Genomic DNA, 55,119 nt, shown 5'->3' on the forward strand with positions numbered 1-55,119 from the left:
GGTAGCTCGTCGGGCTCATAACCCGAAGGTCGTCGGTTCAAATCCGGCCCCCGCAACCAACTTTCAATATATCTCTCCTGCATCATCCTCCTATTTGTGTTGAACAATCATTCTTGAAGCCCGTCACCTTCTGGTGATTGCTGCTATTTCTCTTGCTTTTTCAAGACCAAAACTGGTCGCATCGACCATTTGTTGGGTATCATCAGGTATCTCTTCATGGATGAGGCACACGCCTGTGATCACTCCCTTCACCTATCTTCCTCCCGCGATTGAGAGCGGGGATGCCACGCTGGCCGAAGCCCTTGCACAAGGGTTGCCATTGCAACTGCTGTTGATCGCCGAAGAGCAGAAAGAGGCATTGCTGACATTACCTGCGCTTGCCGGGGTCAAAACCCAGCTAGCGCTGGGACAAAAGGCGCCCTTTACCCTGATGCATGGCACCACCCTGCTGCTGGTCGTATTTGTCGCTGGCAGCGTGACGCGGGATCACCATCTCTATAAACAGGTCAGAAGCTGGGTAGCGCCGCTGTCGGGGCTCAAAGTGGAACGGTTTGGGCTGCATCTGGAGGGATTTCCCCCTTCCGAACGGGTGATGCTGGCCGAGTTGCTGTTATCAGCCCTGTTGGCCGCCAATATTCCGTTGCCGACCAGCAAGAGCCGCAGTGAAAGCAGCTGGACATATCAGCAGATCCGGGTATCGCCTGCGGTGGTACTGGATCTGGCCCGTCTCTACAGCGAAGCGGGGGGCAACGGGTTGGCACGCCATCTGGCGGTATTGCCTGCCTCTGAACTCACTGCCGCCAGCTATCGCGAGTTTGTCAGCCAGTTGGCACAGGATGAGGGGTGGCAGTGCCAGCACTATGATCAAGCCCAGCTGGCCGAGCTGGGGGCGGGGGCTTTTCTGGCTGTTGCACGTGGCTCCGAGGATAATGAGGGGGCCATGGTCAAGCTCAGCTACTATCCGCCCAAGCCGGTGCGTCGCATTGCGTTGGTAGGCAAGGGGATTTGCCACGACTCTGGCGGTTATAACCTCAAGGTCTCCGGCAGCATGTATGGCATGCATCTCGATATGGGGGGCAGCGCGGTGGCGCTGGGTACTCTCTACGCCATCAGTCGTGCCCAGTTGCCTTACGAAGTTCACTGCTGGCTGGCTATTGCCGAGAACCATATCGGTCCCCATGCCTATCGCCCCGGAGAGGTCGTCACGGCCATCAACGGCACCACCATCGAAGTGGTCGATACCGATGCTGAAGGGCGAATGGTGCTGGCGGATACCCTGGCAATGGCGGTGCAGGATACCCCTGATTTGTTGCTCGACTATGCGACCCTGACTGGTGCCTGCAAGCGGGCGTTGGGTAGCCGTTACAGCGGTGTCTTTACCAACCGTAGTGAATGGCTGCCCGCGCTGGTCAATTTGGGACAGCGCAGCGGTGAACGGATCTGGCCCTTTCCGCTCGATGACGATTACGACGACAACATCGAGAGTGAATGGGCCGATCTGCTGCAGTGTGCACCGGGCAGTTCACCGGATCATATCGATGCCGCCCGTTTTCTCGCCCATTTTGTACCCGAGCAGACTCCCTGGTTGCACTTCGATCTGAGTGGTTTTCGCAACAAGGGGGGCAACGGGGTGGTGTCCAGCGAAGTGACAGGGTTTGGTGTCCGTCTTACCCTGGATCTGCTGGCCAGCCCGCTCGGCAGAGTCGGCCGCTTTAACGCGGATAAATCAGACTGATTAACAAGGATTTCTGTGAAACAACCAAGCTATGACTGGGTGCTGTTCGATTTGGATGAAACCCTGCTCGATTTTCCGGTCGCCGCCGCGCTGGCACATACCCTCCAGCTTTATGGTGTGCAGGCCGATGAGGCCAGCATGGCGCAGTATCATGCTTTGAACCATGGACTCTGGCAGCAATACAACGATGGCGAGATCGATGCGACTGCGCTGCAGCAGACCCGTTTCTCCCTGTTTGCCCACCAGGTTGATGCCGACCCCATGGCGATGAACAACACCTTTCTGGAGCAGATTGTCGCCCTGAGCATGCCCCTTGAGGGGGTGAGTGAAACGCTGCAGCAGCTTCGCAGCAAGGTACGGATGGGGATCATCACCAATGGTTTCAGCGTGCCCCAGCGGGGACGGCTCGGTAAACTGGGCTGGAGCGAATGGTTCGAGCCGCTGGTGATCTCCGACGAGATCAAGGTGACCAAGCCTGCGCCAGCCATCTTTCTGCACACCTTATCCCTGATGGGGCAGCCGGATCCGGCCCGGGTGCTGATGGTGGGTGACAACCCGAAAACCGATATTGCCGGTGCAGCCGCTCAGGGGCTGGCGACCTGCTGGTATAACCCCGAGCGGCAGGCAGGTGAGTGTGTTGCGACCCATGAGATCCACCACTTCTCTCACCTTTGCAAAATTGTGTTGGGGCAGTAATAACGGATAGATCAGGTCAGGCGGGCGAGGGAGATCACTCCCTCGTCATCTCTTGATGAGCTGGTTCTACTTCGTAGCGCTCCAGGATCTGCTGATACTCCGGACTTTTCTTCACTTCATCGATTGCCCGATTGAGCCGATCCAGTTGCTCCTGTGTCGTGCTCTTTTGGCTCAGCATCAGGTGGACTGGCGTCCGTTCAATTTGCAGCAGAATATACAATTCGGCCAGAGAGTAGCCCTGATGTGCCCACTCTTGCATGCCATGAGGATCGAGAATGAGACCCTGGATCCGTCCTGCATTGAGCATTTTTAACAGCTGATCGAGTCGTAGCCTCATCTGCAGACGTTGTTGCATCTCTGGCCGTGCCATCAACTGGCGGAAGGTGTCGCCGTAATCAAACCCTTTGAGCACGCCAATGTGAAACTCGGGTGTTTTGATGAGTTCGTCCAGGGTCGTGATCTCGCGCCAGCGTGGCTCATCCTGTCGACGGATGATGATGACCGTGTCTTCTTCTCGGTAGGGGTGGCTGAAGCGGGCATATTGTTGCCGCTCGGCGGTGATATTGGCAGACATGGTCAACTGCACGGTGCCAAATTGCAGCTCGTGCAGCACCCGTGCCCAGGGCATCTCACTGAATTTGGCTTGATAACCGGCTCGTTCGAAGATGGCGTTGAGCAATTCCACATCCAACCCGCAGATCTGATGCTGCTCATTACGAAAACTGAATGGTTGCCAGTCAACCCAGCCCACGACCAATGACTCCTGTGCCGCAGCATAAGCCGGACAACATAGACACCATAACAACAAGAGTCTGTACACAACGGATACCCTTCAAACCGGCTGATATGGTTGAGTATTGGACATGAACGACCGGGTCACCAGTGTCGCGGGCTGAGCGGATGCACAGACGTGCATCAACTCACAGTTCGTGGGCGTGGAATCCCTTGCGATAGCGGGTTTCGCAGCGTGGGCAGCGTTGCAGGGTTGGATCCTGCTCCAGCTGTGCAATGGCGAGTGGTTCTTCACAATCGGAACAGAAGCCATAGAGGCCAAGATCCATCTGGCAGAGTGCGGCATCGATCCGCTTCAGACGGGCGACGCTCTGCTCCACTTTTGGCAGATCAAGACGGCTGGTCAGTTCCACCAGTTGATCCTGTTCACAGTGACCAACCTGTTCGGCCCATTCGTCACGGCGGCAGGCTTTTAGCTGACCGATCAACGCTTCTCGTACTTGAGCCCAGTCGGACAGCAGGCGATTACGCCAGACAGCCAACTGTGCTTGCGTCATTTCACACACATTATCCCCCATAGGACAGACGACAGATTCGGGGCAGTATAGGGATCCGATAACTCTATCAGGATGATATGCGTCAAGTTAAATGTGGTTAGCCGTGGCTTTTGGCCGCTTGTTGCAGGGCATCGCGGATGGGGTCCGCCTCTTTCAGTACCCGGATCTCCTGGAACAGCAGATCTGCCTCGGGGTACTCCCGCTTGAGATAGCTGAACCACTGCTTGATGCGGCTGGGGTAGTAGTCGGCCTTCTCGCTCGCCAGATCCTGCTGGGTATAGCTCACCATCAGTTGCAGCACCTCGGCCCAGCTCATGTGGGTGCAGCCGGTTTTCATCACATTGGCCAGATTGGGCAGGGAGATGGCGCCGCGCCCCACCATCAGGGCATCGCAGCCAGAGACGCTGGCACAGGTGAGGGCATCCTGATGATCCCAGATCTCGCCGTTGGCGGTGACGGGGATGGGCAGGTCGCGGCGAATGGCGTCTACATACTCCCAGTGGGCCGGCGCCTTGTAACCTTCACGCTTGGTGCGGGCATGGACGGCCAGCTCGTTGGCACCGCCCTGAAAGACGGCCTGGGCGTTCTCCAGATAGAGATCCTTGTCATCGTAACCGAGCCGAATTTTGGCGCTCACCGGTAGATGGGCGGGCACTGCGTCGCGCACCGCCTTGACGATGCGGTAGATGGTCTCGGGCTCTTTGAGCAGCACCGCGCCGCCCTTGCTCTTGTTGACCGTGGGGGCGGGGCAGCCGAAGTTGAGATCGACCCCAGGGGAGCCCAGCTCGATGGCACGCACGGCGTTTTCGGCCAGCCATTCGGGGTGTTGACCCAGCAGTTGTACCCGCACCGGGGTGCCTGCGCGAGTCTTGCCCCCTTGCCGCAGTTCGGGGCAGAGGCGGTAGAACACCTTGGCGGGCAGCAGCTGATCCACGACCCTGATAAACTCGCTCACGCAGAGGTCGTAATCATTGACGGAGGTCAGCACCTCCCGCATCAGGTGATCCAGTACCCCTTGCATGGGGGCCAAAATAACGCGCATAACGGCTTTCCGAAGAGAGGGGAGAAAAAAGAGCGCAGATTGTAGTGGGATTGATGGCGGCTGTCAGCTATTGCCCCCATTCTGTTAGGCTAAGAGAGACAAATTGAGCGAGGAGAGGGAATGAAGCGTTGGTGTCTGATGGCGCTCGGGTGGCTGGCGTTTGTCACCGGTATTGTGGGTATTGTGCTGCCGCTATTGCCGACAACTCCGTTCATGTTGCTGGCTGCCGCCCTGTTTGCCCGCTCATCCCCCCGTTTTCACCGCTGGTTGCTCGGTCACCCCTGGTTTGGCCCACCGATAGTCGACTGGCAGCAGTACCGGGGGATCCGCCGTCATGCGCGGCGGCGGGCCATTGTTTTTATTTTGATAACTTTCTCGGTATCGCTGGTCGTGGTGCCACTGCTGTGGGTCAAGGGGCTGCTGGTTGTCATAATGGTGATCCTGCTCACCTGGTTAATGCGCCTGCCAGTGTTGGAGCCAGTTGCAATGGCGAAGTGAAGTCCCTAAGCTATTGCGGCAATAATGCTATGGAGTCGGCCTGTCATTTTTGCATGACAGGCCTTTTTATTTCCCGCAGAAGGGAATTGAGAAAAAATGGCCATCTCTGGGTCAAAAAAATAAGTGGTCAACACATGAATCCGGAAACCCTGAAATTTATCGAAGCGAGCATCAAGACCATTCCCGACTATCCGAAGCCGGGCATTCTGTTTCGCGACATCACCAGCCTGATCGAGAATGCGGAGGCCTTCAAGACCACCATCGATCTGCTGGCCAATCACTATCGTGATCAAGGGATCACCAAGATTGTTGGTACCGAGGCCCGTGGCTTCATCTTTGGCGCCCCGGTTGCCTTTGCCATGGGGCTGGGCTTCGTGCCAGTCCGCAAGCCGGGCAAGTTGCCCCGCGAAGTGATCGAGGAGTCCTATGCCCTCGAATACGGCACCGATACCCTGCAACTGCACATCGATGCCATCGTGCCCGGTGACAAGGTACTGGTAGTTGATGATCTGCTGGCCACCGGCGGCACCGTCGATGCCACCGTCAAGTTGATCCGCCGTGCCGGTGGTGAAGTGGCCGATGCGGCCTTCATCATCTCTCTGCCGTCGCTCGGTGGTGATGCTCGCCTGACCGCCGCTGGCGTCAAGGTGCTCTCACTGGTCGAACTGGCTGGCGAGTAATGCCTCTTTGGCCCGATCATCCGCATCGGGCCTGTGTTGAACCGGTGCCCGTGCGGGCATCGGTTTGAAATTCAAGCGATCCCTCCCGCTCTGACCGATAGCCGATACAGCCTCCCGTCCATTTGTGTTAGCATCCGGCCTCAATGCCCTGTCTTCCCTGCATGATGGATTTATGAGCTATCAGGTTCTGGCGCGTAAATGGCGCCCCCATACGTTTGAACAAGTGGTAGGCCAGCAACATGTGCTGACCGCCTTGACCAACGCCCTGGATCAGGGACGGCTGCATCATGCCTATCTGCTGAGTGGTACCCGCGGCGTCGGCAAGACCACCATCGCCCGTATTCTGGCCAAGAGTCTCAACTGCGAGCAGGGGATCAGCAGCCACCCGTGTGGCGTTTGCGATACCTGCCGCGAGATCGATCAGGGCAACTTTGTCGACCTGCTGGAGATTGACGCGGCGTCCCGCACCAAGGTGGAAGATACCCGCGAGTTGCTCGACAACGTGCAGTACCGACCCGCCCGTGGCCGCTTCAAGGTCTATCTCATCGATGAAGTGCACATGTTGTCGCGCCACAGCTTCAACGCGCTACTCAAAACCCTGGAAGAGCCGCCCCCCTATGTGAAGTTTCTGCTGGCCACCACGGATCCGCAGAAGCTGCCGATTACCATTCTCTCGCGCTGCCTGCAGTTTCATCTGAAGAGTCTGGATCAGACCCAGATCGCCAAGCAGCTCGAGTGGGTGCTGGATCAGGAAGGTCAACCCTTCGAGCCGCGCGCTCTGCTGGCCTTGGCCAAAGCCGCAGATGGCAGTATGCGTGATGCATTGAGCCTGACCGATCAGGCGCTGGCACACGGTAACGGCAGCGTGCGTCTCGAGAGCGTGCTGACGATGCTGGGCACGCTCGATCATCGCCACCTGCACCAGCTGCTGGAAGCCATTTTGCGGCAAGATGCCCCGGCGACCATGGCCAAGATCACCGAGATTGCCACTCTGGGCCCCGATTTTGATCAGCTCCACGCCGAGCTGGAGGGCTTGCTCCATCGCATCGCCATGGCGCAGCTGCTGCCTGCCAGCGTGCAGGAGCAGGGGGCGGATGCCGACTCCCTGCTGCAACTGGCAAAGGCGATGAGTCCGGAAGAGGTGCAGCTCTGCTACCAGATTGTGCTGGGGGGTCGTAAAGATCTGCCCTGGGCCCCCGATGGCCGCACTGCGCTGGAGATGACCTGCCTGCGGATGCTCGCATTCTCGCCAAGGCGCGATGCCCTGCATCCGGCCAGCCTCACCGCGTTGCCTCCATCAATGGCGAGCAGTGCAGTGAGCAGCGCCACCCCGGTTGCCTCCTTGCCGGGAAAGCGCCCGGCCGCTGAATCGGCCGCACTGGCACCGATCAGCGGCGCCGTGCCCGCACCGCTAGCCAGCCCGCCTGTCGCCAACGCGGCTGCGCCAGTGGCTGATGCCTCCCTGTCGGCGATGGCGTCCGCGATGGTGGATGACACCGCCAACCCCGCTGATAGTGAGGAGGAGGCGCAAGCCGCCGAGCTGTTCAGCCAGCAGGATGAGCTGATGCGCGAAGCTGCGGGCATGGGTTATCAACCCGAGCCCGCTCAGCCAAATGCACAGCCCGCTGATGATGGCGAGCATGCTGAAATCGATGCTGACTATTCCCGTGGCGAGTCGCTGACCGCCGCCTTCGAGCCCGCGCTCGAACCGACAGCAACGCCTGTTACCGCTGCTGAATCGGTTTCAGCGGTATCGAGCATGCAGAGCCTGCTGGGCAAACGAAATATGCTGCGCAGCCGCCAGCGTGGTCAGGATGCCCCGGTAGCGCCCGCACCGCGCGCGGTGCCGGTTGCCCCTGCGCGTCCCGTCGCGCCCGCTGCCGCTCCGGTCATTACCCAACCGTCAGCACCGGTCAGCCAACCGGCCGGGCAGGGGATGGCGGCGATGGGTCACTATGATGATCTGCCGCCGGTGGATCTCTATGGCGACGGTTACGAGCCGCAGGGTGACAACGGGGAATACGAAGAGTACCTCAATCAGAGCTTTGTCGAGCAGACTCCGGCCATGAGTCACGCCCCCGTCACGGCTTCGGCTCAGCCAACCGATCTGCCCCCCTGGGATCTCGACGGGCAGCCGAGCTATCGACCCGGCGAGCGCGGCGCCGCGGCGCCTGCGGTGACGCCTGCCCCTGCGCCCCAGCCGGTCGCGCCCGTTGCGACTACGACGGTGGCTGCTGCCCCTGTGGCGCAGAGCGAGCCCGCCCAGCCGGTGATGGAGACCATCGACTGGGATGAGCTCGAGAGTGATGAGGAGCCACAGGAAGGGGAGGCGACCCGCCTTATCCCTTCGTCACTGCTCAATGGTTGTGGCGACCCTTGGGCCGAACTGATTGCCCACACTCAGGTGGGGGGACGGTTGCGCCAGCTCGCCATCAATTCGGTGATGACGCGGGAGGGGGATAAGGTACTGCTGACCCTCAAGCCAGAACAGCGCCATCTGGTGAGCGACAAGGCGCGTGCCGATCTGGCCGAGATCATCAGCCCGGCGTTGGGACAACCGGTGCAGGTCGAGGTAACTCTCGGCGTGGTGCCAGACCAGGAAACCCCTCTTGAGATCGAACACCGCCTTTATCTCGGGGTGCGCGAGCAGGTGACCCGGGATCTGGAGCAGGATCCCAACGTGCAGTTTTTAGTTCAGCGGTTTGGTGCCGTGCTCCATCACGAGAGCATCGAGCCCCTCAACCGCTAAATTCCGTGGCCGGGAGCTTGCTTCCGGTTGAAAAGCGGTTTGGCTGTCCCCATCTAGGACAGACAAGCCCACAGCCCGGCGCTGGATGCCGGATTTCAAGACGAGAGACGACATATGTTTGGTAAAGGTGGAATGGGGAACCTGATGAAACAGGCCCAACAGATGCAAGAGCGTATGCAGAAGGCGCAAGAGCAGCTGGCTCAGATGGAAGTGACCGGTGAAGCCGGTGCTGGCATGGTCAAGGTCACCATGACCGGTAGCCACAGCGTCCGTCGCATCGAGATCGATCCCTCCCTGATGGAAGATGACAAGGAGCTGCTGGAAGATCTGGTCGCTGCCGCGTGCAACGATGCCGTGCGTCGTGTGGAAGAGCAGAACAAGACCAAGATGGGTGAACTGACCGGTGGCATGCAACTGCCGCCAGGCTTCAAGATGCCGTTCTAAGGCATAAAGTCCTGTAAATTCAACACTCTATGCTTTAGCCTTTTGCTCTTGGGTCATATATGGGTCAAAAAAACCCAGTTTCTCAGCTAGTTCATCCCTGTAATTGGGATTGTCGTTGCTAACCCACTGAGCATAAATGGTGCGGATCATCCCCCAGTCTTTATGGCCAAGTTGCTTGGCAAGGTAGGCTGGGTGAGCTCCCGCCATCAGAAGCATTGAGGCATAGCTGTGGCGCAGCTGATACGGTTCTCTATGTGTCAGCTGCGCTTTTCGTAGCAAGCGAGCCCAATATCCAGGAGTAGTAAAGAGCTCGGGTCTTATGTAAGGCATATTTTCCCTACCCAAGAACACCCTCCGCCTAATTTCTTCACGCTTTTTGTTGTGACGTAAATGCATTATTTCATTGCGAGGCTGAAGCATGAATGTCAGCTCACGTTGCCGTTTTAATACATCCATGGCTGCAGGGAGTAGTTCAATCGTCCTGTTACCAGCAGTGGTTTTGGGTGGTTTGAGTTGGCCAAGTCGGTTGATGTTGTAACGAACTTTAAGCAGGCCCATTGTCATGTCAATGTCCTCCCATGCAACCGCCTTCATTTCCCCAGGTCTCATGCCAGTCCAGAACAGGAACTCAATCATCAGCCGATGATTTTCGATGTTGGTCACATTCAATAGACGTGACAGCTCATCCCGGGTAAATGGCTCGACTCGCAATTTAGGCAACTCGTCACTTTGTCTGAGGCGGCGGAGTCGAGCGAACGGGGAGATATCGATCACCTCGTCTTTTAGTGCTTCATCAAAGACGGCCCTGATGACACGGAAATACTCCTGTACTGTGCCAACTTTCCTTGTCTTAAGGGCTTTGTTCCTGAGATGTTCTAAGTCTCGGTGCTTGATGCTGGTTATATCGCTATTTAGGATGTAATGATCAACCATGAACCGTTCTGCGCTGCGTATTTTTTGCAGTGATGAGTAGGACAGATCAAACTGTCTGCTATCTCGGTAAATCTCGAAGTAGCCCTTCAAGCTGAAGCGTTTTATGGGCTCTGCCTGTGAGGTGGAGTCTGGGAAGTGCTTGAGCCAGAAGGTGTCTGGGTGAGCACTATATAACCCGCACTGAATATCAATTTTGATAGCTGCGAGCTTATTGGAGGCGTAGAGAATGTTTGCTTCAGTAGGCAGTAGGCCCAGTGATTTTCGACAGATGGATTGGCCTGGTAATTTGAAGGCCAGACGAAGACGCCCTCCATGGATATGGACGCCTGGGGCGGCGTCCAACATTTTTTTAAGCTTGTTTGAAATGGTCATCGTCAGTTCATCCTGGCGTTCATGTGTTTTCTCAGGGCAGCAAGGTTGACGAGATAACGGCATTTCTGGTTATCTGGATTGCCTTCTTTTCGCCATACAACACCTTCTGGATAGACGCCTCTTCTGAATCGTTGAGCAAGCGCTTCAGTAGAGAGACCTATCCGGTTTGCTGCTTGTTTCAGAGCCATCCATCCTTCATCAGTGTTGCAGTGTTTGATCTCCGATATTTCACCTCTCAGCTGCGCTACTTCGTTTTTTAGCCGCATGAGCTCATCCCCCATCAATCGCCCCTTCTGAAGGTGGTCTGTTAACTGTTCGAGCAGATATTGTGCTTGCATGGTTTGGTCCTCACGGTCAGTAACAACTCAAGCTGGTAGCGCCCGAGCGGGTTGTAGTAGAAGGTTTGAACTTGCTTGCGGGAGTTTGATGCCTGGTCAAGGCGATATTCCCCTAGTTCGGTGGTTTTCAGGTTGTGTTGGTTGGCCAGCCTGCCGATGGCTTGCGCACTCACCCCCAGCTCCTTGCCCAGAGCTGTGGCGTTCCAGAGCTGGCCGGTTACCCGCGGCGCGTCGATAGGCAGGCCGAAGTGTGCTAGGACGCGTCCGATATCACTGAGCTTGGCTGCTTGGGAAAGGGTGGGGGAGAGAATGGTGTTAACCAGTTCGGCGAGTAGCTGGCTGTTTTGGTCGATGAGTTGAAGCTGCTGCATGGTGTGGCCCTCCGGTCCTTGAGGATGGGGCGCCAGTTGGATTGATGGAAGGGCCGTTATTGTCCTGAATATTTGGCAATAACTTTATTGCCAGATGCTTGCTGCACCTAATAATCAACCTGCACGGTGGTTAATCCCCTTTACTGAGTTGCATCTGATGCAGGAGGGTAGTTTGGAGCACATGGAGTGTTTGTGCGGCCTCTTCAGCCCGGCGACGATTGCAGATGATGCCACCTGGCAAAACGAATCTTTCGGGCTGTTTTGGGTGAGGCATGACGACACCAATCCCAACGATAACGGCGCCAGGGTAGGGTGATTCCATATCTTTCATTGGAAACCTCTGATTTATCCACAGTTTCTGTGTGCCTGTCGGTGGATGGTTTGGGGGTATCAGGCTGCAGCGCTGATGGGCTCTGCTCCGGCTAGCATTAACGACTGCTTACTGATATCTGAAATTCGGCATGTGCCGTGCCAGTTTGGAGCGAAGACGAGGAGCATGGATCCTTTGGGGTTTCCCTTCATTTCTTTGCCCGTAGCCTGGTTGATGAAATTGATCCGGCCATTACGCCATTTGCCATGTTCACCGTAGTAACCCTTGATGTGGCGGACCTCGCTGGCTAAATCCCCCGGGTACCACTCAGTGCTGGTGTCCTGCGGTACCAACATGACGGTACCGATGCCCTTACGTTGCTGCTCGATGGCTTTGTCTACCCATGGACCGATATCGGAATAGGGTGGATTGAGCCAAGCCCAGGGCGCACGCAGAAAGGGGCTGATGAAGTCACCCCAATCCACGCTGAGAGCATCAATGCCTGGTGTCAGGTAGTGCTGGCATAGGGCTGTCTCTGGTAGAGCTGCAGCATCCAGAGCAAAGTTGAACTCGCGGTTCAGGGCTCTAAAAAGGAACATTGGCGTCTGGGTGAGGTCTCGGGTGTCTGAGGGGGTGGTTGAACCTCGGAAATCAGCCATCTAGATAGGTCCTATGTGATCAGTAGTTGATAGTCAGGTGCGCGATCTGATTCTTGGCTATGTGGACGATGAGGCTTATAGCTTTCTCTTCCTCAATGCCGAGCCCCATCATGTCCATCATGATTGAGCCGTGGATCCGGCCGCGGTGATCCCGGTCGGCAAGGCGGCGGGCATCTTCTTCGTCTTTGAGGCGTTGTTCGTCGGCGATGCGCTGGCGTTCCTGCTCTGCCGCGCGGGTCGCCGCTTCTTCAGCTTGTTGTGCTGAGTTGGCTTCGGCCTGCTGGCGGGCCAGCTCGGCAGCTTCTGCATCACATCGGGCTTGGGCTGCGCTCCCTATTGCTACCTGGGCTTGGCGCAGAGCTTCCTGCTCACGGTGCTGAGCTGCTTCACGCTCGAGACGTTGACGTTCTTCTTCTTGGATGCGAGCGCTCTCAGCGGCTTGCTCTGCTATCAGGCGTTCGCGGTCGATGCGCTCCTGCTCGACCTGCTTTTTACGTAGTGCCTGCAGCTCTTCCTGCTCGGCCTCGTACTTCTGGCGGGCGGCCAGTGTCTCGCTAAGGCGTTTGACTGCCAGCTCTTGAGCAAGGGTCGCCTGAGGCAGCAGCTCTTGCCATGTGTCGTCCAGGGCTGTCTGCTCGACCTCCAGCAGCATGGCCTGCAGATCTGCCACTGCACACTCGGTGCTAACCGCAGCGTGAAACGTCTTGAGCCGGGCGAGGCGGTTTTGCAGGTCTGCAACCCGGGTTGCTTCAGCTTCTTCAAATTTGGTGAGCGGGGCGCGTACTTCTTCTTTCAGGGCATCCAGAGTGTCGCGGATCAGCTTGCGGTTAGCGTCAATCCGTGCCGGGATCTCCTTGTACTTGGCGGTCAGCTCTTTGCCGACGCCATCCAGATAGGATTTGGTCTTGGCTACGGCATAGGCGACGCTGGCGATCTCTTTGCGGCCCTTGGCGGTGGAGACATCAGGCACCAGACTGGATGCCTTCTTGCGAATGTCTGCCAGCATGGAGTTAATGCCATCCCCTTCGGTGAACAGGGCAATTTCGGTTGTGGGCTCGAGGACAACCAGTTGGGTCTTGGCTTGTTCGGTCATGGTGGGTCCTTCGGTATGAAAAAGCCCGCTGGTTGGCGGGCTGGTAGGGTTGGGTTATTTGGCTTTGTTGAGCTGGGCTTTGCGCTCGCCAGCAACCTGCTTGATGCCGTCGGCTATGGTGTGGTCGCCGGTTTCGCTGGCCCATGCCCAGGCGCTGGTATAGGCCTGCTGCCATTCGACGGTATCGCTTGCTGCTTCGATAGCGGCGCAGTGGTCCGCGTATGCGCTGGAGTGGTCAACTTGCTCTCTGGTGTCGATTGGATGATGTGGTTCAGCCTCTTCTGGCTGAATGAGCTCTTCAGTGGTGCGATTTGCCTCCATAGCCTTGGCAGGGGTGGTCTCTTGGCGCATTGCGCTGAGTGCGCGGCTTTTTTCTGGCAGGCCCTCTTCCTCCTTCGACTTGAACCAGTCGCCGGGCTTGCTCATGCCATCCCGCAGGGAGGCATAAATCTTGCGCATCTGGACGTACTGCGCTGGCTGCATTGCGTCCGCGCGTCTGCCGAGATATGTCTGTACCTGCTCTGTTGTGACCCCAAACTCAGCACTGAACGTATCGAGCATGCGCTTGATCGACTCGGGACTTGTGTCAGCGTGGGTGTTGAGGGTTACCTCGCATTGGCGTTGTGCTGCTTCTATCACGTCACCGGGGATCACCCCAAGAATGCAAGCCCGCAATCGGCGGGCACCATTGTTTGCCACTAGCTCGTAGATATCGCGTGGATCTTCCAGTCGCTTTTGACCGTTTCTGGTGTGACGAATGTGCGGAACAGTAAAAATTTTTAGCTGCTTGGTGTTGGTTTCCACATCCCAGGCGAACGCCTCCACAATGGATTCGCCTTTGCGTTGCTCCAGTTCGCGGATGCCGAACTGCATATTTCCCCAGGCTTGTGCCAGCGCCTCTGCCAGCCTGATACTTGGGCCGGTCACATCCGATCCTCCACGGTTATAGCTGTATAGCGCCCCTCTGCGAGGGTTGGACGTGAGCATGCTTGCAAGATGCGATCTGTGGCTTCTACGGGGTTGCGCGGGAATTTCTTGGCAATCACCATGGCGGCCTGCACTTCTTGAATAGCCCGCTGTTGCTCGACTGCCACTAATCCTTGCTCTTGACGCTGACTTGCCACGCCGAATGGGTTTGAAATGGCTTGGTTCACGCTGCCTTCCTTGCCCATGCGGGCTGAATAAGTGGTTGCATGTCGTGCCAGTCGTTGTTGATCCGGCACTCGTGGTACTTGATAAGATCTCGGCGGTAGAGCTCTCTGCCTGACTCTTTCCATTCCAGCTCCAGCGGGCGGACCCGTACCGGGTAGCGACCGCACTCAATGGATGAGCTAACAGCCAGAAAGATGAACTCCGGGATCTCGCCGTAAATTTGAAAGAAGCCATCGGAATACATGGCGTCCTGAACGTGGTAACGGAACTCCTCAACGTGGCGCTCAAAGCGAGCCATGTCGTCCACCTTCTTGACGTCGCACAGAATGTGGTGCTTTGGAATCATCTTGTCTGGGCGGCACCGGCAGAGCTCTTCTGTTTCGGCGTCAGTCCAGTACAGCGATCCCTCACAGATGCCGTCTTGTTCCAGTAGCCAGCGTGCGTCCGGGTGGGCGAACACGCTTTCGCGCATCAGTTGTAGCTTGCGATCGTCCTCGAACGCGATGATGGTCTTGCCAAGTTCGGCACAGTTGGCCAGAAACTCCTTTTCTTCGTCTTTGCCTGCGTTGGTGCGGAGGTTGAATTTAGGGGCAATGATGAAGCGATCCTTAAACTCTTCAGGTTCCAGCAGCAGGCAGTGCAGGGCGGTACCCATGTCCAGCGCCTTGAGCTTTTCCTCATCAACCGGCGCGCTTTTGCGCCAGATGTAGGTGGCGGGGCTCTCGGCGATGTCGTCGAGCTGGGATTTGCTGATCCCGGGGCCGGAGTGGTACTGCTCGTTTGACAGGCCTAGCACCAGCCCTCGCGGCAGGGCAGTAATGCCAGCACCTAGCAGGTCTAACCATCCTGCTGAGAGCCCATCCTGTAGGGCGTTGATGGTATCGACGGCGGTGTTCATGCTGCGTTCCTCTGCCGGTATTGCTCCCACAGCTCGTCGCCCATGGCGTTTTCAAGTTCGGCAACATGGTTGCCCCAGGCGTTGCAGGCCAGGTAGGTCAGTCCTTCTGCCAGTAGCTGTTCGATCAGGAGGGTGAGCGGTACTTTGTCGCCAGACACCATCAGCAGGTATATCGCCTGGTTAAGCTGCGTAGCCTGGTCGGCATTGACCTCTGCCAATAGGGTGGCGGCAGCGATATCGAGCTGGCCTGATAACAACGGAAGGTGATTAGCCTCTACCCACTCGGCAATCCATTCAGCTTTGGCATTGGCCTCGGTCTCTTTGCTGTCGAGTAGGGCAAGCAGTATGTGTTCGTGAGTCATGGTGAACCCCTCCGTTAGGTTTCTGCCTGTTCTACTTTTAGGCCTGTAGTGAGCCACTGGAAGTGGATGGACAGTTCAGGATGCTGAGCTATCAGCAGCAGGGCTCCGCCGCCAATCTCCCGGTAGTTCAGCTCGTAGTTCTTGAGCGTGGTGGCTGGAATGCCCAACAGGTCAGCGAATTTCGGCCGACTCAGCCCTAATCGCTCCCGCAACTGGCGCAGGCGCTTGCGGCACTCGTCATTGAGTTGGGAGATAGTCTCGTTGCATTGCTCGGTACGTTTGCTCATGGTCGGGTCCTGTGGTGGTGAAAAAAGAAACCCCGGCGCGAGGGCCGGGGCTTGTGTGGGGCAACAAAAAGCCCAGCTATAGGGCTGGGCTGTTGCGTTGTCATAGGGATGTCTTTCAGCGTTGTTCGGCAGCCAGATAGGCTTCGTTGCCGTCACGTCGTCCGATGGCGATGACCAAGAGGGTAATGACATTGTCATCTACCTGGTAGACAAGCCGGTATCCGGATGCTCTCAGCTTGATTTTGTAACGGTCTTTACTACCTCGCAGCTTTGCTGACGGAACGTGTGGGTTTTCCAGTCGCTCCTGCAATTTCGCCTTGAACTGGTTCTTTATCGGCGGCGCGAGTTTGCTCCATTCCTTTAGCGCTCGGCGATCGAACTGGAGGATATAGGTCATAGGTCATCCAGCGATACCGTAACCACGTCAGGTGACTTCATGCGTTCATCAGCTATGCGATTCAGTTCGGCATCTTCGGCGAGCTCAACGTAGTAGGCGAACAGCTCTGGCGGCACGCAGTAGAACGCTGGCTCGTTGCGATTCAGGATGGCGACGGCATGACCTTCACCCTCTTTGACGGTCCCCATAGGGTTGCGCTTCAACTCGGTGATGCTGGCCGCTGTTGCAGAGAGGATTTGATAGCTCATTATGATCTCCTAGTGCTCAGTGCCAAATATAGCACCTTTAATAGCACCTCTAAAGGTACCTATCGGTCTGCTGCCCCCTGTTGTAATGGCTCTAGGTTGGCCACTGTAGCCAGTGGCCTGTGCTGATTTTCATACCCGGGGACGTTATTTATGATTAGGTTTGGTTGTGATTCAAAAAACCTCGACGCGACAGAGGGGATGTCTTGTGTCGGCGACGGTTCTAGGACGTGGATTACCCCGTTCTTTAGCCAAATGTCTGGCTTAGCCCCTTGAGTTGGCTTGCTTTGCTGAGCAGTGTCTCGCTGGTGGCACTGACTTCATCAATCTTTTGGCTGTTGTCATGTGAGAGTGACGAGAGCAAATTGATATTCCGGCTTATCTCATCCACAACTGCTTGTTGCTGGAGGGTCGCAGAAGAAATCTGGCCTGAGAAGTTGGACACGTTATCAATTTCGGAAAGGATCTGATGTAGGTTGCCAGAACATGTAAGAGTGGTGGCTTGGCATGAGTGGGTCTTGGTCATGTTGTCATGCATCATGCCTTTCCAACCACCCAATGTATGTTGAATGTGGCCAATACTGCCTTGGATCTGCTCTGTTGCCTTGTGGGTGCGGGTAGACAGGTTACGCACTTCCTCTGCCACTACAGCGAAACCACGGCCCTGTTCACCTGCTCGTGCAGCTTCGATGGCAGCATTGAGCGCGAGCAGGTTGGTCTGATCTGCTATGCCCTGTATCTCAGACATGATGGATCCAATCCGTTCCGACTCACTGGCGAGCTCTGTTGCTGACTGAAAAGCTTGTTCTGCCAGATTGGCGAGTGATGCAATCTCATTGCTGGCCTTTATCAACTGGGTATCGGTATTCAGGCAGTGGCCCCGGGCCTCCTCGATTTGCTGGTTACTGTCTTGAATACTGCGGTTGATTTCGTTAGCGGCCATGGCCATTTCAGTTACCGCTGTTGCGATTTGCTGGATTTGAAGATCTTGTGATGAAATATCTCTGCTGGCATGGGTGGCAGAACCACTCAGGTTATCGGCCAGTTGCTGTAGTGAATGGGTTGCATCTTCCACCCGCCCTAAGACAGTACGGATCCGTGCTTGCCAGAGCTTGATATGGAAGTCCGCAATACTGTGGGGGGCATCACCTGAGAAAATCAGCCGGCTAATGCTGTCGTAATCCTGCCCGAGCTGTTGAAAAAAACGGGGAGTGAAAAAAAGCTGATTACGATTGAACCAGATGGCGATGAGTAAAGGCAAGGCAACACAAGTAGCCTGCAGTGGAGGCAGTAGCCACGCGATCCCTGCTATGGTTGCCAGCATCAGGAGAACGCTAAGGAGGGGAGGCATATGGGCATTGTGTAGCATGAATTTTGTGCTGCCTTCACGGGCACGTAGTTCAGGGTAAATTTTGTTAGCCAGTGCTTTATGTTCGGCATTCGCACGACAACGAACCGACTGGTAACCGGTAACTTTGCCATCGGTATAAATGGGGGTGATGTATGCATCAACCCAGTAGTAACGGCCATCTTTGCAACGGTTTTTGACCAGCCCACGCCAAGCGTTGCCTTCTTCCAGATGCGACCACAGGTCGGCAAAGGCTGCTTTGGGCATATCAGGATGGCGCACCATATTATGGTGTTGCCCAACCAGCTCCTCGACGGTATAGCCAGCAATGCGGCAAAACGCTGGATTGGCATAAGTGATCATGCCTTTCAGGTCGGTGGTTGATACCAGTTGCATGTCCGCGAGTATTTCCACTTCACTGTCAACAGTATGAACGTCTTTGCGTGTCATGATGACACTCCCATATAGTGCGCCCCGAAACCGACAAACAAATTGACACTCTACACAATAGCGTAAAATCAGTGTACAGGCATGCAGCCAAGAGCTCTAATTAAGCCCATTATGAGTCTGTTGTTATGTGGTCGTGCTGGCAGGGGGTATAGTCATCCAATCATGTGCTGAATGGAGCTAGTGAGTCTCGTTCAGATGATGACGTGTTGGGCAATGAACTTGGGAGGATTGTATGTGGAGTTATTTGTATGTGAGTGATTTACCCACTTGTGTCAGAGTATCTACTTTGCTGAGAAATAGCCTAGATATCATGCACTCATATACCAATCCGGATCTCATGCGGGTGATCCAGGTTTTCTCGCGCGTTGATGTTGCTACGGGCGGGGTCCATTTCTATTTCAGCCCTGCTGCGATGCAGCTTGGCAACATTGTCGGTGCCCAGCCATATGGTGAGTCCCCACCCGATATGGAAGAACGTGAACTCTTCTTATCTGGCCACTTTTTGACTTAGGGAAATCTTCTCTCCTTATTTCCACATTACATCCAAGCGCCACACGTGACGCTTGGATGTACCGCCTTATACAGGCGTACATCACCTCATCCAGCCGCCCAATTTCTGATTCTACAGGTCAGGGCAGATCCACCGGGAAAGTGGATTTCGTTCGAGGCATCCCAATCCATATTGTTAAAGAGCGATGCAACGCTGAATTCAGATTGCAGTTAGCCAAAGCATCCTTGCGGTGCTTGAGAAAGAGGCTTTGGCTACGGCGCTATCAGGGAAGCACCAGACCCGGGTCAGACAGCGTGGCGGCGGTAGTCAATGCGCCAGTGGAGGAGGGCGCTGTGCTTGTTTAAGCTGGCGGTGCGTCTCTGGGCGGCGCGGGCAGCAACAATGTGATGTTGCTCGGCAGCCAGCATGGCCAGAAGCAGGCGCTGTTTGATGGCGCAGCGGCGGGCAGCATTGCCGTTCAGCTGATCGGAGATTGTCGCTACAAGCTGGTCAGCGAATTTAGCCGCTCTGGGTAAAATGCTCTTGGCCATGGTACATTTGCTCCTGTTGGCGGGTTGGTCCCCGTTAACACCTTCCTCGCCTTTGGCGTGGTTGGGTCCTGTTGCTGGGGTTGGTCCCCTGGCAGCCTGACTAGGGGTGGTACCCTGGTCCTTCGAAGCCCGCCTTGTGCGGGCTTTGTCGTTCTTACGCGCTGGTCAGGCGCATGCCCTGGTGAAAGGGCGGGTCCTGTTGCTGGTGGCCGATGATTCATGGCCTTGTCGGAGTAGTCTGATTGTTTTACCGAACAAGATGGAGGTTAATATTGGCGAACTGAATAGTCAACATTATTTGTTCGTTATTGTGAATGTCTTTTCTATGGACGTATCTTTGAAAGATTTCAGGTACAAAAAAGCCCGCATTGTGCGGGCTAATGGTGGAGGGTGAAGGGTTACTACTCCTTCATGTCTCTACGTAGTTCGATCATTCGGCCATAAACAAGCGCATCCTTGAGAGGGATTACACCAAGCCTGGGATCATCGGTTACCAATGTAATGCCTGATAGTCCATCTAGGGCTTTGAGCAGGCGCTCCTGCTTGTTGCTATCGAGTCTTACCAGCACGATATCGTTGTGGCGAGGGACTCGATCTGCAAGGTCAATGATACAGATATCACCATTTTTGATGCCAGACCCCATAAGGTTATCGTCATTGGCGATCACGCCAATAAGATGCCCTTCTGCGTCACTAAAAATGCTGCGTCCGCTCTCTAACGTTGAAAGGGCATCCGTCGGGTGCTTGCCAAGCTCAGACATCTCCCATACCGGCACCTCACCGAGATTGGTAGCAGAGACATAGGTTCCACTTTCTTTTCCAGTGTAAAGCCAAAGAGGATCACAACCTAAGGCCTTCGCGATAGATAGCAGGCTGCTTACTCGCAGGTCTTTGAGCGGATCAGATAAGAGAACAGATATGGCTGCCTTACTTACCCCAGACTTGCGTACCAGATCAGCCTGTATGAAGCCGCGTTCATTCATCATGTATTCCAGCCGATCTCGAAAAGAGGTCATCTTGATTCTGTTCTCATAATAAAACACTCCATCATTTTGTCTTATCTGAAGATCATTATGGTGATCATTGATATGTTCATAGTAAGGAACTAAGATGGCCTTTGTACTGTAACCACAGCAAGGACCCGACCAATGAAGAAACGAGAAGTGATCAAGCACTTCGGCAACATGGCCCGCGCCATGAAGGCGATCGGTATCTCCCGTAGCCTTGCCGTCAAGTGGGGTGATGTGATCCCGGCCCAGCATGCTGTCAGCTTTGTTATCGCCAGTAATGGTGAGTTGCGTCTGGGGCTGGAGGACTATCCCTTGAGCAAAGAGCTGCAATTGCCAACTCAACAAGCCGCCTGACCACCGGCTTTTATGATCACACCAAAAGGACCTGACCAATGGGACGACCAGCCCTACCAGATCACGCAAAAATGGACTCCATTTCTCCACTACGACTACGCGGCAACCCAGCGCAACGCTGTGTGTGGCAAGAAGTCGGGGCAGAATTTGGCATGACTGAGACCGCCTTCGCGCGCACCTCTTTACTGTTCCTGCTTAATTCCATATCACAGCATGAGCCCGAGATATTGGCGAGGGCCGTCAAACGGGCCAATCGAAGCCTAATCGAACAGGGATTCCCACCCGTGACTGCCGAGGAGATCTTGAACGGTGCGGGATTGCCAGAGCGGGGCCTGCTCACGTTTACCTACATTGATGGGGAATGTTATGAGGTGGAGCGCCCCAAGAAGCCGCTTCAAAAGCTCATTGATCTGTGTAATTCCATCCTTCGGAGATAACAACATGCCCAGTCTTACCCGACCACCACGCCCGGCATTAGAACACGTCAGCGATCGCGACAACATCGTGTTGAAAGCGGTTATGCATGAGTTGGCATTAGCGATTGATGAACCTTTGATCTCAACGGCCCAGGCTGCAGGCACTGACCGGCAGGCATTGCGCCTAGCGCACGAGCTCCAGGCCCGAGCGGCCGAGCGTGAAGAGGAACAACCTAGCGCATAACCAATCTGCTCGGCTTACCACCGGGCAACAAGACACACAGGATCCGACTATGACCAAATTGACTTTGGCCCGTGGGGAGCGCCCCATGCTGCATGATCTCGATCATTACCCGTTTTATGGCTGTGAGCAGGAGGTGGCGCTATGAGCATGCTACTGATGGTCAAGGCCATGAGTATTAAGGTGGGGAATCCGCTACGTAAGCTCGTGCTGATAAAATTGGCGGACAATGCCAGCGATACTGGCGAATGCTGGCCTTCATACCAACACATTGCAGATCAATGCGAAATATCCCGACGCTCAGTGATCAATCACATCGATGCAATGTGTGAGGCGGATCTTTTGACAAAGGAGTCCCGAGTTGGTCCCCAAGGAAAGAGATCCAATGTTTATGTGCTCACGTTGGATGGTGCAGGAGCTTCACATCCAGAGGTGCAGGAGATTCACCAGGGTAGTGCAGGAGCTGCACTAGGGGGTGGTGCAGGAGATGCACATAGAATCAGTAACTCTTTAGAACCAGTCATTGATCCAAAGATCCCCCCTGTATCCCCCCAAGGGGAAATTCGCCCTGAAAGCGAAACCACTCGGCGAGGTACCCGCTTGCCGAACAACTGGGGACTACCGGCAGAGTGGGGGAGGTGGGCGATGCAAGAGACAGGGCTGCCCAAGGAACGGGTCTTGATGGAGGCGGCAACGTTCGCAGATTACTGGCAAGCCTTGCCTGGCGCCAAAGCGGTGAAGCTGGACTGGGAGAAGACTTGGCGCAACTGGATACGCCGAGCGGCCAGCTCGTTCCACACTGCGGCGCAGCGCAAGCCCTTAGCCAACTTACAGGCTGCCCAGCAAGCCGCACAGGCGCTTCGAGAGTCGGGGAGGGGAGGTTATGACGACGACACGCCCCTCTAACGTGACAGCCCTGCCAGCAATGCAGGAACAGCCATTGGTGAGCGACAGCATGGCGGCGTTTATGGCCGAGGAGCTGTTGCCGATGATGGCCGGTAGTTGGCCAGCAAGCGCGAACCAGTTGGATGCCAATGCCCGCGGTGTGGCGCTGGCCTGGGGTGGCGTGCTGCGCGGGTTCACTCCAGCCCAAATCCGGGAGGTGGTGCTGGACATGGCTGCTGACGTAGATCGCCAGTTTGCACCTCGCCCTGCAGAGGTGCGTGCAGAGATACTTCGTCGTTTGCCTCCCGCAGTACGGACAAAACCACGTCAGCTTGTGTTCTCCATCGCCGCGTGCCGGATGGAGGCGACAGTTACCGTACTGCAGCGTGACGGCGAGGTTACTAGCGATGTCGTGAAGGTTGAGATGGAGCGGATCCTCACCGACCGTCGCCAGCGTGGTTACACCATCACTGGGGGGATTCAGGCACGTTCAACCAAGATGTGATTGCCGCAGTGAAGGTCGCGAAATTCTGCCGGGTGGTGGTCTACCCGGCCGTTCGGGGCTGGTGTGGGGAGAGAGTGCAGCTGGAGGTGGCAGATGAGCTTTCGGCGTTGGGGCACACGGATTGCCTGTGCGGGGCAGGGCACTGGCTGGTGATCGATATGGCGCCTGAGCGAGTGGTGGTGGAGATAGAACGGTTGATATGCGCGCCAGTGAATGTGTTGAGAGGTGAATGAAGGATAGATTTTTTCCTTACCTTGGTCTGGTGGTGCTGCTGGTATGGTTGTGCAAGAGAGAACGGTAGTGGGTACTGTCAGTTAAGTAAGGGGGTTATTTCTGACATCGAGCCAAAAGAAGTAGCCAGGCGGCATCACCTGGCTGAATTGGAAAAACTAGAAAGTTATTCTCAGAGGCGGGGATGGGAAGGTTGATTTCTTTGAGCAAGCAAACCTATGTGAGGTAATAAATTGATCTGTACATGCAGGACTATTCATCGAAATCATCATCTTCATAGGCTATTAAACGGCCAGACTGGATTTCATATTTATGTTTATATATATCCATATCGAGTTGCTTTGAAAGCTCTTTTTCAAAGAACCTGTTTGTATGGATAGTAAAAATTTCCTTCCTTACCTCAAAGCCGTCATCATAATAGTGTTCGTGTACCATTGAAGATAGGATAGGATATGCATTATTTAGCAATCTTGATAGCTGTTGGTAAGGAATATCAGGAGTGTGTTCTTTGGTTGTTATTAATGTCAATAAGGCATTGTCAATTCTTTTATCCGTTAGATATTCATTCACAATGTTTTTTATTTCAGATTGAAGCGAATTACGTAGGTGTGCTGTAATATGTGGATGGAGTTCATATATCCCCTCATTCTCGTTTATTCTAGTACAAAATCGAATAAAATTGCACTCAATTAATGATGCGATGGGAATGTTTGAATCATGTTCATCCCAAAGAGGTTGTGGTTCATCTAATAATTTCCAGAGTGCCTCTTTGGTGGTGTAGGAATAGTGTTTGTATGTCTGAAGAAAAATTTCTAAAGTTTCTCTATACAAAGATTCTTGCTCAAGAAGAAGTTTCTTTTTATCTCTAGAGTTTAAATATTTTTTCCATGTTGCATTGTATGTCATATCTATGGCGTAATTAAGAATTTTTCCTGTAATTGAACCTATTCCTATAGCAGCAAAAAGAATTGCCAATGCTTTGTGTTCATTGGGGACGCCGATGCTTTCAATATAGTTGGAAGTGTATTTCCAAAGAGTAACTAAAGATAAGGAAATAGATAGAAACTTTATTGCCCCTTTAGTTGATGTTATAGAAGTTATTAACTTAAGAACTGCCTCTGTTGTGTCGCTCATGATATATGTGCTTTACAAGGTAATATGGGGTGGGGTTATGGTTTCAAGCCTTAATTGGTGGTACGTTTCCCTGTTTAGGACTTGAGCTTTGTGAATGAAAGGAAATATGTATTCCGTATAAAATAGAATCTTTAAAATCTTTCTAAGAAAAAAATAAAAACGAAATTATTTAAATTGAGGTGATAAAGTTAGTCTTTATTTTTTTCTCAAGATGTATTTTTGTCTGCATATCGTCATACCAAGATGAAACTCTAAATAATGCCATTACAGCTGCAAATGCAGTTAAAAGAGCATAGATGAATATAAAATAACTAACACAGTATAACAAAAAATCAAAATAAAACAAAAAATCCCCGAGTAGATTATAGCTGACGCTCTGTGTAGATATTTTAATATCATAGGCTTTTGATATTATCGCCAATACTATAGATAGTAATTGAAGAAGAATAAAGTGTGCAAATGTTGCATTTACCTCCATAAAAGGTGACACGGAGTCCTCGTCATCTTTCCCGGCGATAATAGACTTGAAGTCATTGTCTCCAACCGACATCCACATGGCAAATCCACCAAGAGAAAAACCCAAGACGCTTGGCATTACAGATAATACCGTCTCCCACCAACCAGGTTTTATCCAATGCGGGAAAAGGATAATAGTAAGAATAATGGATACCCTAAAATATGGACTATTAAAAATAGCCCTAAATCCTCCATACGAATTCCAATATTTTAAAAAAATATTATTGTCTATGTTCTCATCCATGCTGAAATTTCCTTTTTGAGACTAAATGCCATCTCTCTCAGTATTTCGAAGGGTAAGACCGAGTTCGGATTGTAATACTCAGTTCTTCTCATCGGATGGTCTTTAGTTGAATGAGTTTCTTTCATGCCTTCGTGATTATAACGCTTGAGTTCAACAATGCCATTTTTGGCTGCAACTTTAGCTTCCAGCTTAAGCTCATCATCCAAATGAAGCTCACCACCATCTATTGCTTTTAAAGTTCTGTCCTCTTGAGCTGCATTCCATCTCTTTAATCTGTCATGAACTTTTCTTTCGGTTGTTTTCAGGTCATCAGGATTTGGACGTTTAGTCGTAAGGGTCAAGCTTGTTATGTTTCCAAGTGCAAGCATATCATCAATGATGTTAGCATCAGGAATGTGAGTTACGAACACTGGACCAAATTTTTTGGTCATGCTTTCATGATTTAATATTTTTTCGAAAAATGTTTCTGCTAATGTTGGAGACAAAACCTTGCCATCATAGAATCCTTCGTAGATTAGAATGTGATCTTCTGGGAAAAAAATAAATGAAAATCGCGAAAGGTTAGGCTTCAAATTTTCAGGTATGTAAATATCTGCCATGTCATCTTCTGTTGCAACACTTTTGCTTTTGACATTGAACCATTCACCCTCTATATCTATGTCGGTGAACTTTAATATTTCGCCTGCTATTGGCCCTTTATCACCCTGGTTATTATCTAATTTGTGTATTAATCCGATCCGACCAAATTGATCACCACGTAATCTGGCATTTGACTCTAGTCTTCTTGCTGCTCTAAAAAGTTTTAAATAATTTTCTGGGGAATGTGGGTGCGTTGTAATATTGATAGCGCCAAACTCAATCTTTTTTCTAGCCATGATATCTCCAAGTAGTTATATTTGTGGTAATTAAATTTCAATCGAATTTGTTTTTTTGGGGGGTTAATCAGAGTTTGAAATCATGGTTGATATTCTAACTGCCAGTGAAATATATCTTTTTGCATCACTTTGATTTATGTAGAAATCAGAAAGGTGGGCAGCTTTGTTTCTTAGTTCACGTAGTGATGATACAACCTCTAGGCTATCATTAGGAAGTTTTCCCTCACGTATAAGCCACTCTACAAAAAGCAATGAGTTTATTCTTGGGATATCCGCACCTTGAATAAAACCTGACTTTCCTGCTGCATCCTCGATTAATAGCCAAGATTCTAATATCGCTGCTCTTGGAGAGATATAAGAGATTTTTTGTAGTTCTTCTATTTTTTGTTTTAACTCTGTACTTATATGTGATGTATTTAGCTCAGCAGTTATTGCAGTTACCTTAACTTCAGCATTAGTTAATTCTTTGTTGAATGTTGCCTCTATGTCTTTGTATTTAAGTTGAGTAACTCGTGCAGTTAACTCTCTAATGTCAGCTCGAAAAATGTAAGCAAGCCATATGGTAGTTGCTGGCCACGATATTTCAGATATTAGGTGGATTAGTTCTTTCATTTTATAGTTTTTCAAAAAAAATGCCGATGTATCTTGTCGTTATTTTTCAATGGCGTTGAATGAGAGTGTAAACGAGATTTTACATAAAATGAACAACCTGAATGTATAGGGGAATATATTTATTCACTTCGTTCGTAATTATCTCTCCAATCCAATATTATCTCCAACAACATCAAACGTGTTCTTCAATGCCATAGCATGCGTTTCACCTCGACCGTGAATGCTGCAGGCCTGGCACTCACAGAGGTAGAGCGTGTCGCTGATTTTGTAGGTATTCAGCTCAGGAAGGCTGCACTGAGGACATTCTTCGGTTAGAAGAAAGGATTTGGCCTTGGTATCTAACCAAGTCTTCATGATGGCGGCGTTGATTTCTGAGCGAGCCTTGTTGGTTGTCGCTCTCAACCGGTCATCTTGATTCCGTACTTCCTGGGCCAGGCGGGGGTTGAACTCTCCGTTTACTCAGATTCCCGGATTCTGTTCAGGAAAATCCTCAAAATAATCTGACCACTCACCAATTGGGTTTCTCCTTGTCAGTAATGAACATCAAGTCCATGTGATGTTTTTTAGAGGGGAAGGGCGATAAATGCATTAGCTACCGCCCCTAGGTTACAGTCCCCAGATTGCTGCTTTTAACCGGTGATATGGCGGTTGAGAACGTCGCCATTGGTAGGCCCTGCGTGAGACATAGGAACCGGTTGAGGAGCATACCAATCGGCACTCATAAAGTTGAATGATTTCTCCGCTAACTTTGTGATATCGGACTTGTTTTTGACATAAATCACTAATTAATCAATAAGCTGTAAGTTATCAATTACGGATGTGATAAAAGCCTGGGTCTTCAACAGTGAGCTGCGGGGAGAGTGGGTTGAAGCGTTTGATGTTGCTGGTTCTGCTGAGTGTCTGTTTCTCGGCCAGCGCCAAAGATGAGGCCGCAAAGGTTGCCATCTCAGATGAGCAGGTGAAGCAACAGATCATCCAGGAGTCCATCGACAGCTATCCCGGGAACTGCCCATGCCCCTACAACCATGCCAGGAATGGGAGCCGCTGCGGCAAGCGCAGTGCGTGGAGCCGGGCAGGGGGCTATGCGCCGGTCTGCTACAAGGAAGAGATAACGGACGATATGGTCAGTGATTGGCGTGGTAGGGCAGACAATTAGGAAAGAGCGAAAAACTGCTATATAACATAAAGGTATTCTATTGGAGCTTTAGTAGAGAGCCTCTGGGGGACAAGGATGTCAACAGACGAACTCTTTGAAGCTGCCGCTGCCTGGGCGCTGCAACAAGGCCGGTTCATCACCAGCCTGCAGTTGTGTGACCAGTTTAATCTCTCACTAGCTGTAGCAGGTCGGCTCATCCGCAAGTTAATAACTCATCCCCGGGTTACTGCTGAGTTCAAGCGTAAGAAGCGCGTCGTCAATGATGGGACTGGCCTTAGCCATATCACTTAGTCGCCCACTGTTTGAGCTGTTAGACACGACAGGCGTCATCACCCCCACTTTCATAAAGAACGTTGCCGAGCATTGGTGGAGCTACCCCACAGCATCGGCGCGTGATCAAATGGAAGCCTTGTTTGCAAATTGCATTGCATTTGTCGGCTTGATCTAGATCAAAGTTAATGGATTTATCATTTTGGCAACAGCATGGCAGATACAAGCTACTTTTCGCTGGCACAGTTTATGCTCTTTTTGAAATAACCACTTGGCAGCGTGCCTTGCTGGTGATGGCTATTCCATCCGGCAACTAGTCTATGAGGTGACCCCATGGCTACAGCACAAGTATTCTCATACAACAACACCCTCGAACAGAATGAGGCTAGCATTGCCTCGCACAAACCGGTGAGAGGAAGCTCCGTCAAGTGGATGATGATCAAGGGGGGCGTGCTAGTTGCAGTACCACTGCTGGTAGCTTCTGTTGTCTCCATATGGAGTAACCAAACTCAGTTGCGCGCCCAGGAGAAGGTTGAATTACTGGATAGCGCACAATCGACCTTCCAGGCAACCCGTTACGATTTGGTGCAGATCCAGCAGTTTCTGACCGACGCATCGGTGACAGGTGATACCGAGGAGGGGATCGCCGATGCTGCAACTTTCCGTGATGATGCGTTGAAAAATTTGGATGCGCTAGCCCGTATTCTACCGGACCTTACCGACGAGATCCTTCCTATACGGGAAGTTGCAAAGCTGTTGCAGGAGAAAGGGATCGTCATGGTAAACGCCTATGTCCATGAGGGGCGGGAGGCGGGAAACGCCATCATGACCAGTTCGGATGGTTTTGATGCCATGGTCGAGAATGCAGCAGGGAAGCTTGAAAATATCTCTCATGCACTCGACAGCCGTATTGCCAGTGCTACATCCAGTCGGAACGAGGCCAAGGCCCTTTCACTCTGGATAAGCCTCGGCGCTGGATTGGTCTCGCTGCTCTTTGTAGCTATGGCCTACCTGATCCAATATCGCCATCTGATGCGCACCCTAGGTGGTGAGCCTGACTATGCTGCTCGGGTTGCTTCCGAAATTGCCACTGGCAACCTGACCGTCAGGATCGAGACCCGCTTTGGTAGCAACAGCGTGTTGGGCACCATGCGGATGATGGCTGAGCAGCTAAGCGGCCATATGCGCCAGATTGACCTGCGTACCCGTCAGCTTGCTCAATCCTCTTACCAGATTTCCGACATTTCAAAAACCATCACAGATGCGGCCCAGACGGAGCAACATCACTCTAGAGAGGTAAACCGTGCCAGCAACGACCTCTCCAGCGCAGCTGAAGCGGTAGCGGGTCTGGCCGACCAGGTGGGGCAGCAAGCGGAACTTGCTTACCGGAGCGCTAATCGCAGCACTCAGGTGATGAGTGAAAATATCGAGGAGATGCGCCATGCCGTGACCGAAGCGCAGCAGGCTGAGCAGAAAACGCGCCAGCTGAGCGAGGCGAGCCAGAAGATCCAGGTTATCACCCAATCTATTAGTGCCATCACCGAACAGACCAACCTGCTGGCGCTTAATGCTGCTATTGAAGCTGCCCGTGCCGGTGAACATGGTCGCGGCTTTGCGGTGGTTGCTGATGAGGTGCGCAAGCTGGCCACCCATGCTGGACAGGCGACCAAAGAGATTAACTGTATTGTCACCACCCTAAGCCAGCTTATCGGCGAGAATGAGGCCTCGGTGAAGAGCGTGATTGCCCGCACCCACCTCACTATGGACAAAGCCCATGAGGCGAGCCAGTCCATCAACGGCCTGATGGGCGAGATTGAGCGCAGTGTTGGGGCAGCTGGACAGATCCGGTCTACCAGCGACGCACAGATGCACAAGCTCGCCTCCCTTAATGCCCATTTGCACGACCTGTTGCACACCCTCTCCGAGAACACTGAGAAGGTACAGACCACCGGGATCATCAGCCGCACTCTCTATGAAGAGTCTGGCCAACTGCGCGACATCATGGAGCAGTTCCGCTTTGAAACGAGCAACAGTGCCGATCGTGCCGAACACGAGATGCGTGGTGCTCCCCGCATGTATCAGCACATGATGGTGAAAGTACAGGCAGGTGGTAGTTTCCATGAATCGATCACTGAGGACTTCAGCATCACCGGTCTGCGTTTGCGTACCGTGCAGTCCCTCGATTTGCCCAAAAAGTCGCAGGTTGAGATCAAAATCTACACCCCTAAACCCTCCATCGACCTATATCGTAATCAGACTCCGCTGGCAGTGATTGCCAAGGTTATGTGGTCGAAGCAGGAGGAGGAAGGGGAGGTATATGGTCTTGAGTTCATCAACGTCACATCAGCGATCCGCAGCAATCTGGAAGCCTGCTTCAAGCACTATGCACTGGAGGCAACCTTTAACCGTTGAGGGTCGGTACACGCGGTGGTTGTCTGTGTGACGGCGATGGCATGTATTGAGAAGTGGTCATAAATGAAAAAGGGGAGCGAGGCTCCCCTTGTTATACTTTCGGTAAGCGAGCTTGTTTAACCGAGAAATAGCAGTGAAATAACCGTGATGGTTTGCTGACTGAATCGCCCAGGTACCCAAACTACGCAAGGCCAGCAATCATCCTCGCAAACCAAAAGTTGTGGTACTACCCAGCCCTAAAGATGAGGTAGTCGTTGAGAAGCTGAGTGTCCCTGAGATAGTTATTACTTGGTTCTGAATTGACTCAACTGGCTGTGATGGCGTTACGCTAAATAACATTTTTTGATGATGGGATTTTTCTTTCAAGGCTCGTACATTTGGATACATTTCGTCACAAACTACTCACGGAAGGGTTTTAATCACTGTCATAGGATGAAGTCATGGAGAACAGCTCCATTACCACATCAAATAAGGAAATTGACCATGAAAAAAATCATCCCCCTGGCAGTAGCTGCTGTATTCGCCCTGACCTCTGGTTTCACCATGGCAGCTACCCCAGCCAAGGCTGCCGCGCCGCAAGCAACTCAAACTAAAGTAGTGAAAAAGCAGCATCATAAAACCAAGCACCATGCCAAAGCTCCGGCGGTAAAACCTGCACCAGCAACCAAATAACATCGAACTCCTTCAGGGTCACCAAGACAGCAAGCAAGCGCGATGAGATAGTTTGGTGGTAGTGAAGTTAGTGGAGAGTAATAAAAGGGAGGCTGATGCCTCCCTTTCGTTTATTAAAGTACCGGATTGTTCCTGAGATAGTTATTGCTTGGTTCTACATTGACTGAACAGGTCTCGCTCTTGATCGTAGACCGTTGTGTTGACATTCCAGATCCCCAGAACGGATGAGAACAAATTATCGTGCGAGTAACGGATGGTGGCTGCATTTTTCTGCAAACATTCCATATTCATACCTTTTTCTTTAATGAAACCAGGTGACATCCAGACCTGCATAGGAACACGGGTCTGATCATCCGGTGCAAACTTGTACGGTGTACCGTGCAGGTAAAGCCCTAATGCTCCCAGTGATTCACCGTGATCGGAGACGTAGAGCAATGCGGTGTTGTACTTATCTTCGTAGGTTTTCAACTTGGCAATCATCTCTGCAATCACGAAATCGGTGTAGCGGATGGTGTTGTCATAGGTGTTGGTGAGCTCTTCATCTGTGCAGTTTTCAATATCACTGCGTGGACAGTCAGGGGTGAACTGACGATGAGCATCAGGGTAGCGTTTGTAGTAGGTTGGGCCATGGCTACCTATCAGGTGGAAGCCAACCAGCTTATCCCCTTTCATTTGAGCAATTTCACTATCGAGGTCTTGAAGGACAACCTCGTCATAGCATGTGTTTTTATCGCAGAACTTTGGGTAATCCTTCGGCTTGATCTCGATGTTAGGAACTCGGTCGCAGACGCCTTTGCAGCCGCCATCGTTCTCCTTCCAAAAAATGGAGATCCCCGTTTTTTGCAACACATCTAGCAGGCCCTCGCTATTGCGAGCGCGATTATCATCAAACTCCTTTCTCCCCATATTGGAGAACATGCAGGGGACGGATACAGCGGTTGCTGTCCCACAGGAACGGACATCGTTAAAGGAGATCACACCACCAGACTTACTTGTGAATGGGTTGGTATCTTTCTCATAGCCATTCATTGAAAAGTTCTTACCACGAGCAGTCTCACCAACAACCAGGAACATCAATGTTGGTTTGTCCTTTTTCGTAACCCGTGTGGCATCATCACCTAAAGTAACAAAAGGGATGGGCTCTGCCATATAGCGTCTATACAGGTACTTACTGGTGCTATACATGAAGTTAGCTGGAACGATTTCACGATTTAGAGTCTGATTGTTACGACCAATTGATGCGTAATCTTGGTAGTACAAGGCAGCAATTATCCCAACTATTACCAAAGAGAAAAACATAGATAACAATCGCTGGGCGATACCTTTATACCAGGTAGATGCATACTCAATTTTCACAAAAAATATCAATGCTGCGGGTAACAAACCGGTCAAAAGAACCCACATTATTATTGGGGCGTTAACGTATGCAAAAGCTTCGCTTTGGTTTGTTTCAAATATATTCTGGATCATATCACCATCAAACAACACACGATATTTCATCATGGTATAACTAGCGATAGAACCTGTAACAAACAGGAATGCAAAGAACGGCTTCATCAGAAAGCGGATCGAGAATGGCATGAAGACGAAGTTTAATGCAGCAACAAGTAAGAATGGGATTGAAACTACAAACCCTATTTTGAAATGCTCGATGTTAGACAATATGTCATAGAAATGGAGCAGAACGGGCCAGTTCAGCAAAAATGCGAAGACCAAAGCCAATAGCAGTACAAATTGAACAACTTTTATCCTGACAGCTGAAAACATAATAATTACCTATTAAACGTCTAATGCTATAAAAACTATTTCATTAAAGTATCAACGATTCACAACTCAATTATTCCGACATTGCTTAAAGATATCTAATTCTTGTTCGTAGATAGCCGTCTTCACATCCCATATTCCCAGGACAGAAGAAAATATGTTGTCATGAGAATAGCGATTGGATGCGGCATTTTTCTGCAAACATTCCATATTCATGCCTTTTTCTTTAATGAAACCAGGTGACATCCAGACCTGCATAGGTACGCGGGTCTGATCATCCGGTGCAAACTTGTACGGTGTACCGTGCAGGTAAAGCCCCATAGCTCCCAGTGATTCACCGTGATCTGATACGTAGAGAAGTACCGTGTTGTACTTGTCTTCATGGGTTTTCAATTTGGCAATCATCTGTGCAATGACATAATCGGTGTAACGGATCGTGTTGTCATAGGTGTTCACCAACTCTTCAGTAGTACAGTTCTCGATGTCGCTGCGTGGGCAATCGGGCAGGAAGTGGCGATGCTCGTCAGGGTAGCGTTTGTAGTAGGTTGGACCATGGCTGCCAATCAGGTGGAAACCAACCAGCTTGTCGCCTTTCATTTGGGCTATTTCATCATCCAGATTTTGCAGTACCACCTCGTCATGGCAGGTGGTTTTATCGCAGAACTGCGGGAATTCTTTGGGTTTTATCTCGATATTGGGTACCCGATCGCACACACCCTTGCAGCCGCCATCATTCTCCTTCCAGAAGATAGAGACACTGGTTTTTTGCAGCACATCCAGCAGCCCTTCGCTGTTGCGAGCCAGGTTGCTGTCAAACTCCTTACGCCCCATGTTGGAGAACATGCAAGGAACTGAAACCGCAGTGGCAGTGCCGCAGGAGCGCACGTCGTTAAAGGAGATGACGCCACCGGCCTTGCTGGTAAAGGGATTGGTCTCTTTCTCATAACCGTTCATGGAGAAGTTTTTTCCGCGGGCAGTTTCACCAACGACCAGGAACATCAACGTGGGCTTACTTTTATTAGTATCCCGTTTTGCATCATCACCTAAAGTAGTAAATGGGATTGGTTCTGCAAGATAACGATTATAAACATATTTAACGGTACTATTAACAAAATTGGCCGGAACAATTTCACGCTGGAGGTTTGAATTGTTGCGCCCCACTGAAACATAATCTTGATAGTATAGTGCTGCAATAACCGCAATCACTATAAGGGATGCAAACATCGATAGGACGCGAGTTAGAATCCCTTTAAACCATTTTTCCTCATATTCAATTTCAACAAAGAAAATTAAAATGGCAGGGATAAAGCCAGCAATAGTGACCCATCCTATAATTGGCAAGCTTAAATATGCTAATGCCTCATTTTGATTGGTTTCAAAAATATTCTGAATCATGTTTTGATCAAACAAGACTCTATACTTCATCATTGTGTAACTAACGATTGCACTAAGTGCGATAAAAAGTGCAAAAAAAGGCTTTACTAAATACCGTATCGAAAATGGAACAAATACAAAGTTAAGCGCTGCAACAAGCAATATTGGTAATGAAATGGCGAAACCAAACTTAAAATCTTCTAATTTGTAAAGGATTTCGTAAAAATGGAGGACTCCACGCCAGTTCAGCATAAATGCAAAATACAGTGCCAAAAAAAATATGAGCGGCACAATTTTTATTTTTATAAGGGAAGGCATACTTACTCCATTAATAGCCCAACAGTCACTTTCTAACGAGACATCTTGTCTTTATGTTGAAAATGAATGGTAACAAAGTTGTACGTGAGCTTAATTGGCAATTTGTCATTTACTGATAGAAATGCGATCCTGATCACAAATCTCTTATCCGAAATGATACACAGCCAAAATTAAGGAAGTCTTAAGATGCTCTTCGTTCAGCTTTCTATCGCTTGAAAGCCAATAGCAAGACACCTCCAGCGATCATGCCAATGCCCAACCATTCTCTGACCGATGGCCGTTCACCAAGGAAAGTGAAAGCAAAAATAGCAACTAGGACAAGGCTAAGCTTGTCTACTGGGGCGACCTTAACAGCCTCACCAATCTTTAGTGCTCGAAAGTAACAGACCCAAGAAGCGCCTGTTGCTAAACCTGACAGAGCAAGGAAAATCCAAGTCTTTGGTGTTAGACCAAAAGGATTGGCCCACTTCCCTGTGTAAGCAATAAATGCTGATAAAACAACGATTATCACCCCTGTACGGATCAAAGTTGCAAGGTCAGAATCAACACCCTCAACCCCTACCTTCGCAAAAATTGCAGTCAGAGCAGCAAAAATTGCAGACAAGAAAGCCCAGTAGAACCACCCAGTTTGTGAGTCCATTTGACACTCCACGATTCGCTACGCATCAATGTTAAATTTTTTCGCATGGCGCCATCTAGCTTAAGTGTTTCTTAATAAATCCCTGACACTCTTTCATAGACGGCGATTCGTCTAACCAAAGGATAGGGTGAACTATGCATAACAATACCAGTAGTGCAGTAAGCAAAGTGCCCGAACTCACGTTGGCATTTTGGGTGATTAAAATTCTTGCAACGACACTGGGTGAAACTGGTGGCGATGCGGTTTCCATGTCTATGGATCTGGGCTATCTGGTGAGTACGGGCATCTTTGCTGTCATTTTCTTTGTGGCTGTCAGTGCCCAGATATCAGCCAAGACCTATAACCCGACGCTGTACTGGGCCACCATCATTGCAACCACGACGGTTGGCACAACACTGGCTGACTTCGCTGACCGCTCTTTGGGGATTGGTTATGCTGGCGGTTCGACCATACTGGTCCTCTTGTTGCTCGGTTCATTCGCGGTGTGGTATCGAGCCCAAGGAGAGATATCATCTAGCGTGATTTCTTCACCCAGGACGGAAATGTTCTACTGGATCACCATCATGTTTTCTCAAACCCTCGGTACTGCTCTTGGTGACTGGACTGCAGATGATGCTGGGTTCGGTTATGCCGGTAGCTCAGTGGTGTTCGGAGGCATCTTGCTGGCCATCGTCGCGACTTATTTGTTGACCAACATCTCTCGTACTTTTTTATTTTGGGCAGCCTTCATCATTACTCGTCCTCTCGGGGCGGTTGTGGGGGACTTTCTGGATAAGCCCATCAGCAAGGGGGGGCTGGAGTTGAGCCGTTATTCAGCTTCACTGGCGTTGCTAGTCGCGATAGCTGCCCTTGTCTACATATCAACCTTGAAGAGCAAGCGAAATGACCCCGTGGAGTTAGATCTTGATTCTGAGGGTTAATTGAACAAACCTTAGCTCTGGAGCAAGTCACACATACAGTGGCTTGCTCCTTTTATGTGAAGGAAAAATATAGCGGTGCAAGCAGAACATCGGAAACCGGTAATTCTCATCATGAGTTTAAAATCTACAAGGATTCATCATGAATAATCATTCATCATCGATATCGGCCTTATTGAATAAGGTTCCAGAGGTCACCCTGATCTTCTGGTTAATAAAAATGATGTCGACTACTGTCGGTGAGACCGCTGCTGATTTTTTGATCTTTAACATGCATCTGGGATTGACGGTGACTTCCATATTGATGGGAATTATTCTAATAGCAGCCCTTTTGGTGCAAGTTTTGTCGATTCACTATGTCCCTTGGAAGTATTGGTCAGCGGTTGTACTGGTGAGCATATTTGGGACGTTGGTGACTGACAATCTTACCGATCAGGTCGGGGTGCCTTTGGCAGCATCGACAGCTGTATTTACAGTCATGTTGCTGGTTACGTTCTGGATCTGGTATGCACAGGAAAAAACACTCTCTATTCAGTCTATCGATAGTCGTAAGAGGGAACTCTTTTACTGGGCAGCAATTCTGGTGACCTTCGCACTGGGCACTGCAGCTGGGGACTGGGTATCTGAGGGGATGGATATCGGTTATCTGAATGCTATGCTGCTGTTCGGCGCATTGATCGTGGCCACTGCGATTGCGCATTACAGGTTCAAGCTGAACACGGTTCTGACGTTCTGGATTGTCTATGTGCTTACAAGACCGCTCGGCGCCTCTGTGGGTGACTTACTATCGCAGCCAGAGAAGCATGGGGGGTTGGGATTTGGGGTAACTAATACCAGTTTGGTCTTCTTCGCTTGCATCATAACGCTGGTCATTTATCAATCTAAAACAATTAGAATGGTGTCAGTGAGTGGTGGATAAGGCACGTGTAGATAAATTTACTTTGTAAAAATTAATACAAAATACAACGAAATGTAGGGGAGGTGAGTCTCCCTCAACACTGTCTTTATATAAATGGTGGGCAATAAATGACCAAATTAGATTGGCTGATCCGGTTTAGGCGGGCGAAGACTCATGAAACGTTAGATTTTATGTTGGATGCAATGTTGAACAAATTGGCGTCTGTTGCTGAAAAAGGAGAGGCTATTCGGGGGCACGAACTTCGACAGAATGAAATCGATCTTGGCCAACACTGTCGTAGAGTGGTTTGATGTGGTGAATTTTTGTTCGATAGGCGGATATTTAATATTTAAGGGTGTCAAATAACCAATTGTAAACCAATCTCGATTGGAGCTTTGGCTCTAAACATGCGTCATTTCATAATAACCACAAAATATTGTTGCCATAACCACTCTTAACAGTATTGTTACTTGTGGAAATAATAAAAATGGATTTTATATGAAAAAATACCTCCTATGTGCAGCGGTCGTTTGTGGAATTAGTAACCAAGTTCAAGCCTCCAGTGCTTTTGAAACCTACGGTGATATCGGGCAATTTGCGATCCCGGCGATCGCTGCAGGTATCTCCTGGTATCAGGGCGACTATGATGGATTGAAAGAGTTTGGTTACTCAATCCTTTCAACTACGGCTACTGTTGAAGTTTTGAAGCATACAGTCGATGCTACTCGCCCGAATGGCGGCGATATGAGCTTCCCCTCTGGACACACAGCATGGGCGTTCAGTGGCGCCAGCTATCTGCAAATGCGGTATGGCTGGAGCTACGGTTTACCTGCCTATGTTGCAGCCGGTGCTGTGGGTTGGTCTCGGGTTGACTCTGATAACCATTACTGGCGTGATGTAATTGCTGGCGCCGCCATCGCAACAGGGTTCAGCTATCTGTTTACGTCCCCGAAGAACGGCACGCAATTAGCATTCTACCCGACGATAATGGATGGGGATGCAAGAGGTATTGCTGTCAGCTTTACGTATTAATGCGTTCTGAATCGGTTGCGGTGATCGCAGCCTTTTAAATTAGTTATCCGTTTTCAATAAAAGCCTCAGATTGTAGTCAATCTGGGGCTTTTGTGTTTTTCGAAATTACATAATCTCGTTTGTTTTTCCCCTATGTACAGTCCCATATTCAAGAGGACTGTAGATAGCCAGCTCATATGAACGAATGCTGCTGCGTGACATTGCTCAAAGTTTGGTCGTAACATGGTCTTGCCGGAACTAGACCACCCGGCTGTTTATGACCAAAAGGACCCGGACCATGACCAGATATACCCGAGATCTATCTGCTGCACGCCCACGTGGCAGTGCCAGCGTATCCAGCAGCCTGCACAATTTTAACTTGGCTGATTCGATTGAAGTATTCCCATTCAACCCTGAGCGAGTCGAGCAGTTCCTGGTGCCGCTTGGGGAGGGTTTGGCTTGAGCTCATATCCCAAGTATTTCCTACGCAGCCCCGATATCCGATCCCGCGCTAGCCAGTTGGTTGCTGGCCTGCCGGTTGACCAGGACAAGCCGCTGGTACTCGAAATCAAGGAGATGACCCGCAGCCTGGCTCAAAACTCCATGTTGTGGGCATGTCTTACCGATATCGCCGAGCAGGTGAACTGGCACGGCCGAATACTTGCCAAGGAGGATTGGAAGCACGTCCTAAGCGCAGCCCTGTACCAGCAAGACGTGGTGCCAAATATCGACGGTACCGGCTTCGTGGTGCTCGGAAAGTCCACCTCCCGAATGACCGTGCCCGAGATGCGCGATCTCATCGAGTTGGCCCAGGCCTTCGGTGCTCAGCAAGGCGTGAAGTTCGGAGATGAATCTCGCCGCGGCTTCGACTGGGTTGCTGCCTACGGGCGGGCAGCATGAGCAAGACCAAGGCTGATAAGCAGTGGCTTGATGACGTTGCATCCTTGGGTTGTGTGGTTTGTAGAAACTTAGGGTTCGGAAGCTCGCCGAGTGAAATCCATCACGTTCGCTCCGGATCAGGTATGGCGCAGCGCGCCGAGCATACCAGAGTGCTGCCACTGTGCTCTCGGCATCACCGTGCCTGTTACCCCACCGGCTTCCACGCCGCCCCCAAGAGCTGGCAGGCAGAGCATGGCAGTGAGGAGACCCTGCTTATCCAGGTGGCCAGAGAGATCACTGAGCTGCGCAAGAACACCATCGGGAGGGCTGCATGATCCATCTATCTTCCCTGGAGGCTGTGCGCTTGCTCGGGGGGAACCCCAAGGTCAAGAACGTTGCCAACCAGGTGCGTAAGTCCCAGCAAGTAGCCACTCTGCACGATAGGGTGCTGGCCCAGCTGGTCGGCTTCCCTGACCCGGTGACAGAGCTGCTGTTTCACCCCAAGCGCAAGTGGCGGTTCGACTATGCCTGGGAAGAGCAGATGATCGCTCTCGAGATCCACGGCGGGATCCACTCCGGTGGCCGACACACACGGGGTAGGGGATTCGTAGAGGACCGCGCCAAGATGAACGAGACCGCCCTGCTCGGGTGGACTGTACTGGAGGTTACCCCTGAACACATCAAGTCCAGCCAGCTGCGAGCCTGGCTGCTGAAAGCGTTTGGCCAAACGACTAGACCAATCACCAACCAAGGACCTGACCATGACCAACTTGACCACCGTAACTAACTCTTCTCTGACCATGAGTAGCATCGAGATTGCTGAGCTTGTGGGAAAGCGCCATGACAATGTCATGCGCGACATCCGGGCTATGTCACTTGAGCTCCACGGCGCTGGGTGTGACCTCAGATTTGAGGAGACCCACCAGAACAAACAAAATGGCCAGTGGGAGTTGAGGAGCCTGATGAAGGGTGGCAACCGTCACAATTTGCCTTTCCAGCAGTATCTCGAGCAGGGTTACTTCGAGGTCATCGAGAAACCCTACGATGCACATAGCGAAACACGCCTCGCTTTTTCACCCACGATCACTGGCAAAGGGCAGCAATGGTTGGCTCATAAGCTGATCGCAACCGGTCATTTGAGCGTTGGCTTCGGATCCTGAGGAGGACTGCATATGAGCAAAGCATTGGAAATGGCACTGCGCCTGTTTTCACCGAAAGGGGCGCTCCATGAGCCCACCTCTAGTAACTTCAACGCTCTGGGATGTGACGACTTGATCGGTGCCTTGCAGATGGCGGCTAAGGATAATCCCTTGGGCCTGCAGTATCTGATGGCCGATCACTTGGTAGACAAGCAAGCCATAGTTGAGCTGCAGGCATACTTCAGCACAACACTGGGGGACGCGGAGGTCGGCGCTATGGCGCTGGTGATCCTGTTACGTAGGCCACTGCCAGAGCAGCTGGAACGCCTGGTGCTGTCCCACCCGTACTATGACAGGGAACGTCGCCGAGCTGCCGTGGTAATGGAGAAGGCTAAGCGGGCGCACCGTGCCGGTAATGACCATGAATACCAGCGCCTGCTGGCTGAGCGGAATGCCATCCTCAATGCCGCTCATGGTCGCTGTGTTGATGAGATGCTCCAAACTGGGCGTTGCCCACACTGTGCCGGAATCGGCAGGCGGTTACGAATCGGTGGGGAATGTCCCAAATGTCATGGAACTGGGCGTATTACACCTGACATTGCTTTGGTTTCCCGTCGATTCGGTATTGAAACTCAGAGGTCAGTTGAGAAGATAGTAGATGAGGTGATCTGCCAAGCATCAGACCTGGCCCGAACAATGGAGCAGCAGGTGCGGGAGATGAGGGCCGCGTGAAGAAGGGGCCCTAAAAGGGCCACCTTCATATAAAAACAACATCTGTACCAATGATGTCTGACTGCAAGTTATTCTAAGTCTTTGACGACCGTCGTGTTCGAGATTCTTTTTTTACCGGTTATCATTCCCCGAATTAGGTCACCTTTTGTACGATAGTCAATTACAAGAACAGCCAAGACATGAACAAAAATGGCTGCCTGAAGAGTTTGAGCAAAAATGCCATGAATGCCTTCCATTACATCATCACCAAAAAGCTCTTCAAAGTTAGTCAAGATTCCGGTTACTGCTGTTCCGACAAGGCATGCCAACAAAAACATAACCATTAATGAACCGACAGGATTATGACCTGCGTAGTATGGATGTTTGCCATTCAGTGTGTTGTGTATGTAGTCGTAAACATCATTTGGTGTAGGGATAAATTGAAAAAATTTCGCATAATGAGAGCCGTAAAACCCCCATATAATACGAATAACAAGCAATCCTGCTAATGTGTAGCCTACGTAGCGATGATTCCGCTTACCCTCTTCAAGGATAAACAAATTGAGTACACATAACGTTACTGTTAACCAATGAAAGAGTCTGACAATAACGTCCCATACAAAAATCTCATGTTTCTTTTCCACTTAGTCCTCCTTGACCAGAAATAACATCATTTTCAGTGTGTTAATACGACCAGTATACATGACGAGCCGGATTTTTCCATTGTCATTGATAATGGCTGTAACGAGTAGGGGTTTATATCGGAATTGACTCACAACAAAGAAATGTAAGATACTAGCCGAAGCTAAAGGAATGCTTGATATCATTGTAATAATATAAATGCATGATAAGAGGGTTACCCATCTCTTGCCGGGTGTGGTAATGCCATTTATGAATTTTAAAATAGAGTCACCATGAACGAATTCATCAAAGTTTTACTGAACCAACGTAGCCTGCGCGCTGCACTGCGTGACCTGAGCTTCGAACAACTGGCTGAGGCTAAAGAAAAGTTCGATGCAATGTTCCAAGAACGTGAAGAGTCCGCTCTGAAAGAGATGGCTGAGCAAGAAGAGCGCAAAGCTAAATTGGCTGAATTCCAAGCTATGCTGCAGCAAGCTGGAATCGACCCGAGTGAACTGCTGGGCTCTGGGGAAAGCAAAGGCTCCAAAGAATCAGCAGCCAAACGTGCCCCTCGTCCTGCCAAGTACAAATATACCGAAGAGGGTGTAGAGAAAACTTGGACTGGCCAGGGCCGTATGCCCAAGGCAATTGCAAAAGCTGTAGCAGATGGGGCTTCTCTCGAGAGCTTTGCTATCTGACAACAAATATCAGGTGTTGATGTGAGCAGTGCTCAGCGTTAGTATCTTCTGAAGATGGCCAGAGTCCCCGTGACCCTGGCCTTTTTCATTTCTGGCCCGCCTCGTGCGGGCTTTGTCGTTTCTGGGGGGAGGGTACATGGCCAAAGAGGAAGGGTTCGCGACTGCTGCCGCTGCTGCTGGGGTAGCAAAGACGGCGCCGCCTGTTCTTGTGTCCGGCATGACACTGGCAGGGTACTCGCTCAATGATTGGGTGCTGGCTGCTACGTTGATGTGGATTGCCGTCCAGATGGGATGGTTCTTGTGGCAAAACATCATTCGACCCCGGTGTCGGCTGGATGGTGAGTGATGAGCAAGGTCCGCATCGCAATCGCAGCACTCACACTGAGTGCCGCTGGCTTTGTGGGGATCCTGGAGCGGGAGGGATTCGAGCCAAAGGCTTACCCCGACCCGGTACACGGCATCAAACTCCCCACTATTGGGTTTGGCAGTACCGAAGGGGTCAAGATGGGGGACACCATCACGCCCGTCGCGGCGGTGAACCGGAGCCTGCGGGAGGTGCGAGCGTTCGAAAACGCCCTCAAGGCCTGTATCAATGTTCCCCTTCATCAGTATGAGTATGACGCCTATGTCAAGCTCTCCCACAACATCGGCTCCGGGGCGTTCTGCCGTTCTACTATCGTAACGCGCCTGAACATTGGCGATTACCCGGGAGCCTGTGAGGCAATCCTGCTGTTCAAGAGATCTGGAAAGCAGGATTGCTCGGCGCCGGGGAACCGAGTCTGCGCTGGATTGTGGAAAGACCGGCTACGCCTCAATGCCAAGTGCAAGGGGGAGTGATGGACCTGTTCCCGCAAAGCAGAGCGCTGTCGTTTCTGGCTGGCGCATTGCTGATTGCTGCGTTGGTTGGTGGGGGAATGGCGCTTTACCAGTCAGGTCATTCCAAAGGGGTAGAGGGGGAGCGTAAGACCTGGCAGGCAAAGTGGGATGAAGAGGCCGTTCGCCTAGCTACCGCCCGGACCCAGGCAGAGCAGGATGCCCGTGCAGAAGAGCAACGCCGGCAGGCTGAAATTGATGAGGTGAGAGATCATGCACAAGAAGAAATCGCCCAAGCACAAGCTGATGCCACTGCTGCTGGCATTGAGTCTGGCCGGTTGCACGAGCAAGCCCGCCGTCTGGCAGCCCGAGCAAGTCAGTGCGCCAGCAATCCCGGTACTGCCCAAGGAAGCCCGCCAGCCACAGAGCCTGCCATGGTGCTCGCCGACCTGCTCAGCAGGGCTGATGAAAGAGCGGGTGAGCTGGCAGCAGCGTATGACCGAGCTCGAGTATCAGGACTAGCCTGTGAACGAGCCTACGATGCTATCCAGCAGCCTGGACCATGAGACCCCGCCACATCAAGGCGGGGTTTGTCTTTCTGGAAAGGGGGGAGACGATGCGTATGAACGGGAGTGGTGAAATGGTAAACGGTATTGATGTGACAGGAGTCATTGCCAGCGTCGAGCGTTACGACGGAGGCTCGGCTTTGGTTGTTCTTTCCTCCGGTGTTTGCGTTGTGGTTGCGGCGACTCATGAGCCGGTACCGGGGGACACCATCGTTGAAGGCGAGCTGTCTCTCTAAATGGCAAAGACCGATTGGAGCAGCGTGGCAGCTCAGTATCAAAGCGCCTATGCCAAGACTGGCATCAGCCCAAAGGCATGGTGCGAGCAGCATGGACTGAATTACCAGTCTGCCAGGCGCTACATCAAGGCCAGTGATGCGCTGGCTGACGAGAAAATTGCGCAGCCCAGTGTGCGCAGTGCGCAAAATCGTGCGCAATTATCCAAGGGTAACGTGCGCAATTTGGATAAAACTGCGCAAGCCATGCGCAATGAGAACAAAGCCAAAGAGGGAGAGGGAAAAGGGAAAAGAGGACGAGAGGGAAAGTCAGCTTCATCCACACAGACCTCGGCTGGCTCAGGCCAGAACCCGGACAACAACGGCCGAGACCAGAAGGGGCGCTTCGTTGAGGGCAACGCAGGCAACCCCAATCCGCCAGCGAACATCAAGCCCGGCATGCAGTTGACCAAGACCCATGGTGGTTATGCCACGTTCCTAGATGCTGATGAGTTGTTCGACCAGGCTGAAGCACTGCAACTTCGGGATGAGCTGTTATTCACCCGGGCTCGCGTGCTCTCGGTCACCAAAACCTTGAAGGCTCTGCAGCATGACCTGGCCGAAGCGCAGGAGTTGACTGACCGCATTGCGCTCTATGACAAGATCTTGCGTGCTGAGCAGGCTCTCGACCGCAATATCCAGCGCATTGAGTCGCTCGAGCGTACCCTGAGTGCCCTGCGCATCGATGAGGTGAGTGGGCCGAAGATTGAGGCTGAGACCAAGCGCATCAACGCCGCGACCCGCAAGCTGACTGCTGAGGCTGACCTGCTTGAGAAGGATGGTGGTGCTGATATGACGCCAGTCGCAGAGGTCATCCAGTCCCTCCAAAATAGTGCTCAGTCTGGTTTGATGAGTTAGTGCGAAATGTGATCAGTATCTCCAAGAAGAGACCATTTCATAACTAGATTTCTCAGTGTATGGAACACGGGAGAAAGGACATGAAAGTCAAAACATATATATCATTTATGGCTATGGCATTATCAATTTCTGGTTGTAGCTTGGTGGATAAGGCAACTGAAGGGTATGCAATCGATCCATTGAAGCCAGCAGGTTCAGGATTTTTGGATAGTGCAATGGCATTATGTGATACCTCGGCAACGCCCCCTGTAGTAAATGAATTTGAGGGGAAAAATCATTCCTCTGCGCTATGTAATACCAAAGAAAAGAGGAATGCTGCAATATCAAGCCTTATGATTGCATCGGAAGAGCAATGTCTAGTTCATCGTCGTCATATATATGGTAATGAGGCTGTTGCCAATGGAACGCTCGGCACATTCACTAATATATTCGCAGGTGCGGCAGCAGTGGTTACCCCTGAGACGACGAAGTCTATTTTGGCAGCGTTGGCATTATTCACCAACTCTGAACGTTCTTTAATGAATGAGACTGTTTATAAACAAATGTTGGTCACTGCTGTAGATAAAAAGATCGTGGAACAACGTCAGGCTAAAGCCGAGAAGATTTTGGGGGAAATGAATGACCCAGTAGATAAATATACTTTTGAACAAGCCACGTTTGATGTTATGGATTTTCATTCATCGTGCTCATTTATGGAGGGGTTGAGACTAGCCCTTGAAGAGGGGACGAATGGTGCAGAATACAAACGCATAGCTGAGCAGCGCAGTTTACGAGTGGATATAGAACAGGTTAATCAGGATATTAAGTCAAACTCGAGTGACACAGAGTATGTTGATAAGCTAAAGGTTAGAAGGGATACATTAATGGATAAGCTAAACAAAATATAACTATATAAATACACAAAAACCCGCTTCTGCGGGTTTTTTATTACCTGAGAGCCGCCCATGATTGAACCCGACATCTCCCTCATGACTGAGCCGGAGCAGATTTCCTATATCCGCTCGAAGCTCTGCGATAAATGGTGGCGGATGAACAACCTCTACAAGGTGGAGAATGAGCAGGGTGAGCTGGTGCAATTCAGGCTGCGACCGGCGCAGGAGTTGCTGTTCAAGACCATGTGGTGGCTCAACATCGTGCTGAAGGCGCGCCAAATAGGCTTCTCCACTGCCATAGATATTTACCTGTTGGATGAGGCGCTGTTCAACAAGAACATCAAGTGCGGGATCATCGCCCAAGACCTGACGGCCGCCGGCGAGATCTACCGCACCAAAATTGAAGTCCCGTTCGATAACTTGCCTACGTGGCTCAAGGCCTGCTTCCCGATAGCCTCTCGCCGCGGTGGCGCCAACGGGGGTTACATCCTGTTTCGCCATGGCTCCAGTATCCAGGTAGCCACCTCCTTTCGCTCCGGTACCGTCCAGCGTCTGCATGTGTCAGAGCACGGGAAGATCTGCGCCAAGTACCCAGAGAAGGCTAAGGAGGTGCGAACCGGTACCCTGAACGCCATTCACCCGGGCTGCGTGGCGTTCATCGAATCAACGGCAGAAGGGGTGGGCGGCGATTTCCACAGTATGAGCATGAAGTCACTCGAGCTGGCACGAACCACTCACGAGCTGACACAGCAGGATTGGAAGTTTCACTTCTTTGGTTGGTGGCAGGACCCGAAGTATGCGGCCTTGGTCCCAAGGTCTGGTGTAACAGCCAGCAAAAACCAGCTGGAATACTTCGCTGCCGTCGAGAAGGCTATGGGTTGCAAGATCAGTGACGGGCAACGGCAATGGTATGTGCTCAAAGAGGCGACACAGGGTGCGGAGATGAAGCAGGAGTTCCCCAGCACACCGCTGGAGGCGTTCCTGACTTCTGGCCGTAGGGTATTCGACCCGACAGTCACCATGGCCGCAGAGGGTGACTGCATAGCCCCGCTCATCGTCTATGACATCGACCCGGTTACCGGCAGACGCGAGAAGGCCCGCAAGCCTGAACTCTTGGACGAACAGGGCCAGCGTTCACTCGAGAACATGTTGCTGGTCTGGGAGCTGCCCGACCCTGACGAGGATTACGCTATTGGCGCCGACGTGGCAGAAGGCCTCGAGCACGGTGACCGGTCATCGTGTGATGTGGTAGCCAAGAGTGACGGCAGGCAGGTAGCCCACTGGTACGGGCACCTTGATCCTGGTCTCTTTGCCCAACTGCTGGCTCATGTCGGCAAGTGGTATGGCACTGAGGAATATGGCCCGGCTTACATCGGCCCCGAACGCAATAACCATGGGCATGCTGTGCTGCTGGCCCTACGGGATCACTATCCGATACGGCGCATTTACGCCCAGGAGTACATCGACCGGGATCGGGATGATGAGACCCCGCGCCTTGGTTGGCTCACCACGCGACAATCAAAGCCGATCCTGGTGGATGGATTGAAAGAACTGCTGCGAGCCGGCCAGTCCGGGATCTACTGGATAGGCACCATCAGTGAAGCAACTACCTATGTCTATGACAAACGGGGCAGCATGAATGCCCAGACCGGCTGTTACGACGATCAGCTTGTCAGCTACATGATTGCCCAAGAGATGCGGGCCAGAATGCCTGCTCGCATCATCAAGTCCGGCACCGCACGTAAACCCAAGCACTGGATGGCCAACTGATGATCAAGAACCAACCCAAGGCACCCTCACAGGGTGGTCTCGATACCGCGCGCCTGCTCAACCTGATGAGTGACATCAATGGCCAGCCGGATTGGCGCTCTTTGGCTAATCGCGCCTGTGCCTACTATGACAATGACCAGCTGCCAGCTAGCGTGAAAAGGGTGCTGGAAGAGCGTGGTCAGCCACTCACCATCCATAACCTGATTGCCCCCACCATTGACGGGGTGCTGGGGATGGAGGCAAAGAGCAGAACCGACTTGATGGTCATTGCTGATGATCATGATGATGAGTTGGAGCAGATGGCTGAGGCGGTGAACGCCGAGTACGCCGACATGTGCCGGTTGGGAGGGCTGGACCGTGCTCGAGGGGAAGCTTATGCAGGGCAGATAAAGACAGGTCTCGGTTGGGTTGAGGTGCGCCGTCAAGATGATCCATTCGGTCCGCGCTACAAGTTCAGCAATGTCCATCGGGATGAAGTGTATTGGGACTGGCACAGCCGTGAGCCAGATCTGACTGATTGCCGGTGGCTGATGCGCCGCCGGTGGGTTGATTTGGATGAAGCCAAGACCCTGTTTCCGAGCAAGGCCGAAGCACTGACGTGGGGCGTGAATGATTGGGATGGGATAGTCAGCCTGACCTCGATTGAAGGAATGACCCCCGATCTGGTCAGTGCCTTCGATGAGTGGAGCTCTTTTGACAGCAAACAGGTCGAGTGGTGTAGCCGGGAGCGTGATCGGGTTCTGCTGCAGGTGGTTTATTACCGCACCTTCACCACACGCCAAGTGCTGATGCTCGACTCTGGTCGGGCGCTGGAATATGACAAGACCAACCAACTTCATCTTGTTGCCGTTGCCACGGGGCGCGCCAGGTTGGAACGCCGACCGGTAGCCGTGATCCGCGAGTCCTGGTTCGTTGGTCCCCATCACTTGGTCGATCGGCCCTGCAGTGCGCCTCACAACATGTATCCGTTGGTGCCATTCTGGGGATACCGCAAGGACAGCTCTGGTGAACCTTATGGTCTGATAGCCCGCGCTATTCCGGCTCAGGACGAGGTGAATCTGCGCCGTATCAAGCTCACCTTCTTGCTGCAGGCCAAGCGCGTCATCATGGACAAGGACGCCACCAACATGACCCGGGAGCAGGTATTGGAACAGGTCGAGCGCCCGGATGGTTTGGTTGAACTCAACCCCGATCGCGTCAACAAGACCAATGTGAGTGACGCCTTTAAGGTTGAGCAGGACTTCAATGTGGCGGCCCAGCAGTTCCAGGTGATGCAGGATTCGGTGAAGCTCATTCAAGATACCATGGGGGTTTATGCCGCCTTCTTGGGGCAGGGGACTACTGGCCAGTCAGGTGTTGCCATCAGCAACTTGGTAGAGCAGGGCGCCACGACACTCTCCGAGATCAATGACAACTACCGGATGGGCTGCCAACTGGTGGGGCAACTGGCGCTGTCATATCTGCTTGAGGAGCTGGCAGCCAAGAAGAACTACAAGGTGACCGTCAACCGTGATGACCCGCGCCGCCGCAAGGCGGTGGTGATCAACGTGGAGCAGGAAGATGGCAAGCTCAGTAACGATGTGACCCGGCTGCGTGCCCATATTGCCCTGGCACCCATCCAGCAGACCGCAGCTTACAAGCAACAACTAGCAGAGCGAATGACCCAGGCCATGGCACAGCTGCCACCGGAAGCAGCTGCAGCATGCTTTGACCTGCTGGTTGAGCTGATGGATGTACCGCGCAAAGCTGAGTTTGTGGAGCGGATCCGCAATGCCCTCAACATTCCCAAAGATCCCGAGGAGATGGACGACGAAGAGCGTGCCGCCGCCGAGCAGCAGGCCCAGCAACAACAGATGGAGCAGGAGATGGCCATGCGTGAGATGCAGGCCAAGCTGGCTGAGCTGGAAGGCAAGGCGGCCAAGTGGCAGGCCGAAGCCCAACGGATAGCTAAGTTGACCGACTCTATCCGGTTCGAGGATGCGCTTAAGCAGGCCCAGACAGGCAAGACCCTGCAGGAAATGGAGTTGTTGGTTGCCGAACAAGAGGGGATCCAGGCCGAGCAGGCAGCCCTACAGGCTCAGCTGCTTGCCACTATTGAACAGCAGATTGATGCTATCACGCTCTGATTGTTGCTTTCTTAACCTGTCAGCGTTAGGATTTCCCCAACATGGCCCAGTCTCTCGAGATTGGGCCTTTTTGTTTGCCAGATATGACAGTTGTTAATGGTTGTTAAGGTCGGCATTCTTCCACATGAGTCCTTACCTGCCTGTAGTGTAATGTGCATTTTAACCCGCCTTGTGCGGGTTTTTTTGTGCCCAGTCTAAGCCGGGGAGCGTTTTCTCTGAGAGCTTTCCCCCGCTTGGGCAGCGATACCACCCACTGAAAACCCACGAGGATGACCATGGATACGAACATCGATAACCTGACCGGGACTGAAAGCCTGGACGAACTGGAAGCCATGCTGGCGGAGATCGAGCAAGCGCCCGATACCGAGCTATCCGATGGCACTGTCACCAAGAAAACGGACGTAGAGACCGCGCCGTCGGCGGTTGAAGTGGCAGCCAGTACTGAACAAGCCAATGCCGAGCAGGCCGATGAAGTGGCCCAGGTGCCTGAAAAGGTGATCCTGGCCAAGAACGGTCAACACACCATCCCGTATGACGTGCTGGAGCTGGCGCGTAATGAGAATAAAGCCCTGCGTGAGCAGTTGAACAGTTCTCAGCAAGCTCAGGCGGAACGGGACAAGTTGCAGGCGTTGCTGGCAAAACATGGGATTAACCCTGATGCAGACCCCGACCAGCTTAGTCCGGATGAAGCGGCGCAATTAGCGCAGGACTTTCCGGAGATCGGGAAGGCCATGGCTGCAATGGCCCGCAAAATCCAGCTGTTGGAGCAGCCAGCCGTGGTGCAACCGGTTCAGCCTGCCGTTAATCCGGTGCAGGCCGCTCTGCAGGCGGTACCTGATCTGATGAACTGGCGGGAGCAGGACCAAGACCGCTTTGACTTCGCCATCATTGTCGATGAAAAGCTTCAGGTAGACCCCGCGTGGCAAGGGAAGTCACTGGATGAGCGATTTGCAGAGGCAGCTCGTCGCACCAAGTTGGCCTTTGGTGATGTGGAGAGTGCTCCACCGCCCGCCAAGGTCCCCAGCACGGAAGCCGATAAGCCTGCTGACTTCATCCCGTCCAGTCCCTCGGCGCTCGGCCAAACCCATCAAGCGCCCGAAAGCGGTGTTGCCCGTTACGGTTCTATGTCGCAGACCGAATTGGTCGGCGAAATGGGGGCCATGACGGACGCCCAGCTCGAGGCACTACTGGAGCAAGCCGGGTATTAACCCACCACACGATTAACGCGCAAACCCCGACCACTGTGTCGGGGTTTTTGCTTTCAGGTAGGAGAGGATCATGACCCAAGTCACCTCGGCGCAAGCCAACAAGATTATGCAGGCAGCCTTGTTTACAGCTGCCAACCGTTCCCATTCGTTGGTGAACCTGCTGACTGAAGAGGCGCCCAAAGGTGCCAAGGTCAACGGTGGTAAGCAAACCAGTGCGGGAGCACCCGTGGTACGTATCACTGACCTGAGCAAAAATGCCGGTGATGAAGTGGATATGCAGCTGTTCCATCAACTCTCCGGTCGCCCGACCATGGGAGACAAGAAAATAGCTGGCCGTCTCGAGAGTCTGGCGTTTGCCGACTTCTCGCTCAAGATCAACCAGACCCGTCATGGTGTGGACGCGGGTGGCAAGATGAGCCAGAAGCGTACCAAGCACGACCTGATCAAGACCGCTCGCGTGTTGTTGGCTGATGGTTATTACGGCCGCCTGACAGACCAGCGTGGTTTCGTTCAGCTGGCTGGTGCCCGTGGCGACTATGCTGCGGACGACATCATCCTGCCGCTGGCAGATGATGAAGAGTTTGCAGACATCATGATCAACCCGATCACTGCGCCGACCTATCAGCGTCACTTCTTTGGCGGGGATGCGACCTCTTTCGAAACCATCGATGCGGCCGACCGTTTCAATCTCGGTTGCGTGGACAACATGGCGCTGTTTCTGTCTGAGATGGCCAACCCCATCCAGCCTATTCGGATGGTGTCTGACCCGTCAGGTGGCGAGCCCCTCTACGTGCTCTACGTTACCTCGCGCCAATGGCACGACTTTTACACCAGCTCCTCAGGCAAGGACTGGAATGCAATGCTTGCCGCGGTCACGGTGCGCAGTAAAGGCTGGAATCACCCGATCTTCCTGGGGGAAGGGGCGATGTGGCGCGGCATTCTGGTCAAGCCCTATAAGGGGATGCCTATTCGCTTTAACCAGGGAAGTCTCGTGAAAGTCTGTGCGGCCGAGTCTGCTACAGGGGTGGAAGTGGACAAGGTAGCGGGCACCACCATTGACCGTGCAATCCTGCTGGGCGGTCAGGCGCTGGCCAATGCGTTTGGTTCGGGAGAGCAGGGCAGCTCCTTTGGCATGTTTGAAGAGAAAACTGACCACGACAATGCTACTGAGTTGTCCGTTCGCTGGATGGGGGGCTTGCAGAAGATCCGCTTCAAGCAGAAGAACGGCAACATCCAGGATCATGGCTGTATGGCACTGGATACCGCGGTGAGCCCGATAGTTCGCTGATAACCCACTGACGCAGAGGGTCATCAGGCTCTCTGTCATTTGCTGACCAGACAAGGAGCCATATCATGGCCAAGATTAATCTGATAGCCACTTGCCGCCGCTGGTTTGTCGGCGCGTTCGGTAACCTTTCCATTTCCCCAACCTTTATTGCCAAGCTGGCCGCGGTGCCTGCAGGAGATGTGATCGTGTTCGGCGACAAGGTTGAGCCCAACCTCAAGGTGGTGGGGGTGTCTCTGATCACCAATGCGCTGGGCGCCAGTACCACGCTGACGGTAAAGATTGGTACCGCCACTATTGTGAATGCTGAGGGCACGGTAACCGCCGTGGCCAAGTACATTCCGGTGGATGACCTGATGACAGCGGGTGGGCAGGATATCTCCCTCGTAGTCGGTGGTGGTGCCGCAACGGGTATTGCCAAGCTCAAGTTGCATTACGAAGTAATTGGCAACCTCTAACGCCCATCACTGCGCGCCCGGCCCTGTGCCGGGCTTTTTCATTTCAGGATTGGAGATATTGCCGTGAGCGACAAAATTGCCGTGGTTTATATCGGCGACAAGCCGAGCAAGAAAGACACCGTGACCGGTTCCCGCATGGTGTTCCCACGCCATATCCCGGTAGATGTGGAGAGCCATATTGCCATGCAACTGCTGGAGTTCCCCACCGTCTGGATCTGTGCCGAGGCCCTACCTGGTGAGATCCTGCGTCAAGAGACCATCGCCAAGCTAGCTGCCGAGGAGGCAGAACGACTGGAGCGGGAGGCTGCCCGTTTTGCTGAAGAGCAGAGCATGGTAGTCGGCGAACGCGATCTGGCCAAGATGACCAGCGCCCAGCTGGCGACCCTAGTGGTTGGCGAGGAGCTGGACATTGAGCAGCAAGGCGCGCAAGAGAAAGTCGGTGATTACCGTGTGCGAGTGCGTGATGCGCTGAAAGCCAAGCTGGCCGTTGAGCAAGGTAGTGAGTAATGGTGCCGGTGCAAGATAGCCGGTTGGTGAGCACCGCTCCTTTGATCTCGCTGGTTCGCCAGCGGGTTCTCCATTTGCCTCACACAGAAGGCGCTGACGCATTAGTTCATCGCTACCTCATCGAGGCAGCCATCATTTTCTGTAAAAAAAGCGCGCTTATTCATCTGGAGCGCCAGTTTGACGAGGTGTTCGAGGGGCAGACAGTGAGCTTTGCCCTGGCTAGCAGTATCAATCGTCAGGCGAGGCAGGATGTGCGGGAGCCCCAGGTGACTGGGTCTGTGCTTCATTGCATTACTGCTGGTAGCTGCATGCTGACGCCCGGCCTGCACTATCACGCCCAGTCTGCCGAGTCCATCCGCTTCCTTGAACAGCTGAGTGATGTTTGCATCGTTGGGGCCATTGAGCCTCTGCCGACCGCAACGCTGATCCCTTCTGCTCTCGTTGAGGACTACGCCCATGAGCTGGCCTGTGGGGCGGGGTATCTCTTGCAACAGCTTCACGCCAAGGCGTGGACAAACCCTGAACTGGCTCAGATAAATCGTCGCAAGTTTTATGACGGGATCCGCGATGCATACCGGTTCCGCATTGAGCAAACCGAGAGTGCAAGAGTTCAAAACCCAGTCAGAAAACGAAACTTCTTCTGAAATGAGGTGAGTCATGCTGGTCAGTGAAATATTGGATCGGGCCTCAACTGAGTTGACAGATATACCGCGGATTAGTTGGGGTTTGGAGGATTTAATTTCCTACTACAACAGTGCGATATCCGCGATCGCCAGCGCCAGGCCGGACATCTTCATTAAGACCCAACCCTTTGCCTGTGCCGCAGGCACTCGGCAAACCGCGCCTGCTGGCACCATCAAGCTGATAGATGTTGAGCGCAACACGCTCACTGGTAAGTCGATCCGCTATGTGTCCCGCGCTGATCTGGAGAGCTTAATCCCAAGCTGGGCCAGTAGTTCCGGTGGGGAAGAGGCGGAGCTTTATATCCATGAACCCACCAATATCAGTGCCTTCTGGTTGTACCCTGGAGTGAAGGCAGGGATGAGTGTCGAGCTGGTGCTCAGTATTCTCCCTACACCCGTAACGAGAGCCGAGGTCGAGTCGGGAGAGAGCGTTCAGGTTGATGACCGGTATATCACTCCCTGTCTGGACTGGATCATCTATCGCGCGTTCATGCGTGACTCAGAGGTGACGGCTAATGCGTCTAGAGGGCAACTTCACCTGCAATCCTTCACTCAGGCGTTATCGGTCAGCACCGAAACAGATGCCACCATGCTAGCGATGCGAGACAGCCAAGCCAGCACCAACGGACGGCGTCAATGATCCAGATCTACGGAGTGATGACTGATCCCGCTGGCAAGTTGGTACCCGGGGCGATCATCGAGTTGCGGTCCCTCACCACGACCAGCGAAGTGTTGATGGGCTCGGTGCTGACGTTCAAATGTGACGCTGCTGGTCGGTATCGATTCCCGCTGGCTGTGGGCGCCTACGATGTGTATGCCCAGAATGACCAGTGTGGTGACATGGACTACATGGGAACTGGGGTAGTAGTGCCTCAAGGCACAGACGGTTCACTGAACAGTATCCTGGTCGATAGTGGTATCAGTTTGACACCACCTCTGCTTGATCGCGCGGTCGATGCGATGAAAAGAGCGGAGTCTGCGGTTAATGCAACCGGTCAGGATCGGATCCAGACTGGCAATGATGTGAACGCCGCGCAACAGGCTAGCCAGCTGGCAGTCGAACAGGCGAGTGCAGCCTTGGCATCCGCAAATTCGGCAGATAGTAAGGCGGGTGAGGCGGCAACCAGTGCGACGGCGGCAACGGCCTCAGCCACGCGGGCACAACAGTGGGCAGAAAATCCATTGAATGTGGCGGTAGTGGCAGACAAATATTCTGCTCTGCACCATGCAGTCAAGGCCAGTGACTCCGCTGCAGCAGCTACCGTCAGTGCTTCTGCCTCAGGGACAAGTGCCGCAACAGCCACAGCCCAGGCCACCAATGCCAGCGAGAGTGCGGCGACCGCAACCATCAAAGCGAGTGACGCGGCGGCCAGTGCTGGCACTGCAACTACCCAAGCCAATGCTGCCCTTGGCGCCAAGATTGCTGCTGCAGCCTCTGAAGCCCATGCCCTGAGTCACGCCGGCAACGCTGACTCTGCGGCCCAAGCCTCTGAGCGCGCCAAGGTTGTTACGGTTGAGCATGCAGGAAGGGTTGCCACATTAGCCCTGCAGGTATCTGCAGACCGCGCTGAGGTACAAACCAAGTCAGCACAGGTTGCTACCCATGCGGCCACCGTTGCGGTGCAAAGTAGAGAGGTCAGCACCAATGCGGCATCTGTTGCTCAGGGCAAAGTAGCCGTTCAAGGCATGCGTGATGTGGTGGTGGCGAAAACGGCGGAAGCCCTTGCCGCGGCCGATACTGCCAGTGATAAAGCGAGTATGGCAGCACAGGATCAAGCTGCAGCCGCTGCCAGTGCGCAGCAGGCGAGT

At 52.5% G+C, this 55,119-nt stretch carries 65 protein-coding genes (1 of these 65 only partly in view); 38 read left to right on the forward strand and 27 right to left on the reverse strand.

The features are described from left to right. Positions 1–235 precede the first annotated feature (235 nt). Both ACE1BR_RS05080 and yjjG read left to right on the forward strand, forming a co-directional pair. A complete protein-coding gene (locus ACE1BR_RS05080) occupies positions 236–1,735 on the forward strand; it encodes a M17 family metallopeptidase (RefSeq protein ID WP_374868403.1) in 1,500 nt (499 codons plus the stop codon). A 15-nt stretch (positions 1,736–1,750) separates the two neighbouring features. Then, on the forward strand, positions 1,751–2,431 hold the full coding sequence (gene yjjG, locus ACE1BR_RS05085; RefSeq protein WP_374868154.1) for a pyrimidine 5'-nucleotidase: 681 nt from the start codon (positions 1,751–1,753) through the stop codon (positions 2,429–2,431). A 34-nt stretch (positions 2,432–2,465) separates the two neighbouring features. Here yjjG and ACE1BR_RS05090 read toward each other — a convergent pair whose 3' ends face one another. The 3 genes from ACE1BR_RS05090 to dusC form a co-directional block, all read right to left on the reverse strand. Continuing rightward, a complete protein-coding gene (locus tag ACE1BR_RS05090) occupies positions 2,466–3,182 on the reverse strand; it encodes a substrate-binding periplasmic protein (protein ID WP_374868156.1) in 717 nt (238 codons plus the stop codon). A 169-nt stretch (positions 3,183–3,351) separates the two neighbouring features. Continuing rightward, complete coding sequence (locus ACE1BR_RS05095) at positions 3,352–3,720, reverse strand: TraR/DksA family transcriptional regulator (protein ID WP_374868158.1); 369 nt, start codon at positions 3,718–3,720, stop codon at positions 3,352–3,354. A 97-nt stretch (positions 3,721–3,817) separates the two neighbouring features. Further along, a complete protein-coding gene (gene dusC, locus ACE1BR_RS05100; RefSeq protein ID WP_374868160.1) occupies positions 3,818–4,762 on the reverse strand; it encodes a tRNA dihydrouridine(16) synthase DusC in 945 nt (314 codons plus the stop codon). Positions 4,763–4,882: 120 nt separating this feature from the next. On the opposite strand from dusC, the gene ACE1BR_RS05105 reads away from it, so the two are divergent. From ACE1BR_RS05105 to ACE1BR_RS05120, 4 genes are all read left to right on the forward strand, one after another. Then, on the forward strand, positions 4,883–5,260 hold the full coding sequence (locus ACE1BR_RS05105; RefSeq protein ID WP_374868162.1) for a YbaN family protein: 378 nt from the start codon (positions 4,883–4,885) through the stop codon (positions 5,258–5,260). Between the two features lie 134 nt (positions 5,261–5,394). Then, entirely contained in the window at positions 5,395–5,940 is a 546-nt protein-coding gene (gene apt, locus ACE1BR_RS05110; RefSeq protein ID WP_374868164.1) for an adenine phosphoribosyltransferase, read from the forward strand. 172 nt (positions 5,941–6,112) lie between these two features. Then, positions 6,113–8,689, forward strand: a complete 2,577-nt coding sequence (dnaX, locus tag ACE1BR_RS05115; protein WP_374868166.1) for a DNA polymerase III subunit gamma/tau — start codon at positions 6,113–6,115, stop codon at positions 8,687–8,689. Positions 8,690–8,803: 114 nt separating this feature from the next. Continuing rightward, a complete protein-coding gene (locus ACE1BR_RS05120) occupies positions 8,804–9,133 on the forward strand; it encodes a YbaB/EbfC family nucleoid-associated protein (protein ID WP_033113565.1) in 330 nt (109 codons plus the stop codon). 27 nt (positions 9,134–9,160) lie between these two features. On the opposite strand, the gene ACE1BR_RS05125 is transcribed toward ACE1BR_RS05120, so the two are convergent. The 13 genes from ACE1BR_RS05125 to ACE1BR_RS05185 all read right to left on the reverse strand — a co-directional run bounded on the left by ACE1BR_RS05125 (position 9,161) and on the right by ACE1BR_RS05185 (position 18,348). Then, positions 9,161–10,438 carry a tyrosine-type recombinase/integrase gene (locus tag ACE1BR_RS05125; RefSeq protein WP_374868168.1) on the reverse strand — a complete coding sequence of 426 codons (1,278 nt, stop codon included), beginning with the start codon at positions 10,436–10,438 and terminating at the stop codon, positions 9,161–9,163. A gap of 2 nt (positions 10,439–10,440) precedes the next feature. Further along, positions 10,441–10,776 carry a hypothetical protein gene (locus ACE1BR_RS05130; protein WP_374868170.1) on the reverse strand — a complete coding sequence of 112 codons (336 nt, stop codon included), beginning with the start codon at positions 10,774–10,776 and terminating at the stop codon, positions 10,441–10,443. Next, positions 10,746–11,147, reverse strand: a complete 402-nt coding sequence (locus ACE1BR_RS05135) for a hypothetical protein (RefSeq protein ID WP_374868172.1) — start codon at positions 11,145–11,147, stop codon at positions 10,746–10,748. The genes ACE1BR_RS05130 and ACE1BR_RS05135 overlap by 31 nt, the downstream gene beginning before the upstream one ends. Positions 11,148–11,537: 390 nt before the next feature. Further along, positions 11,538–12,116: a phage N-6-adenine-methyltransferase gene (locus tag ACE1BR_RS05140; protein ID WP_374868174.1), complete on the reverse strand. Its 579-nt coding sequence runs from the start codon at positions 12,114–12,116 to the stop codon at positions 11,538–11,540. 19 nt (positions 12,117–12,135) lie between these two features. Further along, positions 12,136–13,209 carry a hypothetical protein gene (locus ACE1BR_RS05145; RefSeq protein WP_374868176.1) on the reverse strand — a complete coding sequence of 358 codons (1,074 nt, stop codon included), beginning with the start codon at positions 13,207–13,209 and terminating at the stop codon, positions 12,136–12,138. Between the two features lie 54 nt (positions 13,210–13,263). Next, the gene (locus tag ACE1BR_RS05150; RefSeq protein ID WP_374868178.1) at positions 13,264–14,136 is read right to left on the reverse strand and encodes a hypothetical protein; all 873 of its coding nucleotides are present in this window, start codon (positions 14,134–14,136) and stop codon (positions 13,264–13,266) included. Next, positions 14,133–14,363, reverse strand: coding sequence for a hypothetical protein (locus ACE1BR_RS05155; protein ID WP_374868180.1), 231 nt, complete (start codon positions 14,361–14,363; stop codon positions 14,133–14,135). The genes ACE1BR_RS05150 and ACE1BR_RS05155 overlap by 4 nt, the downstream gene beginning before the upstream one ends. Next, on the reverse strand, positions 14,360–15,259 hold the full coding sequence (locus ACE1BR_RS05160) for a PD-(D/E)XK nuclease-like domain-containing protein (protein WP_374868182.1): 900 nt from the start codon (positions 15,257–15,259) through the stop codon (positions 14,360–14,362). Before ACE1BR_RS05160 ends, ACE1BR_RS05155 begins: the two co-directional genes overlap by 4 nt. Next, entirely contained in the window at positions 15,256–15,621 is a 366-nt protein-coding gene (locus tag ACE1BR_RS05165) for a hypothetical protein (RefSeq protein ID WP_374868184.1), read from the reverse strand. Before ACE1BR_RS05165 ends, ACE1BR_RS05160 begins: the two co-directional genes overlap by 4 nt. Positions 15,622–15,635: 14 nt before the next feature. After that, positions 15,636–15,908, reverse strand: coding sequence for a helix-turn-helix domain-containing protein (locus tag ACE1BR_RS05170; protein ID WP_374868186.1), 273 nt, complete (start codon positions 15,906–15,908; stop codon positions 15,636–15,638). A gap of 115 nt (positions 15,909–16,023) precedes the next feature. Next, on the reverse strand, positions 16,024–16,305 hold the full coding sequence (locus ACE1BR_RS05175; protein WP_374868188.1) for a type II toxin-antitoxin system RelE/ParE family toxin: 282 nt from the start codon (positions 16,303–16,305) through the stop codon (positions 16,024–16,026). Beyond that, the gene (locus ACE1BR_RS05180) at positions 16,302–16,553 is read right to left on the reverse strand and encodes a type II toxin-antitoxin system Phd/YefM family antitoxin (RefSeq protein ID WP_374868190.1); all 252 of its coding nucleotides are present in this window, start codon (positions 16,551–16,553) and stop codon (positions 16,302–16,304) included. The genes ACE1BR_RS05175 and ACE1BR_RS05180 overlap by 4 nt, the downstream gene beginning before the upstream one ends. Before the next feature lie 244 nt (positions 16,554–16,797). Next, on the reverse strand, positions 16,798–18,348 hold the full coding sequence (locus ACE1BR_RS05185) for a methyl-accepting chemotaxis protein (protein WP_374868192.1): 1,551 nt from the start codon (positions 18,346–18,348) through the stop codon (positions 16,798–16,800). A gap of 232 nt (positions 18,349–18,580) precedes the next feature. On the opposite strand from ACE1BR_RS05185, the gene ACE1BR_RS05190 reads away from it, so the two are divergent. Beyond that, positions 18,581–18,859: a hypothetical protein gene (locus ACE1BR_RS05190; protein ID WP_374868194.1), complete on the forward strand. Its 279-nt coding sequence runs from the start codon at positions 18,581–18,583 to the stop codon at positions 18,857–18,859. Positions 18,860–19,143: 284 nt separating this feature from the next. Here the strand turns inward: ACE1BR_RS05190 and ACE1BR_RS05195 are convergent, their stop codons facing one another. Together ACE1BR_RS05195 and ACE1BR_RS05200 are read right to left on the reverse strand one after the other, a co-directional pair. Beyond that, the gene (locus tag ACE1BR_RS05195; RefSeq protein WP_374868196.1) at positions 19,144–19,389 is read right to left on the reverse strand and encodes a hypothetical protein; all 246 of its coding nucleotides are present in this window, start codon (positions 19,387–19,389) and stop codon (positions 19,144–19,146) included. 401 nt (positions 19,390–19,790) lie between these two features. Next, positions 19,791–20,405 carry a helix-turn-helix domain-containing protein gene (locus ACE1BR_RS05200; RefSeq protein WP_374868198.1) on the reverse strand — a complete coding sequence of 205 codons (615 nt, stop codon included), beginning with the start codon at positions 20,403–20,405 and terminating at the stop codon, positions 19,791–19,793. 132 nt (positions 20,406–20,537) lie between these two features. Between ACE1BR_RS05200 and ACE1BR_RS05205 the strand changes: the two genes are divergently transcribed. The 3 genes from ACE1BR_RS05205 (at position 20,538) to ACE1BR_RS05215 (ending at position 22,800) form a co-directional block, all read left to right on the forward strand. Further along, the gene (locus ACE1BR_RS05205; RefSeq protein WP_374868200.1) at positions 20,538–20,753 is read left to right on the forward strand and encodes a Cro/CI family transcriptional regulator; all 216 of its coding nucleotides are present in this window, start codon (positions 20,538–20,540) and stop codon (positions 20,751–20,753) included. Between the two features lie 801 nt (positions 20,754–21,554). Then, entirely contained in the window at positions 21,555–22,316 is a 762-nt protein-coding gene (locus ACE1BR_RS05210; protein ID WP_374868202.1) for a helix-turn-helix domain-containing protein, read from the forward strand. Beyond that, positions 22,294–22,800, forward strand: a complete 507-nt coding sequence (locus ACE1BR_RS05215) for a hypothetical protein (RefSeq protein WP_374868204.1) — start codon at positions 22,294–22,296, stop codon at positions 22,798–22,800. The genes ACE1BR_RS05210 and ACE1BR_RS05215 overlap by 23 nt, the downstream gene beginning before the upstream one ends. A gap of 483 nt (positions 22,801–23,283) precedes the next feature. Here ACE1BR_RS05215 and ACE1BR_RS05220 read toward each other — a convergent pair whose 3' ends face one another. From ACE1BR_RS05220 to ACE1BR_RS05240, 5 genes are all read right to left on the reverse strand, one after another. Beyond that, positions 23,284–24,165: a hypothetical protein gene (locus ACE1BR_RS05220; RefSeq protein WP_374868206.1), complete on the reverse strand. Its 882-nt coding sequence runs from the start codon at positions 24,163–24,165 to the stop codon at positions 23,284–23,286. A 169-nt stretch (positions 24,166–24,334) separates the two neighbouring features. Next, positions 24,335–24,925, reverse strand: a complete 591-nt coding sequence (locus ACE1BR_RS05225) for a hypothetical protein (protein ID WP_374868208.1) — start codon at positions 24,923–24,925, stop codon at positions 24,335–24,337. After that, positions 24,910–25,800 (reverse strand): DUF4747 family protein, encoded by an 891-nt coding sequence (locus tag ACE1BR_RS05230; protein ID WP_374868210.1) that lies wholly within the window; start codon positions 25,798–25,800, stop codon positions 24,910–24,912. Before ACE1BR_RS05230 ends, ACE1BR_RS05225 begins: the two co-directional genes overlap by 16 nt. A 63-nt stretch (positions 25,801–25,863) precedes the next feature. Beyond that, positions 25,864–26,412, reverse strand: coding sequence for a hypothetical protein (locus ACE1BR_RS05235; RefSeq protein ID WP_374868212.1), 549 nt, complete (start codon positions 26,410–26,412; stop codon positions 25,864–25,866). Between the two features lie 138 nt (positions 26,413–26,550). Further along, positions 26,551–26,814 (reverse strand): hypothetical protein, encoded by a 264-nt coding sequence (locus ACE1BR_RS05240; RefSeq protein WP_374868214.1) that lies wholly within the window; start codon positions 26,812–26,814, stop codon positions 26,551–26,553. Between the two features lie 463 nt (positions 26,815–27,277). Here ACE1BR_RS05240 and ACE1BR_RS05245 point away from each other — a divergent pair, with 463 nt between their 5' ends. The 4 genes from ACE1BR_RS05245 to ACE1BR_RS05260 all read left to right on the forward strand — a co-directional run bounded on the left by ACE1BR_RS05245 (position 27,278) and on the right by ACE1BR_RS05260 (position 30,922). Further along, positions 27,278–27,568, forward strand: a complete 291-nt coding sequence (locus ACE1BR_RS05245; protein WP_374868216.1) for a hypothetical protein — start codon at positions 27,278–27,280, stop codon at positions 27,566–27,568. A gap of 75 nt (positions 27,569–27,643) precedes the next feature. Then, positions 27,644–27,859, forward strand: a complete 216-nt coding sequence (locus tag ACE1BR_RS05250) for a hypothetical protein (protein WP_374868218.1) — start codon at positions 27,644–27,646, stop codon at positions 27,857–27,859. 312 nt (positions 27,860–28,171) lie between these two features. Beyond that, positions 28,172–30,250, forward strand: a complete 2,079-nt coding sequence (locus ACE1BR_RS05255; protein WP_374868220.1) for a methyl-accepting chemotaxis protein — start codon at positions 28,172–28,174, stop codon at positions 30,248–30,250. Between the two features lie 483 nt (positions 30,251–30,733). Further along, positions 30,734–30,922 carry a hypothetical protein gene (locus ACE1BR_RS05260; RefSeq protein WP_374868222.1) on the forward strand — a complete coding sequence of 63 codons (189 nt, stop codon included), beginning with the start codon at positions 30,734–30,736 and terminating at the stop codon, positions 30,920–30,922. Between the two features lie 141 nt (positions 30,923–31,063). Here ACE1BR_RS05260 and ACE1BR_RS05265 read toward each other — a convergent pair whose 3' ends face one another. The 3 genes from ACE1BR_RS05265 to ACE1BR_RS05275 all read right to left on the reverse strand — a co-directional run bounded on the left by ACE1BR_RS05265 (position 31,064) and on the right by ACE1BR_RS05275 (position 35,018). Further along, positions 31,064–32,689: an MCR-3-related phosphoethanolamine--lipid A transferase gene (locus ACE1BR_RS05265; RefSeq protein ID WP_374868224.1), complete on the reverse strand. Its 1,626-nt coding sequence runs from the start codon at positions 32,687–32,689 to the stop codon at positions 31,064–31,066. Positions 32,690–32,755: 66 nt separating this feature from the next. After that, a complete protein-coding gene (mcr-3, locus tag ACE1BR_RS05270; protein ID WP_374868226.1) occupies positions 32,756–34,378 on the reverse strand; it encodes an MCR-3 family phosphoethanolamine--lipid A transferase in 1,623 nt (540 codons plus the stop codon). A 205-nt stretch (positions 34,379–34,583) separates the two neighbouring features. Beyond that, complete coding sequence (locus tag ACE1BR_RS05275; protein WP_374868228.1) at positions 34,584–35,018, reverse strand: EamA family transporter; 435 nt, start codon at positions 35,016–35,018, stop codon at positions 34,584–34,586. A gap of 134 nt (positions 35,019–35,152) precedes the next feature. Here ACE1BR_RS05275 and ACE1BR_RS05280 point away from each other — a divergent pair, with 134 nt between their 5' ends. The 8 genes from ACE1BR_RS05280 to ACE1BR_RS05315 all read left to right on the forward strand — a co-directional run bounded on the left by ACE1BR_RS05280 (position 35,153) and on the right by ACE1BR_RS05315 (position 40,594). Then, entirely contained in the window at positions 35,153–35,938 is a 786-nt protein-coding gene (locus tag ACE1BR_RS05280; RefSeq protein ID WP_374868230.1) for a hypothetical protein, read from the forward strand. A gap of 139 nt (positions 35,939–36,077) precedes the next feature. Beyond that, entirely contained in the window at positions 36,078–36,854 is a 777-nt protein-coding gene (locus ACE1BR_RS05285) for a hypothetical protein (RefSeq protein WP_374868232.1), read from the forward strand. Between the two features lie 477 nt (positions 36,855–37,331). After that, positions 37,332–37,865: a phosphatase PAP2 family protein gene (locus ACE1BR_RS05290; protein ID WP_374868234.1), complete on the forward strand. Its 534-nt coding sequence runs from the start codon at positions 37,332–37,334 to the stop codon at positions 37,863–37,865. 438 nt (positions 37,866–38,303) lie between these two features. Then, positions 38,304–38,744 (forward strand): recombination protein NinB, encoded by a 441-nt coding sequence (locus ACE1BR_RS05295; protein ID WP_374868236.1) that lies wholly within the window; start codon positions 38,304–38,306, stop codon positions 38,742–38,744. Then, positions 38,741–39,058, forward strand: a complete 318-nt coding sequence (locus ACE1BR_RS05300; protein WP_374868238.1) for a Ref family recombination enhancement nuclease — start codon at positions 38,741–38,743, stop codon at positions 39,056–39,058. The genes ACE1BR_RS05295 and ACE1BR_RS05300 overlap by 4 nt, the downstream gene beginning before the upstream one ends. Then, on the forward strand, positions 39,055–39,510 hold the full coding sequence (locus tag ACE1BR_RS05305; protein ID WP_374868240.1) for a hypothetical protein: 456 nt from the start codon (positions 39,055–39,057) through the stop codon (positions 39,508–39,510). The genes ACE1BR_RS05300 and ACE1BR_RS05305 overlap by 4 nt, the downstream gene beginning before the upstream one ends. Next, the gene (locus ACE1BR_RS05310; RefSeq protein WP_374868242.1) at positions 39,485–39,883 is read left to right on the forward strand and encodes a Rha family transcriptional regulator; all 399 of its coding nucleotides are present in this window, start codon (positions 39,485–39,487) and stop codon (positions 39,881–39,883) included. Before ACE1BR_RS05305 ends, ACE1BR_RS05310 begins: the two co-directional genes overlap by 26 nt. A gap of 12 nt (positions 39,884–39,895) precedes the next feature. Continuing rightward, positions 39,896–40,594, forward strand: a complete 699-nt coding sequence (locus tag ACE1BR_RS05315) for a TIGR02642 family protein (protein WP_374868244.1) — start codon at positions 39,896–39,898, stop codon at positions 40,592–40,594. 68 nt (positions 40,595–40,662) lie between these two features. Here the strand turns inward: ACE1BR_RS05315 and ACE1BR_RS05320 are convergent, their stop codons facing one another. After that, positions 40,663–41,217 carry a cytochrome b/b6 domain-containing protein gene (locus tag ACE1BR_RS05320; RefSeq protein ID WP_374868246.1) on the reverse strand — a complete coding sequence of 185 codons (555 nt, stop codon included), beginning with the start codon at positions 41,215–41,217 and terminating at the stop codon, positions 40,663–40,665. A gap of 270 nt (positions 41,218–41,487) precedes the next feature. Between ACE1BR_RS05320 and ACE1BR_RS05325 the strand changes: the two genes are divergently transcribed. The 16 genes from ACE1BR_RS05325 to ACE1BR_RS05400 all read left to right on the forward strand — a co-directional run. After that, the gene (locus tag ACE1BR_RS05325) at positions 41,488–41,892 is read left to right on the forward strand and encodes an H-NS family nucleoid-associated regulatory protein (protein WP_374868248.1); all 405 of its coding nucleotides are present in this window, start codon (positions 41,488–41,490) and stop codon (positions 41,890–41,892) included. A gap of 136 nt (positions 41,893–42,028) precedes the next feature. Beyond that, on the forward strand, positions 42,029–42,238 hold the full coding sequence (locus tag ACE1BR_RS05330; protein ID WP_374868250.1) for a hypothetical protein: 210 nt from the start codon (positions 42,029–42,031) through the stop codon (positions 42,236–42,238). Next, the gene (locus ACE1BR_RS05335) at positions 42,238–42,729 is read left to right on the forward strand and encodes a lysozyme (RefSeq protein ID WP_374868252.1); all 492 of its coding nucleotides are present in this window, start codon (positions 42,238–42,240) and stop codon (positions 42,727–42,729) included. Before ACE1BR_RS05330 ends, ACE1BR_RS05335 begins: the two co-directional genes overlap by 1 nt. A gap of 77 nt (positions 42,730–42,806) precedes the next feature. Next, positions 42,807–43,271, forward strand: coding sequence for a DUF2514 domain-containing protein (locus ACE1BR_RS05340; RefSeq protein ID WP_374868405.1), 465 nt, complete (start codon positions 42,807–42,809; stop codon positions 43,269–43,271). Then, entirely contained in the window at positions 43,268–43,507 is a 240-nt protein-coding gene (locus ACE1BR_RS05345) for a hypothetical protein (protein ID WP_374868413.1), read from the forward strand. The genes ACE1BR_RS05340 and ACE1BR_RS05345 overlap by 4 nt, the downstream gene beginning before the upstream one ends. Continuing rightward, positions 43,508–44,401 (forward strand): terminase, encoded by an 894-nt coding sequence (locus tag ACE1BR_RS05350; RefSeq protein ID WP_374868254.1) that lies wholly within the window; start codon positions 43,508–43,510, stop codon positions 44,399–44,401. It begins immediately after the preceding gene. 80 nt (positions 44,402–44,481) lie between these two features. Beyond that, positions 44,482–45,288: a hypothetical protein gene (locus ACE1BR_RS05355; protein ID WP_374868256.1), complete on the forward strand. Its 807-nt coding sequence runs from the start codon at positions 44,482–44,484 to the stop codon at positions 45,286–45,288. Positions 45,289–45,345: 57 nt separating this feature from the next. After that, positions 45,346–47,043, forward strand: a complete 1,698-nt coding sequence (locus ACE1BR_RS05360) for a terminase (RefSeq protein ID WP_374868257.1) — start codon at positions 45,346–45,348, stop codon at positions 47,041–47,043. Then, on the forward strand, positions 47,043–49,169 hold the full coding sequence (locus ACE1BR_RS05365; RefSeq protein WP_374868259.1) for a portal protein: 2,127 nt from the start codon (positions 47,043–47,045) through the stop codon (positions 49,167–49,169). The genes ACE1BR_RS05360 and ACE1BR_RS05365 overlap by 1 nt, the downstream gene beginning before the upstream one ends. A 275-nt stretch (positions 49,170–49,444) precedes the next feature. Beyond that, positions 49,445–50,377 carry a hypothetical protein gene (locus ACE1BR_RS05370; RefSeq protein ID WP_374868261.1) on the forward strand — a complete coding sequence of 311 codons (933 nt, stop codon included), beginning with the start codon at positions 49,445–49,447 and terminating at the stop codon, positions 50,375–50,377. A gap of 70 nt (positions 50,378–50,447) precedes the next feature. After that, positions 50,448–51,665 carry a DUF4043 family protein gene (locus ACE1BR_RS05375; RefSeq protein WP_374868263.1) on the forward strand — a complete coding sequence of 406 codons (1,218 nt, stop codon included), beginning with the start codon at positions 50,448–50,450 and terminating at the stop codon, positions 51,663–51,665. A 65-nt stretch (positions 51,666–51,730) separates the two neighbouring features. Then, on the forward strand, positions 51,731–52,120 hold the full coding sequence (locus ACE1BR_RS05380; RefSeq protein WP_374868265.1) for a hypothetical protein: 390 nt from the start codon (positions 51,731–51,733) through the stop codon (positions 52,118–52,120). A 63-nt stretch (positions 52,121–52,183) separates the two neighbouring features. Further along, the gene (locus tag ACE1BR_RS05385) at positions 52,184–52,627 is read left to right on the forward strand and encodes a hypothetical protein (protein ID WP_374868267.1); all 444 of its coding nucleotides are present in this window, start codon (positions 52,184–52,186) and stop codon (positions 52,625–52,627) included. Beyond that, complete coding sequence (locus tag ACE1BR_RS05390; RefSeq protein ID WP_374868269.1) at positions 52,627–53,271, forward strand: hypothetical protein; 645 nt, start codon at positions 52,627–52,629, stop codon at positions 53,269–53,271. The genes ACE1BR_RS05385 and ACE1BR_RS05390 overlap by 1 nt, the downstream gene beginning before the upstream one ends. Before the next feature lie 13 nt (positions 53,272–53,284). After that, complete coding sequence (locus tag ACE1BR_RS05395; protein WP_374868271.1) at positions 53,285–53,950, forward strand: DUF6682 family protein; 666 nt, start codon at positions 53,285–53,287, stop codon at positions 53,948–53,950. Next, a protein-coding gene (locus ACE1BR_RS05400; RefSeq protein ID WP_374868273.1) for a tail fiber domain-containing protein crosses the window boundary here: on the forward strand, positions 53,947–55,119 show its 5' end (the start). The gene runs 1,260 nt beyond the window's last position; only the first 1,173 of its 2,433 coding nucleotides appear in the window; the start codon lies at positions 53,947–53,949; its stop codon lies off the right edge, out of view. The genes ACE1BR_RS05395 and ACE1BR_RS05400 overlap by 4 nt, the downstream gene beginning before the upstream one ends.

The organism is Aeromonas sp. MdU4 (genome assembly GCF_041929505.1).
Taxonomy (GTDB): domain Bacteria; phylum Pseudomonadota; class Gammaproteobacteria; order Enterobacterales; family Aeromonadaceae; genus Aeromonas.

Coding starts and splice junctions, on each gene's coding strand:
- ACE1BR_RS05095 (WP_374868158.1), bottom strand. CDS start 3,720: ATGACGCAAGCACAGTTGGCTGTCTGGCGTAATCGCCTGCTGTCCGAC.
- dusC (WP_374868160.1), bottom strand. CDS start 4,762: ATGCGCGTTATTTTGGCCCCCATGCAAGGGGTACTGGATCACCTGATG.
- ACE1BR_RS05105 (WP_374868162.1), top strand. CDS start 4,883: ATGAAGCGTTGGTGTCTGATGGCGCTCGGGTGGCTGGCGTTTGTCACC.
- apt (WP_374868164.1), top strand. CDS start 5,395: ATGAATCCGGAAACCCTGAAATTTATCGAAGCGAGCATCAAGACCATT.
- dnaX (WP_374868166.1), top strand. CDS start 6,113: ATGAGCTATCAGGTTCTGGCGCGTAAATGGCGCCCCCATACGTTTGAA.
- ACE1BR_RS05120 (WP_033113565.1), top strand. CDS start 8,804: ATGTTTGGTAAAGGTGGAATGGGGAACCTGATGAAACAGGCCCAACAG.
- ACE1BR_RS05125 (WP_374868168.1), bottom strand. CDS start 10,438: ATGACCATTTCAAACAAGCTTAAAAAAATGTTGGACGCCGCCCCAGGC.
- ACE1BR_RS05130 (WP_374868170.1), bottom strand. CDS start 10,776: ATGCAAGCACAATATCTGCTCGAACAGTTAACAGACCACCTTCAGAAG.
- ACE1BR_RS05135 (WP_374868172.1), bottom strand. CDS start 11,147: ATGCAGCAGCTTCAACTCATCGACCAAAACAGCCAGCTACTCGCCGAA.
- ACE1BR_RS05140 (WP_374868174.1), bottom strand. CDS start 12,116: ATGGCTGATTTCCGAGGTTCAACCACCCCCTCAGACACCCGAGACCTC.
- ACE1BR_RS05145 (WP_374868176.1), bottom strand. CDS start 13,209: ATGACCGAACAAGCCAAGACCCAACTGGTTGTCCTCGAGCCCACAACC.
- ACE1BR_RS05160 (WP_374868182.1), bottom strand. CDS start 15,259: ATGAACACCGCCGTCGATACCATCAACGCCCTACAGGATGGGCTCTCA.
- ACE1BR_RS05165 (WP_374868184.1), bottom strand. CDS start 15,621: ATGACTCACGAACACATACTGCTTGCCCTACTCGACAGCAAAGAGACC.
- ACE1BR_RS05170 (WP_374868186.1), bottom strand. CDS start 15,908: ATGAGCAAACGTACCGAGCAATGCAACGAGACTATCTCCCAACTCAAT.
- ACE1BR_RS05175 (WP_374868188.1), bottom strand. CDS start 16,305: ATGACCTATATCCTCCAGTTCGATCGCCGAGCGCTAAAGGAATGGAGC.
- ACE1BR_RS05180 (WP_374868190.1), bottom strand. CDS start 16,553: ATGAGCTATCAAATCCTCTCTGCAACAGCGGCCAGCATCACCGAGTTG.
- ACE1BR_RS05185 (WP_374868192.1), bottom strand. CDS start 18,348: ATGACACGCAAAGACGTTCATACTGTTGACAGTGAAGTGGAAATACTC.
- ACE1BR_RS05190 (WP_374868194.1), top strand. CDS start 18,581: ATGTGGAGTTATTTGTATGTGAGTGATTTACCCACTTGTGTCAGAGTA.
- ACE1BR_RS05195 (WP_374868196.1), bottom strand. CDS start 19,389: ATGGCCAAGAGCATTTTACCCAGAGCGGCTAAATTCGCTGACCAGCTT.
- ACE1BR_RS05200 (WP_374868198.1), bottom strand. CDS start 20,405: ATGACCTCTTTTCGAGATCGGCTGGAATACATGATGAATGAACGCGGC.
- ACE1BR_RS05205 (WP_374868200.1), top strand. CDS start 20,538: ATGAAGAAACGAGAAGTGATCAAGCACTTCGGCAACATGGCCCGCGCC.
- ACE1BR_RS05210 (WP_374868202.1), top strand. CDS start 21,555: ATGAGCATGCTACTGATGGTCAAGGCCATGAGTATTAAGGTGGGGAAT.
- ACE1BR_RS05215 (WP_374868204.1), top strand. CDS start 22,294: ATGACGACGACACGCCCCTCTAACGTGACAGCCCTGCCAGCAATGCAG.
- ACE1BR_RS05220 (WP_374868206.1), bottom strand. CDS start 24,165: ATGAGCGACACAACAGAGGCAGTTCTTAAGTTAATAACTTCTATAACA.
- ACE1BR_RS05225 (WP_374868208.1), bottom strand. CDS start 24,925: ATGGATGAGAACATAGACAATAATATTTTTTTAAAATATTGGAATTCG.
- ACE1BR_RS05230 (WP_374868210.1), bottom strand. CDS start 25,800: ATGGCTAGAAAAAAGATTGAGTTTGGCGCTATCAATATTACAACGCAC.
- ACE1BR_RS05235 (WP_374868212.1), bottom strand. CDS start 26,412: ATGAAAGAACTAATCCACCTAATATCTGAAATATCGTGGCCAGCAACT.
- ACE1BR_RS05250 (WP_374868218.1), top strand. CDS start 27,644: ATGTCAACAGACGAACTCTTTGAAGCTGCCGCTGCCTGGGCGCTGCAA.
- ACE1BR_RS05255 (WP_374868220.1), top strand. CDS start 28,172: ATGGCTACAGCACAAGTATTCTCATACAACAACACCCTCGAACAGAAT.
- ACE1BR_RS05260 (WP_374868222.1), top strand. CDS start 30,734: ATGAAAAAAATCATCCCCCTGGCAGTAGCTGCTGTATTCGCCCTGACC.
- ACE1BR_RS05265 (WP_374868224.1), bottom strand. CDS start 32,689: ATGTTTTCAGCTGTCAGGATAAAAGTTGTTCAATTTGTACTGCTATTG.
- mcr-3 (WP_374868226.1), bottom strand. CDS start 34,378: ATGCCTTCCCTTATAAAAATAAAAATTGTGCCGCTCATATTTTTTTTG.
- ACE1BR_RS05275 (WP_374868228.1), bottom strand. CDS start 35,018: ATGGACTCACAAACTGGGTGGTTCTACTGGGCTTTCTTGTCTGCAATT.
- ACE1BR_RS05280 (WP_374868230.1), top strand. CDS start 35,153: ATGCATAACAATACCAGTAGTGCAGTAAGCAAAGTGCCCGAACTCACG.
- ACE1BR_RS05285 (WP_374868232.1), top strand. CDS start 36,078: ATGAATAATCATTCATCATCGATATCGGCCTTATTGAATAAGGTTCCA.
- ACE1BR_RS05290 (WP_374868234.1), top strand. CDS start 37,332: ATGAAAAAATACCTCCTATGTGCAGCGGTCGTTTGTGGAATTAGTAAC.
- ACE1BR_RS05300 (WP_374868238.1), top strand. CDS start 38,741: ATGAGCAAGACCAAGGCTGATAAGCAGTGGCTTGATGACGTTGCATCC.
- ACE1BR_RS05305 (WP_374868240.1), top strand. CDS start 39,055: ATGATCCATCTATCTTCCCTGGAGGCTGTGCGCTTGCTCGGGGGGAAC.
- ACE1BR_RS05310 (WP_374868242.1), top strand. CDS start 39,485: ATGACCAACTTGACCACCGTAACTAACTCTTCTCTGACCATGAGTAGC.
- ACE1BR_RS05315 (WP_374868244.1), top strand. CDS start 39,896: ATGAGCAAAGCATTGGAAATGGCACTGCGCCTGTTTTCACCGAAAGGG.
- ACE1BR_RS05325 (WP_374868248.1), top strand. CDS start 41,488: ATGAACGAATTCATCAAAGTTTTACTGAACCAACGTAGCCTGCGCGCT.
- ACE1BR_RS05330 (WP_374868250.1), top strand. CDS start 42,029: ATGGCCAAAGAGGAAGGGTTCGCGACTGCTGCCGCTGCTGCTGGGGTA.
- ACE1BR_RS05335 (WP_374868252.1), top strand. CDS start 42,238: ATGAGCAAGGTCCGCATCGCAATCGCAGCACTCACACTGAGTGCCGCT.
- ACE1BR_RS05340 (WP_374868405.1), top strand. CDS start 42,807: ATGGCGCTTTACCAGTCAGGTCATTCCAAAGGGGTAGAGGGGGAGCGT.
- ACE1BR_RS05345 (WP_374868413.1), top strand. CDS start 43,268: ATGAGACCCCGCCACATCAAGGCGGGGTTTGTCTTTCTGGAAAGGGGG.
- ACE1BR_RS05350 (WP_374868254.1), top strand. CDS start 43,508: ATGGCAAAGACCGATTGGAGCAGCGTGGCAGCTCAGTATCAAAGCGCC.
- ACE1BR_RS05355 (WP_374868256.1), top strand. CDS start 44,482: ATGAAAGTCAAAACATATATATCATTTATGGCTATGGCATTATCAATT.
- ACE1BR_RS05360 (WP_374868257.1), top strand. CDS start 45,346: ATGATTGAACCCGACATCTCCCTCATGACTGAGCCGGAGCAGATTTCC.
- ACE1BR_RS05365 (WP_374868259.1), top strand. CDS start 47,043: ATGATCAAGAACCAACCCAAGGCACCCTCACAGGGTGGTCTCGATACC.
- ACE1BR_RS05370 (WP_374868261.1), top strand. CDS start 49,445: ATGGATACGAACATCGATAACCTGACCGGGACTGAAAGCCTGGACGAA.
- ACE1BR_RS05375 (WP_374868263.1), top strand. CDS start 50,448: ATGACCCAAGTCACCTCGGCGCAAGCCAACAAGATTATGCAGGCAGCC.
- ACE1BR_RS05380 (WP_374868265.1), top strand. CDS start 51,731: ATGGCCAAGATTAATCTGATAGCCACTTGCCGCCGCTGGTTTGTCGGC.
- ACE1BR_RS05390 (WP_374868269.1), top strand. CDS start 52,627: ATGGTGCCGGTGCAAGATAGCCGGTTGGTGAGCACCGCTCCTTTGATC.
- ACE1BR_RS05395 (WP_374868271.1), top strand. CDS start 53,285: ATGCTGGTCAGTGAAATATTGGATCGGGCCTCAACTGAGTTGACAGAT.